Source organism: Clostridiisalibacter paucivorans DSM 22131, assembly GCF_000620125.1.
GTDB lineage: Bacteria > Bacillota > Clostridia > Tissierellales > Clostridiisalibacteraceae > Clostridiisalibacter > Clostridiisalibacter paucivorans.
Map to the genome: position 1 here is coordinate 1 of NZ_JHVL01000030.1, position 43,204 is coordinate 43,204.

General features: G+C 30.2%; 43 protein-coding genes and 1 other RNA gene. 41 read left to right on the forward strand and 3 right to left on the reverse strand.

Translation table 11 applies throughout. The annotated features are described in order from the left end of the window. Positions 1-381 precede the first annotated feature (381 nt). From rnpB to phnE, 4 genes are all read left to right on the forward strand, one after another. An RNA gene (gene rnpB, locus Q326_RS17945) (RNase P RNA component class A) lies at positions 382-728 on the forward strand. A gap of 293 nt (positions 729-1,021) precedes the next feature. After that, entirely contained in the window at positions 1,022-1,894 is an 873-nt protein-coding gene (locus Q326_RS0109450) for a phosphate/phosphite/phosphonate ABC transporter substrate-binding protein (RefSeq protein ID WP_026895166.1), read from the forward strand. An 11-nt stretch (positions 1,895-1,905) separates the two neighbouring features. Next, positions 1,906-2,637 carry a phosphonate ABC transporter ATP-binding protein gene (phnC, locus tag Q326_RS0109455; protein ID WP_026895167.1) on the forward strand — a complete coding sequence of 244 codons (732 nt, stop codon included), beginning with the start codon at positions 1,906-1,908 and terminating at the stop codon, positions 2,635-2,637. Next, on the forward strand, positions 2,609-4,186 hold the full coding sequence (phnE, locus tag Q326_RS0109460; RefSeq protein WP_034601796.1) for a phosphonate ABC transporter, permease protein PhnE: 1,578 nt from the start codon (positions 2,609-2,611) through the stop codon (positions 4,184-4,186). The genes phnC and phnE overlap by 29 nt, the downstream gene beginning before the upstream one ends. Before the next feature lie 191 nt (positions 4,187-4,377). Here phnE and Q326_RS0109470 read toward each other — a convergent pair whose 3' ends face one another. Continuing rightward, on the reverse strand, positions 4,378-4,620 hold the full coding sequence (locus Q326_RS0109470; protein WP_026895169.1) for a hypothetical protein: 243 nt from the start codon (positions 4,618-4,620) through the stop codon (positions 4,378-4,380). 25 nt (positions 4,621-4,645) lie between these two features. Next, positions 4,646-5,941, reverse strand: coding sequence for a branched-chain amino acid transport system II carrier protein (gene brnQ, locus Q326_RS0109475; RefSeq protein WP_026895170.1), 1,296 nt, complete (start codon positions 5,939-5,941; stop codon positions 4,646-4,648). 287 nt (positions 5,942-6,228) lie between these two features. Here brnQ and Q326_RS0109480 point away from each other — a divergent pair, with 287 nt between their 5' ends. The 4 genes from Q326_RS0109480 to Q326_RS0109495 all read left to right on the forward strand — a co-directional run bounded on the left by Q326_RS0109480 (position 6,229) and on the right by Q326_RS0109495 (position 9,170). Beyond that, the gene (locus Q326_RS0109480; RefSeq protein ID WP_026895171.1) at positions 6,229-6,771 is read left to right on the forward strand and encodes a DUF3775 domain-containing protein; all 543 of its coding nucleotides are present in this window, start codon (positions 6,229-6,231) and stop codon (positions 6,769-6,771) included. 272 nt (positions 6,772-7,043) lie between these two features. Continuing rightward, positions 7,044-7,394, forward strand: a complete 351-nt coding sequence (locus tag Q326_RS0109485; protein ID WP_205687667.1) for an encapsulin-associated ferritin-like protein — start codon at positions 7,044-7,046, stop codon at positions 7,392-7,394. A 20-nt stretch (positions 7,395-7,414) separates the two neighbouring features. After that, complete coding sequence (locus Q326_RS0109490) at positions 7,415-8,200, forward strand: family 1 encapsulin nanocompartment shell protein (protein ID WP_026895173.1); 786 nt, start codon at positions 7,415-7,417, stop codon at positions 8,198-8,200. Between the two features lie 73 nt (positions 8,201-8,273). Next, entirely contained in the window at positions 8,274-9,170 is an 897-nt protein-coding gene (locus Q326_RS0109495) for a hypothetical protein (protein ID WP_026895174.1), read from the forward strand. Positions 9,171-9,286: 116 nt separating this feature from the next. Here the strand turns inward: Q326_RS0109495 and ychF are convergent, their stop codons facing one another. Beyond that, on the reverse strand, positions 9,287-10,378 hold the full coding sequence (gene ychF / locus Q326_RS0109500) for a redox-regulated ATPase YchF (protein WP_026895175.1): 1,092 nt from the start codon (positions 10,376-10,378) through the stop codon (positions 9,287-9,289). Positions 10,379-10,637: 259 nt separating this feature from the next. Between ychF and Q326_RS0109505 the strand changes: the two genes are divergently transcribed. From Q326_RS0109505 to pnpS, 33 genes are all read left to right on the forward strand, one after another. After that, positions 10,638-11,561: a phosphate ABC transporter substrate-binding protein gene (locus tag Q326_RS0109505; protein WP_026895176.1), complete on the forward strand. Its 924-nt coding sequence runs from the start codon at positions 10,638-10,640 to the stop codon at positions 11,559-11,561. A gap of 109 nt (positions 11,562-11,670) precedes the next feature. Then, positions 11,671-12,633 (forward strand): phosphate ABC transporter permease subunit PstC, encoded by a 963-nt coding sequence (gene pstC, locus Q326_RS0109510; RefSeq protein ID WP_250160331.1) that lies wholly within the window; start codon positions 11,671-11,673, stop codon positions 12,631-12,633. Further along, the gene (gene pstA / locus Q326_RS0109515) at positions 12,633-13,460 is read left to right on the forward strand and encodes a phosphate ABC transporter permease PstA (protein WP_026895178.1); all 828 of its coding nucleotides are present in this window, start codon (positions 12,633-12,635) and stop codon (positions 13,458-13,460) included. Before pstC ends, pstA begins: the two co-directional genes overlap by 1 nt. A 20-nt stretch (positions 13,461-13,480) precedes the next feature. After that, entirely contained in the window at positions 13,481-14,236 is a 756-nt protein-coding gene (gene pstB, locus Q326_RS0109520) for a phosphate ABC transporter ATP-binding protein PstB (RefSeq protein ID WP_026895179.1), read from the forward strand. Positions 14,237-14,253: 17 nt separating this feature from the next. Further along, positions 14,254-14,901: a phosphate signaling complex protein PhoU gene (phoU, locus tag Q326_RS0109525; protein WP_026895180.1), complete on the forward strand. Its 648-nt coding sequence runs from the start codon at positions 14,254-14,256 to the stop codon at positions 14,899-14,901. A 56-nt stretch (positions 14,902-14,957) separates the two neighbouring features. After that, the gene (locus tag Q326_RS17075) at positions 14,958-15,473 is read left to right on the forward strand and encodes a YhcN/YlaJ family sporulation lipoprotein (protein ID WP_051531352.1); all 516 of its coding nucleotides are present in this window, start codon (positions 14,958-14,960) and stop codon (positions 15,471-15,473) included. 154 nt (positions 15,474-15,627) lie between these two features. Then, complete coding sequence (gene yfmF, locus Q326_RS0109535) at positions 15,628-16,929, forward strand: EF-P 5-aminopentanol modification-associated protein YfmF (protein WP_034601798.1); 1,302 nt, start codon at positions 15,628-15,630, stop codon at positions 16,927-16,929. Further along, on the forward strand, positions 16,919-18,217 hold the full coding sequence (gene yfmH, locus Q326_RS0109540; RefSeq protein ID WP_156936289.1) for an EF-P 5-aminopentanol modification-associated protein YfmH: 1,299 nt from the start codon (positions 16,919-16,921) through the stop codon (positions 18,215-18,217). Before yfmF ends, yfmH begins: the two co-directional genes overlap by 11 nt. Before the next feature lie 139 nt (positions 18,218-18,356). Beyond that, a complete protein-coding gene (lgt, locus tag Q326_RS0109545; protein WP_026895183.1) occupies positions 18,357-19,091 on the forward strand; it encodes a prolipoprotein diacylglyceryl transferase in 735 nt (244 codons plus the stop codon). Positions 19,092-19,238: 147 nt separating this feature from the next. Next, positions 19,239-19,394 (forward strand): aspartyl-phosphate phosphatase Spo0E family protein, encoded by a 156-nt coding sequence (locus tag Q326_RS18225; RefSeq protein WP_084489602.1) that lies wholly within the window; start codon positions 19,239-19,241, stop codon positions 19,392-19,394. A 240-nt stretch (positions 19,395-19,634) separates the two neighbouring features. After that, the gene (gene mraZ, locus Q326_RS0109555) at positions 19,635-20,066 is read left to right on the forward strand and encodes a division/cell wall cluster transcriptional repressor MraZ (protein WP_026895184.1); all 432 of its coding nucleotides are present in this window, start codon (positions 19,635-19,637) and stop codon (positions 20,064-20,066) included. 18 nt (positions 20,067-20,084) lie between these two features. Further along, positions 20,085-21,017, forward strand: a complete 933-nt coding sequence (gene rsmH / locus Q326_RS0109560) for a 16S rRNA (cytosine(1402)-N(4))-methyltransferase RsmH (protein WP_026895185.1) — start codon at positions 20,085-20,087, stop codon at positions 21,015-21,017. Between the two features lie 30 nt (positions 21,018-21,047). Further along, positions 21,048-21,524, forward strand: a complete 477-nt coding sequence (locus Q326_RS0109565) for a cell division protein FtsL (protein WP_026895186.1) — start codon at positions 21,048-21,050, stop codon at positions 21,522-21,524. An 18-nt stretch (positions 21,525-21,542) separates the two neighbouring features. Further along, the gene (locus tag Q326_RS0109570) at positions 21,543-23,750 is read left to right on the forward strand and encodes a stage V sporulation protein D (protein ID WP_026895187.1); all 2,208 of its coding nucleotides are present in this window, start codon (positions 21,543-21,545) and stop codon (positions 23,748-23,750) included. A 95-nt stretch (positions 23,751-23,845) separates the two neighbouring features. Next, complete coding sequence (locus Q326_RS0109575; RefSeq protein WP_026895188.1) at positions 23,846-25,309, forward strand: UDP-N-acetylmuramoyl-L-alanyl-D-glutamate--2,6-diaminopimelate ligase; 1,464 nt, start codon at positions 23,846-23,848, stop codon at positions 25,307-25,309. Positions 25,310-25,356: 47 nt separating this feature from the next. Beyond that, on the forward strand, positions 25,357-26,331 hold the full coding sequence (gene mraY, locus Q326_RS0109580; RefSeq protein ID WP_026895189.1) for a phospho-N-acetylmuramoyl-pentapeptide-transferase: 975 nt from the start codon (positions 25,357-25,359) through the stop codon (positions 26,329-26,331). A gap of 17 nt (positions 26,332-26,348) precedes the next feature. Continuing rightward, the gene (murD, locus tag Q326_RS0109585; protein ID WP_026895190.1) at positions 26,349-27,728 is read left to right on the forward strand and encodes a UDP-N-acetylmuramoyl-L-alanine--D-glutamate ligase; all 1,380 of its coding nucleotides are present in this window, start codon (positions 26,349-26,351) and stop codon (positions 27,726-27,728) included. Then, positions 27,709-28,812, forward strand: coding sequence for a putative lipid II flippase FtsW (ftsW, locus tag Q326_RS0109590; protein ID WP_026895191.1), 1,104 nt, complete (start codon positions 27,709-27,711; stop codon positions 28,810-28,812). The genes murD and ftsW overlap by 20 nt, the downstream gene beginning before the upstream one ends. Before the next feature lie 5 nt (positions 28,813-28,817). Continuing rightward, a complete protein-coding gene (murG, locus tag Q326_RS0109595; protein WP_026895192.1) occupies positions 28,818-29,924 on the forward strand; it encodes an undecaprenyldiphospho-muramoylpentapeptide beta-N-acetylglucosaminyltransferase in 1,107 nt (368 codons plus the stop codon). Positions 29,925-30,015: 91 nt separating this feature from the next. Further along, a complete protein-coding gene (murA, locus tag Q326_RS0109600) occupies positions 30,016-31,269 on the forward strand; it encodes a UDP-N-acetylglucosamine 1-carboxyvinyltransferase (RefSeq protein ID WP_026895193.1) in 1,254 nt (417 codons plus the stop codon). Positions 31,270-31,323: 54 nt separating this feature from the next. Next, the gene (locus Q326_RS0109605; protein WP_026895194.1) at positions 31,324-32,085 is read left to right on the forward strand and encodes a cell division protein FtsQ/DivIB; all 762 of its coding nucleotides are present in this window, start codon (positions 31,324-31,326) and stop codon (positions 32,083-32,085) included. Between the two features lie 12 nt (positions 32,086-32,097). Then, positions 32,098-32,829 (forward strand): DUF881 domain-containing protein, encoded by a 732-nt coding sequence (locus Q326_RS0109610; RefSeq protein WP_026895195.1) that lies wholly within the window; start codon positions 32,098-32,100, stop codon positions 32,827-32,829. Between the two features lie 34 nt (positions 32,830-32,863). Continuing rightward, positions 32,864-33,589 (forward strand): DUF881 domain-containing protein, encoded by a 726-nt coding sequence (locus Q326_RS0109615; RefSeq protein ID WP_026895196.1) that lies wholly within the window; start codon positions 32,864-32,866, stop codon positions 33,587-33,589. A gap of 1 nt (position 33,590) precedes the next feature. Next, positions 33,591-33,932, forward strand: coding sequence for a small basic family protein (locus Q326_RS0109620; RefSeq protein WP_026895197.1), 342 nt, complete (start codon positions 33,591-33,593; stop codon positions 33,930-33,932). Between the two features lie 37 nt (positions 33,933-33,969). Next, positions 33,970-35,211 (forward strand): cell division protein FtsA, encoded by a 1,242-nt coding sequence (ftsA, locus tag Q326_RS0109625; RefSeq protein ID WP_026895198.1) that lies wholly within the window; start codon positions 33,970-33,972, stop codon positions 35,209-35,211. Between the two features lie 35 nt (positions 35,212-35,246). Next, complete coding sequence (ftsZ, locus tag Q326_RS0109630) at positions 35,247-36,350, forward strand: cell division protein FtsZ (RefSeq protein WP_026895199.1); 1,104 nt, start codon at positions 35,247-35,249, stop codon at positions 36,348-36,350. Between the two features lie 184 nt (positions 36,351-36,534). After that, the gene (gene spoIIGA, locus Q326_RS0109635) at positions 36,535-37,425 is read left to right on the forward strand and encodes a sigma-E processing peptidase SpoIIGA (protein ID WP_026895200.1); all 891 of its coding nucleotides are present in this window, start codon (positions 36,535-36,537) and stop codon (positions 37,423-37,425) included. Positions 37,426-37,463: 38 nt separating this feature from the next. Continuing rightward, positions 37,464-38,192, forward strand: coding sequence for an RNA polymerase sporulation sigma factor SigE (gene sigE / locus Q326_RS0109640; RefSeq protein ID WP_026895201.1), 729 nt, complete (start codon positions 37,464-37,466; stop codon positions 38,190-38,192). An 87-nt stretch (positions 38,193-38,279) separates the two neighbouring features. Next, positions 38,280-39,053 (forward strand): RNA polymerase sporulation sigma factor SigG, encoded by a 774-nt coding sequence (gene sigG / locus Q326_RS0109645; RefSeq protein ID WP_026895202.1) that lies wholly within the window; start codon positions 38,280-38,282, stop codon positions 39,051-39,053. 160 nt (positions 39,054-39,213) lie between these two features. After that, positions 39,214-39,453, forward strand: coding sequence for a YlmC/YmxH family sporulation protein (locus tag Q326_RS0109650; protein WP_026895203.1), 240 nt, complete (start codon positions 39,214-39,216; stop codon positions 39,451-39,453). Between the two features lie 75 nt (positions 39,454-39,528). Next, on the forward strand, positions 39,529-39,984 hold the full coding sequence (gene nrdR / locus Q326_RS0109655; RefSeq protein ID WP_026895204.1) for a transcriptional regulator NrdR: 456 nt from the start codon (positions 39,529-39,531) through the stop codon (positions 39,982-39,984). A 345-nt stretch (positions 39,985-40,329) separates the two neighbouring features. Then, entirely contained in the window at positions 40,330-41,022 is a 693-nt protein-coding gene (locus tag Q326_RS0109660; protein ID WP_026895205.1) for a winged helix-turn-helix domain-containing protein, read from the forward strand. Between the two features lie 12 nt (positions 41,023-41,034). Beyond that, complete coding sequence (gene pnpS / locus Q326_RS0109665; protein ID WP_026895206.1) at positions 41,035-42,795, forward strand: two-component system histidine kinase PnpS; 1,761 nt, start codon at positions 41,035-41,037, stop codon at positions 42,793-42,795. The last annotated feature ends 409 nt before the right edge of the window (positions 42,796-43,204 follow it).

The window sequence follows — 43,204 nt, forward strand, 5'->3', positions numbered from 1 at the left end:
CATAAAACAGCCTCTATTCCATTTAGGAAATGCGCTGTAACCAATGGAAGAAGGGCAATACAGAAAATGCTAGGTGATAGATGTGCAAGTAACCTAAAGCTAAGCTTTTAAAGATATCGTTTCTAATAATATTAAATACAGGATATCTATGCCCTAACGGTCAGTAATGAGGATATAAAATTGAAATATAACAATGTCTAAAATAATTTCGCCCTAACGGGTGTTAAATACATAAATTTAAAACCTAAAAATCAATAGTTATTGGATGATTAAATCTAAAGAAAAATAATTGCCAACTATTACTTGACAGTAACTAACCATATATTACCTTTGATTTTTTATATATTATATGATATAATTTATTTCTCAAAAGATAATAAACGACTAAATCAGATGGTCGCATGTCTTTAATGGCATGAGGAAAGTCCGAGCTCCGTAGGGCAAAGGTGCTGGGTAACACCCAGTGGGGGCGACCCTAAGGATAGTGCAACAGAAATAAACCGCCTATTTTAATAATAGGTAAGGATGGAAAGGTGAGGTAAGAGCTCACCAGCAACTAGGCGACTAGTTGGCTCTGTAAACCCCATCTGGAGCAAGACCAAGCAGGGACAAATGGAGGTGGCTGCCCGCTGCCGTCCCGTAGGTAGGTCGCATGAACCTGTTGGTAACAATAGGTCTAGATAGATGACTGTCAGATACAGAACTCGGCTTATAGATTTAGTCGCATATTGTTAACATCTGCATTGTAGCAGATGTTATTTTTATTTTGTGACGGAATAAAAGAGGGGTTAGATTTATTTTAAACATTATAATATACAAATGAAAATTTACTTAGAATAAAATTAGTATCTGTAAAAATGCAAAAATAAAAATGTACCGTTGAGAGACAATTAGATAAAACAAACACAAAAACCAATACAATAGCAATACGATTCTCGATAATATCGAGAATCGTATTGCTATTTTGTTTAAATTGTTATATCATATATTAGAAATCAAATTACAAGGGGGATACTAAAAAATGAAAAGATTAATTGCTTTACTATTGATGTTAGTTTTAGCTATTTCAGTAGTTGGTTGTGGACCTAAGGAAGAAGAAGTTATTAAAATGGGATTTGTGCCTATGAAAGATGGGGACAAACTGATAGAATCTGTAGAACCATTGACAGAAATGTTATCTGATGAACTAGGCATAAAAGTAGAAGGATTTACTGCTACAAATTATGTTGGAGTAGTAGAAGGATTAGGTTCAGGACAAGTTGATTTTGGATTTATTCCACCTTTTGCTTATGTATTGGCAAATAGTGAAAGTGATGCAGAAGCTATATTAACATCATTAAACAAATCAGGAGAAGCAAACTACCGTTCACAGTTTATAGTAAGGAAGGATAGTGGTATAACTAGTTTTTCAGATATAAAGGGTAAAAAGGTAGCGTTTGTAGATCCATCTTCAACATCTGGATACTTATTTCCAGGAGCACATTTAATAAAAGAGGGAATAGACTTAGAAAATGATATAGAGTATGTATATGCTGGAGGACATGATAAGGCATTACAATTATTATTAAATGGTGATGTGGATGTGGCAACTACCTTTGTGGATTCAAGAGATAGATACAAGAAAGATTTTCCAGATGCTATGGAAAAAGCTGAAATATTAGGCTATACTGATTATATTCCAAATATATCTGTAACTATTAAAGGGGATATGGATAAAGAGCTTAAAGAAAAAATAAGAGCTGCATTGTTAAATATAGCAAAGAATGAAGAGGGGTCCACACTATTAAAAGATCTATTTAATATGTATGGATTTGAAGAGGCAACAGATAAAGACTATGATATTATAAGGGATACAGCAGAGACTATGGATATTGATTTAAAAGAGGCTAATTAGGAGTGAATACAATGCTTAAATCAGAAGGTTTAACTGTTTCTTATGATGGCAAAACATTGGCCATTGATGATATAAATATAGAAATTAAACAAGGAGAATTTGTAGGTATAATAGGTTCATCAGGAAGTGGCAAATCTACTTTATTAAAATCTATAAACTTATTGGTTAAACCCTCTAAAGGTAAGGTATATATAGATGATGTAGATATTACAAAACTAAATAATACTCAACTTAGGAATATAAGAAGACAGATAGGATTTGTTTTTCAAGATTACAACTTAATTGAAAAAGTTACTGTATTAGACAATGTACTGATAGGAAGACTTGGATATAAGTCTTCCCTAAAATCTTTTTTTGGCTTATTTAGTGATGAAGAATATGAAAGTGCAAGAAAAGCATTAATGCAAGTAGGCCTAAGTGAAAAGATATTTGAAAGAGCGGAAGAGCTAAGTGGAGGACAAAAACAAAGAGTAGCTATTGCTAAGACTCTTTGTCAGAGTCCAAAGATTATTTTGGCCGATGAACCAGTAGCAAGTTTAGATATAGCTACTTCGCAAAATATAATGAATTATTTTAAAGCTATTAACGATAATAAAAATATTACTATACTGATTAATCTTCATGATGTAAATTTGGCTAAGAAATATTGTCATAGGATCGTAGCTCTTAAAAAAGGTAAAATTCTTTATGATGGGAAAGCAGGTGATCTAAATAATGAACTCCTTAAAGAATTATACAGCTAAGAATAGATTACATAAAAGTTTATATTTTTTAGGAGCTATTATTATTTTGATTTTTCTCGGATTTAAAGTAGAGTTTGATTTTATAAGACTATATAAAGGGATTCCTAGTATGATTGACCTTTTTGTGAGGATGCTAAAGCCAAATACATCTTATGGTGTAGAAGTTTTTGACAAGTTAAATGAAACAATTCAAATAGCTATAGTATCATCTATAATAGGTGTATTGTTAGCATTGCCTTTTTCTCTTTTTATTGCAAATAATATTGCTCCAAATAAATATATAGGGACTATACTAAGTGGAGTATTTTCTTTTTTTAGAACTATACCAAGTCTAATATGGGCAGCAATTTTGGTAAGTATATTTAGTATAGGCAAATTTGCAGGAATAATTGCTCTCACTATTATTGCGTTTTTAATATCATTAAAATTATTTAGAGAATATATTGAAGCTATTAATGAAAATCAATTGAGTTCAATTAGATCAGTAGGTGCTAATGCTATACAAGTTTTAAGATATTGTGTTCTGCCTTATATATCTGAACTATCTGTTTCTATTTTTTTTATTGTACTTGAGACAAATATCCGTAGTGCAACTATTCTAGGGCTAGTAGGTGCTGGAGGAATAGGTCAGATTATGTGGAGAGATTTAAATCATCTTAGATATGATAATCTATCTACTTTAATATTGGTTTTATTTTTAACAATTTTAATTATAGATTTATTAAGTTTGTTTGTAAGAAAATATTTTATAAAAAAGACTATAAGATTTAGAGATATTAATACATATAGAAGGTTTAAAGTGTTTAAGATTTTTTATGTGCCAATCTTAGTGATATTATTGTTTTTATTTGCATTTAGTTCTTTAAATATTACTTATGATAGATTTGTATTAGGGATAGCACAGGGAAAGAATGTTATACTTAGAATGGTAAGAGTAGACATTACTTGCTTTTCTAAACTTATAGAAGGGATATTAGAAAGTTTTTTCATAGCTATATTTGCTACAATAGTAGGAGGATTATTGTCTTTAATTTTTTCATACTTAACAGCTTATAATACTTCACCTCATAAGGGAGTTTCTATATTTTTGAAGGGAATTATAAATATTTTAAGGACATTTCCCCCTATTATAACGGCAATAATATTTTTTAGAGGGGTAGGACCAGGACCTTTGGCTGGAGCTATGGCTCTTAGTATCTATACGACGGGGGTACTTACAAAAATGTATAGTGAAGTATTGGAAAGTGGAGAAAAGAATATACAAAATAGTATAATAACAACAGGAGCAACTAATTTCCAGTCTTATAGACATGGACTATTACCCCATACATTTTCAACCTTTGTTAGTTTAGCACTATATAGACTAGAATCAAATATTAGAAATTCAACTATTTTAGGAGTAATTGGTGCAGGAGGAATAGGTACTACCTTAGCTATGAATATAACATGGAGAAATTGGGAAAAAGTGGGCTTCCTACTTCTTGGTATATCTATAATGGTAATAATTATAGATAAATTAAGTCAATACTTAAGAAAGATATTTGCGTAAACCTATGATATATCCAAAATAGACTTGAATTAATTTATGCTATATAAAATTATAGCAGATAGTTTTACTGGAGATATTTAGTGAAATTGGATATGAAAAAAGCAATCCAATTTGAAATTTCATTAAAACAGTCGTTAACTTCCAATGATTTAAAAAAATATGGAGGTTAACGACTATTTTTTATACTAATTTTATCTAGAATTTTCGATACCAAAGCCTATAAGACTACCTAATATTATTAACATAAGTATTATTAACATAAGAACTCTATCATATTGTTTATTTTTTATATTTATTAGAAGAGCTTTTATACATAGGAAATATATACTTCCTACAATTATAATAGTATAGCTAAGAAGGCCATAATGACATATATACCAATCTAATATATTTGTAATGAAGTCTAATCTAGGCTCCAATGAATTTGACCACAATATTTCGCCTCCTAAAAATTGTTTATTATATTAAAACTTTTTCTTTTATCTTTGTAATTAGATGAGTTAATATAATTCCTAGGACTGCTGGCAATATCCAACCAAAACCACTATCAGCAAGAGGGAACATTTGGATAACCTTATTTATATAAGAGGTGTTAACACCCATTGCAGATAGACCATCTACTAGACTTACACAGAATGCTCCAATAGTTGCACCTAGATAAATGCGTTTATTTTGAATCAAGTTATCAAAAACATTAATAATTACTAATACAATTGCTATTGGATATACTATTTTTAAAATAGGATCGGCAAATACTACGATAGCTTCAACGCCTGTATTAGAAATGATTATACTTATTATAGTTGATATTATAATAGCAGTAGAGTATTTTACTTTATCTTTACTTAATTTATTGAAAAAATGTCCTACAGTTGCAGTAAGACTAACTGATGTTGTTAAACAAGCAGAATACACACATAATCCCAGTGCTACTTTTCCTAAACGACCTAATACTGCAGTAGTTATACTAGTTGTTAAAGCTGCTTTTTCTATATGTAGTGGGAAAATAGAACTACCTGTAGCTCCTAAATATAAAAGTCCTCCATAAACAATTCCTAAACCGATAGCTGCAATAAGACCTGTTTTTGCAACTACTTTGAATTGGTCTTTTTTATTTATTATACCTTTATTTTTTATATCATCAATTATTATACTACCAAAAACTATTGCAGCAAGTAAATCCATAGTTTGATATCCCTTTTCAAATCCTATGGAAAAAGGTTGAGATATTTGTGTATTTACAGGTATACCTATTGGAGTTGAAACACCTTTATAGATAATAATTGATATCATTATTAGGAGTATAGGTGTTAAAAATTTTCCAATAATATCCACAATGCCAGACGGCTTTATTGTTAGAAGTAAGGTTAATCCAAAAAAGATGATTGAACTCATAATTGGACCTATTGAAGATGAAAATGGTTTTACTCCTAATTCATAAGCAGTTGCTCCAATCCTAGGTGTAGCCAATAGTGGACCTATCAATAATATTATTATAGTACTAAATATTATGGCGAATTTGGAGCCAACTTTATTTAATAAACTGTCAATAGAGCCGCCAGATATGGCTATAGATAGTATTCCTAGTATAGGTAGACCTATACCAGTTAAAGAAAAACCTAATAGACTTGCTTTCCATTTTACTCCTGCTCCTAGGCCGATAGAGGGAGGAAAAATCAAATTTCCTGCGCCAAAAAACATTGCAAATAATGCAAAGCCAATAACTAAAATTTTTTTAGTGCCGAGTTTTTTCATTAGCCAACCTCCTTGAAAATTCAAAATATTTTTAAACAACCAAATATTATTATACCATAAATTATTGTAAAATTCTAAGAAATTAATATATTCTCACAATTGTTAAAAATATAGCAAAGTGGTTAGGGGTTGTAATATGTATATAATAAGGAATTTTAATAAAAGAAGCTCATTTTATATTAAAAAATGGAGATGTATCAGGAATATAAGACTTTATATTTTATATATAATCAAAAGGGGTTGTCAAAAGTTTAAAGATTATTGTTCAAAACACTGAAGGATATTAAATGGAAAGGATTCTAGCTGGTGTTACATTTGGTTTTATTTATAAAATCTCAGAAAATGTCAAAATTTGCGAAAGATTTATGAAGGAATTACCTACTTTTATGGAGAATATTGGAATAAAAGGAGGTATGATTATGATAAAAACACTAAATGATATTTTTGAAAAAATTATAAGTTTATCAGAAAAAAGAAGATTAATTAGAAAAAATATTAAAGAGAATTTTACATATATCATATCTAATAAACCAGATATAAAACTGAGAAAAACAGAGAAAGAATTAAAAAAATTACTAGAACAAATAGATTATGAGACGATAAAAATTATCCAGAATATAATATATTTGGGTAGAGATAGAGAATACGATATAGAATCTACATTAGAAGATATTTTCAGAAGTACTAAACGCAGTGTATCCAAATCAGAATATATCAATAAGAAAGTTGAAATAGAACATATACTTGAAAAATATTTATTAGATATACATTTAAAAAATGGACTTAAAATTTTGAATATAAATTATAAAACAAATAACAAAGAATACTGAAAGGAAAATGTTCTTTATTTATATAGCAAAAAAAACAACTCTACTGAAAACAGTAGAGTTTTGTAATTATTAAAGGGGACTTTGTTAGGTGTAGTAACATCGTCTAGATATATATTAATAAACAATTGTGTAGAAAATATGAACAATCTATGAATAAATAGAAAAAATTAAAGATATATAAAAAACATATTTTTATATGATTAAACATATATTAACAGGGTATGTTTATATACAGAGAGATAATACATAAAGTATTATAAAAGGAGGAGATAGTGTTGTCACAATATCATGAATCAGTAGAAAAATTAGATGAAAAGACTAAAGATTTTACAAGGGCATTAAATAGTTTAAAAGAAGAAATAGAGGCGGTAGATTGGTACAATCAGAGGGTGAATGCATCTTCAGATGAAAGTCTAAAGGCCATAATGGCACATAATAGGGATGAAGAGATAGAGCATGCATGTATGACAATAGAGTGGCTAAGGAGAAATATGGACGGATGGGATGCAGAATTAAGACAGTATCTATTTACAGAAGGTGATATTACTGAATTGGAAGAAGAACAAGGTGATGAAGGGTCCCAGAGCACAAAAAAAGGTCTTAATATAGGCGATTTGAAATAATCAAAAGGAGGAATAAAGATATGTTAAAAAGGGAATTAGCACCCATTACAGATAAAGTATGGGAAGAAATTGATGAAAGGGCATCAGATGTATTGAAGACTTTTCTTTCAGCAAGAAAGGTAGTAAAAGTAGAGGGCCCAAAAGGTTGGGATTATACAGCTATAGAAGATGGTAGGTTAAAAGGTGTAGATGTAGAAGAAGATGATATTTCTTTTGGAATATATGATATAAAGCCTTTAATTGAAACAAGAATGGAATTTGCATTAGATAGATGGGAGTTAGATAACCTTACTAGAGGAGCTAAAGACATAGATTTAGAGCCATTGGAAGATGCTGTTAAGAAGATTGCTATGTTTGAAGAGGATGCTGTATATAATGGCTTGGAAAAAGGTTCTATACAGGGGCTAGTAAATGAAGCAAATACTAAATTGAAGTTTGGTAAGAACAGTGCTGAAATTTTGGAAAATATATCTGAAGGTATATTAAATCTAAAGAAGGCGTATGCAGAAGGTCCATATACATTAGTAGTAGGTGAAGAAGCATTTAAAAGAATAAATTCAGAATCTAGTGGATATCCATTATTGAAAAGAATAGAGTCTTTGATAGGAGGTAATATAGTTCTTAGTCATGCATTAGATGGAGCTTTATTATTACCATTTGATCATGATGATTTAGAATTAACTGTAGGCAATGACTTTTCTATAGGATATCAAGCCCATGACATAAAAAAGATTAGATTTTTTATTACGGAATCTTTTACGTTCAGAGTTCTTGACCCCAACATAATTGTAAAATATAATATGTAATAGGGTGTAAAGCCCTCTTGCCATTTTGGTGAGAGGGCTTTTAAATTTTAACAGCGAAAAGAGGAGTGTAGAAATGAAAAGAACAATCGTATTTGTAATAATAATTTTACTATTATCTACAGCATTTATCGGGTGTCAAAGGAAAGAATTGACTGGAGATGAGAAGATAATTAAAGAATATGCATTGATGGTAAAAGATAATGTGGAACCTTTAGAGTTAATAAAATATGTAGATAAAAATATATCTAAAGTAAACGAGAAAAATGCAGATAGATTAATTATGGGAATAGAAAAAGCTAAGGAATTCCATATAGGAAGATATACCAGTATAGTATTTGATAAAGAAAGGCAAAAAAAATTGATAGCATTATTTCCAAATAAATTTGAATATAACAGGATAGAAGAGATTCAAGATGAAGGATTAAAGGAAGCTGTAGTAGAAATGTATAACGGAGGATATAAATTACAAAATATAGAAGGCGCATATTATCCTGCTCTAGATTATGAATATTTAAAAAAATATAATAAATATCTTTCTGGAGAAATAAACGACTATATAGAAATAATGGCTAAAGAAAGTGGCGAACAGGCTATTATAGAGGGACATAGAGCTGTGGATTGGGACGAATTAGAGTCTAGAACCATAAATGCTGAGAATTATATAAATAAGTATCCAGAGGCAGTCAGAAGGCCAGTCATTGGAGAAGTATTATTTCATTATCTTAAAGTTTATCTATTAGATGATGGCAAGGTTGATCTCGAAAATAATACAATTAAAACTGAAGTTATAAAAGAATATGAAAAGGTAATTGAAAATCATCCAAATATGGTTACAACAGAGATTTTAAAGGAATATGTTGATATAGTAAAGAAGAACAATTACAAAGTTACAAAAGATGTAGAAAATTATGAAAAAACATTTTATGTAAAAGGGTTAATGGATATAAATAAAAAGTTTGATTTAGACTAGAACAGAGTACCACCTAATATTTTGATTATATTATAATGTATATATAATATAAAATGGTGAATCTTATAATGTGTAAAATTATTAAAAACACCTGAGCTCAGGTGTTTTTAATAATTTTACACATTAAACCTAAATTCTACTACATCTCCATCTTTCATGATATAATCTTTGCCTTCCAGTCTTAATAATCCCTTTTCTTTAGCTTGGGGATAGCCGCCACATCCTTTTAATGCTTCGAAATCTATTACTTCTGCTCGGATGAATCCCCTTTCTATATCTGAGTGGATCTTGCCAGCTGCTTGAGGTGCCTTAGTCCCTTCCTTTATGGTCCAAGCCCTTACTTCTTTGGGACCTGCTGTCAAGAAGGATATAAGGCCTAATAATTTGTAACTGGCCTTTATAAGCTTGTCTAGTCCTGATTCTTTTAGCCCTAATTCATTTAGGAATTCCATTTTTTCATTGTCTTCTAATTCTGACACTTCAGCTTCTATTTTACCGCATAATGTTATAACTTCAGAGCCTTCTTTAGAGGCATGTGCCTTTACTTGTTTTACAAATTCATTATCGGTCTCTGAAATTATGTCTTCTTCGGAAATATTTGTAGCATATAGTACAGGTTTATTAGATAATAAATTTAATTGTTTTATAATTTTTTTCTCTTCTTCATCAAATTCTATGCTACGAACAGGATTGCCTTTTTCCAAGGTATCAACTATTATTTTTAATATCTCTAGTTCTTTTTTTAGGGATTTATCATTTTTAACTAATTTTTCTGTTTTAGCTAGTCTTTTACTCATTATTTCTAAATCTGACAATATAAGCTCAAGGTCTATAATCTCTATATCTCTAAGGGGATCTATGTTTCCTTCTACATGAGTTATGTTTTCATCTTCGAAACACCTTATGACATGTACTATAGCTTCAACCTCTCTTATATGTGACAAGAATTTATTTCCTAATCCTTCACCTTTACTAGCCCCTTTAACAAGGCCTGCTATATCGAAAAATTCAATTGCTGTAGGTACTTTTTTAGCGGCATTAAACATTTTTTCTAATACATCTAACCTTTCGTCTGGTACTGAAACAACTCCCACATTGGGTTCTATGGTACAAAAGGGATAATTGGCCGATTCAGCCCCTGCCGATGTAATTGCATTAAACAAAGTACTTTTTCCTACGTTTGGTAAACCTACTATTCCTAATTTCATATATTTGTATCTTCCTTTCAATATTATTTATAATTTACAACTTTAATTATATTATAATTTCAAATCAGTAGTTATTGATCAATAACTATCAACTATATAATATATAACAGATTAAATTATACATCAACACTGGATTGTATTCAACTTAACCTATTCTTAACATTTCATTAACAATATCACAACACATATATTGGTTATTGCTGGTATAATCATTTTTGAAGTTAGGAAATTAAATTAATTGTATGAAAGGGGACATAAAATGAAATCTTTAAGAAATTCAAAAATGATAATTTTAGTGATGGTGTTATTGCTTTCAATTTCAGTATTTGTAGGATGTAGTGGTGAAAATGATAGTAATGGTAATGATGGTCAGGAGCAGTCTTCAGATAACGGTGAAGGTGGTAAAACTGGTGGCGAATCTGATGGGTTAGAAGGTACTATTTCAATAGCAGGGTCTACATCAGTTACACCCCTTGCAGAAAAATTAGCTGCTGCATTTATGGAAGCAAATCCAAATGTTAAGATTGATGTACAGGGCATAGGTTCATCTGCTGGTGTTAAAGCATCTAATGAAGGGGCAGCAGATATAGGAATGGCATCAAGAAATTTAAAAGAAGCAGAAAAAGAATGGGGATTGACTGAACATATAATAGCCTATGATGGTATAGCAGTAGTTGTACATCCAAGTAATGATGTTGAAGGTTTAGATAAAGAAATGATAACAAAGATATTTAAAGGTGAAATAAAAAATTGGAAAGAAGTTGGAGGAAAAGATGATGAAATTTTAGTTGTAAGTCGTGAAGCTGGTTCTGGAACTAGAGGTGCTTTTGAGGGAATAATGGATTTGGAAGAAAAAAATGATGACGGCAAAAAGATAAGTGCTGTAAGACAAGATGCATTGATAGCTGAAGGAAATGGAGCTGTAAGACAAAACATAGCAGGTAAAGAAAATGCCATAGGATATATTTCGTTATCATATATGAATGAATCTGTTAAAGGAGTTAAAGTAGAGGGTGTTGAACCTACTGTGGAAAAAATATTAGCTGGAGAATATAAAGTGTCAAGACCATTTTTGATGTTAACTAAAGGAGATATGAATCAACTAGTTAAAGCATATATGGATTTTGTAATGAGTGATGAGGGACAAGAAATAGTGTCAGAAAAGGGTATACCAGTTAAATAGATTTATACTGACTAATAGTTTTAGTTTAAGATAGAGGGGCGAAATCGTCCCTCTTACTGTCAAGTATACTAAGAAATTATATTCAGGACATTTGCTGGAGGGATGTGTTATGTTGCAAGGTGAAAACATAATATTAAACGATGATAATAGAGATAATATGGATGAAACTAATATGAAAGAAAATAAAAAGAATATTGATTATATGGGTGAAAACAAGAAGAATTCATTGTTAGAAAAAATAGTGGAAATAATATTTTTTCTAAGTGCATGTGTAGCAATAATAAGTATAGGTACTATAACCATATTTATATTTATAAAAGGAAGTCCTGCCATTTTCAAGATAGGTATTAAGGATTTTGTATTGGGAAAAGAATGGCAACCTATGGCCGATATATATGGCATATTTCCCATGATTATAGCATCGGTTTATGCTACTTTGGGGGCTATAGTGATAGGGGTGCCAATAGGATTGTTTACAGCTATTTTTATAGCCGAATTGGCACCACCATGGCTTGTGAAAATAGTTCGTCCAGCAGTAGAACTTTTAGCAGGTATACCTTCCGTTGTATATGGTTTTTTTGGATTGATAGTTATTGTACCAATGATAGACAAATATTTTGGTGGTGGAGGAAATAGTCTGTTAGCTGCTTCTATAATACTTGGGGTTATGATTTTACCTACTATTGTGAGCATATCTGAAACATCTATAAGGGCAGTACCCAATGAATATAAAGAAGGCTCTCTTGCAATGGGTGCATCTCATATACAGACTATATTTAAAGTAATAATACCAGCAGCTAAATCTGGTATACTGGCAGCAGTTGTATTAGGTATAGGAAGAGCTATTGGAGAAACCATGGCAGTTATTCTAGTTGCAGGTAATACGCCTATGATACCTGGATCTTTATTAGATAGAGTTAGACCTATGACGGCTAATATAGCATTGGAGATGGGATATGCATTTGGACTTCATCAAGAGGCCCTTTTTGCCACAGGTGTAATACTATTTATATTTATTATGATTTTAAATATAATTTTAAACATGGTAACTTATAGGGCAGGTGAAAAATAATGGAAATTAGAAAAATAAAGGATGGTATAACTAAGAGTATTATATGGTCAGCAGCGATATTAACTGTAGGTATACTTGTATGGATAATATCTTATATTGTTATAAATGGAATATCAGAGATAGATATAGAATTTCTAACCACAGCACCAGTAGCAGAAGAGGGTGGGATATTTCCTATGATTTTTATAACAATATATATTATACTAATAACTATTGCCATAGCAACACCTATAGGCATATTTGCAGCAATATATTTAGTTGAATATGCAAAGCCTGGTAAGATAGTTAGAACTATAAGGTTTGCTACTGAGAGTTTGGCGGGGATACCTTCTGTAATATTTGGACTTTTTGGGATGTTATTTTTTGTTACTACATTAAAATTTAGTTGGTCCATAATGTCGGGGGCTTTAACCCTTAGTATTATGGTACTACCTACAATAATTCGGACCACAGAAGAAGCATTAAAATCAGTGCCAAATTCTTATAGAGAAGGAAGTTTGGCGTTGGGTGCATCTAAACTTAGGACTATAACATTTGCTGTATTACCCAGTGCTATACCTGGGATATTAACTGCTGTAATACTAAGTGTAGGAAGAATAGTGGGAGAAACAGCAGCCGTCTATTTTACTGCTGGTACTGTGGCTAGGATGCCTGGTTCGGTGATGGAATCAGGTAGAACATTGGCTGTGCATTTATATATATTGGCGAAAGAAGCATTATCATTTAGTAAGGCTTTTGCAACCGCTACTATCTTGATAGCAGTGGTGCTAATTATAAATATTATAACTAATATGTTGGCTTCTAAATTAAACAAAACTGGTGTTTAAGATTTTATAGGGGTGAGAAAATGACTGAAAATAAAATAACTGTTAGAGATTTAAATCTTTTTTATGGAGATTTTCAAGCACTTAAGAATATAAATATTGATATAGATAAAAATAAAATAACAGCATTAATAGGACCCTCTGGTTGTGGTAAGTCTACTTTTTTAAAGACTTTAAATAGAATGAATGATCTTGTAGAGGGAGTAAAAATAACTGGAGATGTGTTAATTGATGGACATGATATATATAAGAATATAGATGTTATAAAGTTGAGAAAAAGGGTTGGGATGGTATTTCAAAAGCCAAATCCATTTCCCATGAGTATATATGATAATATAGCATATGGGCCTAGGGCTCATGGAATTAAAAGGAAGTCTGTATTAGATGAAATAGTTGAAAAGAGTCTAAGGGATGCAGCTATATGGGATGAAGTTAAAGATAGGTTAAAGAAAAATGCATTGGGTATGTCAGGAGGTCAGCAACAGAGGCTATGTATAGCTAGAGCATTGGCAGTGGAACCTGATGTATTATTAATGGATGAACCAACATCTGCACTTGATCCTATAGCCACAGCTAGAATAGAAGAGCTTACAGAGGAATTAAAGGAAAAGTATACTATAGTTATAGTTACCCATTCTATGCAGCAAGCAGGGAGAATATCTGATAATACAGCATTCTTCTTATTAGGAGAATTAATAGAATTTAGTGAAACAGCTAAGATTTTTTCCAATCCAAGTGATAAAAGGACAGAAGATTATATAACAGGAAGATTTGGTTAACGGGGAGGTATGAAGCATTGAGAAGAAATTTTGATTATCAATTACAAGAATTACAGGAAATGCTATTAAAAATGGGTGCATTGGTTGAAAATATAATAGAGCTTGCTATAGATTCATTAGTTAAACAAGATGTAGAAATGGCAGATAGAGTGATAATTCTAGATGACAAAGCAGATAAAATGGAAGTAGAGATAGAAATAAAATGTCTTGAACTTATTGCATTACAACAACCTAAGGCAAAAGACTTAAGAAAAATAAGTTCTATTTTAAAAATAATAACAGATTTAGAAAGAATAGGAGACCATGGAGTAAATATTTCTAAGGCAACAAAAAAAATGTCCAATGAGAAATATATAAAACCGTTGATAGACATCCCTAAAATGGCAAATCATGCTAAAATGATGATAAAAAAAAGTTTAGATAGTTTTGTAAAAGAAGATGTAAAATTAGCTGAAGGAGTCGCTAACACAGATGATATAGTAGATGATATATATGAGTCAATGTATGTGGAATTATTAGAAATGTTGAGTAAGGACAAAAGTATTATGAATCAAGTGATAGATTTATTGTTTATAGGAAGATATATTGAACGAATTGCTGATCATACAACTAATATATGTGAAAGAGTAATATATATGGTAACAAGTGAAAGGGTTGAATTTTAAAAAAGAAGTAATAAAAAGTGAAAAATAAGAAACAATAAATATGGGAGGTGTGAAATTTGCAAAAGAGAAGTCTATTTACCCTAATAATATTTATTGTTTCTTTTTCTTTGATGGCTTGTCAACCAGCAGAAAAGCCTAACTTACCTGATAACAATAACACCAATGACATAGGAAGATACAATAATAACAATAACAACATGAATAACAATATGAATAATGATATGAATATGGATAATAATATGTCTGCTAGGGCTGAAAACATAGCTGATAGTGTAGTTGATATAGCAGGTGTAGATGATGCAACTGTTGTTATTACAGGAGATACTGCATTGGTAGGTGTAGATATAGCTGGAAATGATAATGGAGAGGTAACGGATAAGTTAAAAAGAAGTATAATTAATGTAGTAAAAAAAGTAGATAACAGAATAGACAATGTGATTGTGACTGCTTCTCCTGATTTTTTTGATAGAATAGATAATATAGCAAGAGATATAAAAAGAGGAAAACCTCTATCAGGATTTGTAGATGAAGTAAACGAAATAATTAGAAGGGTAGCTCCTACTGCAGATTAACAAAAAATCCAGTCTTAAGACTGGATTTTTTTGTTTTTAAGAACTCTTTTGTGAAAAATTATTTTAAATATTAAATATCGGGTATAATAGAACTATTATAGATATAAATATAAATTAATATTTTAATTTAAATATAAAGTTGGAGGTATAAAATATGGCAGATATTATACGAAGAGAAATTGATAATGCTGTAAATGTAAACATAATTAATTCTCAAAAATTCAAATCACAATTGATAAGTATCCATATAGCAAGACCACTTTCAAAGAAAGAGGTTACATTGAATGCTTTAATACCTTATGTATTGAAAAGAGGTACAAAAAATTTTAATAGAGCTATAGATATAGAACGGAAACTAGAAGAATTATATGGTTCTCAAATGATTTCTACTATAGATAAGAAGGGAGAGAAACAGATTTTAACCTTTGCTATAGAAGGTCCTTTAGATCAATTTGTAAAAGCAGAAGGAATGCTTCTAGAGAGTATAAAGTTGATAAATGATATAGTAAATAATCCTTATATTTTATCAAATGAATTTAAAGATACTTATGTTGAACAAGAGAAAAAAAATCTTATGAATAGAATACAAGGAAGAATAAATAATAAAAAGCGATATGCAGTAGATAGATGTATAGAAGAAATGTGCAAAAATGAATCATATAGTTTGTATAAATATGGATATGTACAGGATTTAAAAGATATAAATGGCAAAAAATTATATGAACATTATAAAGAGATTATGGCAACTAGCCCCATAGAAATAAGTGTTGTGGGAAATGTTGATGTAGATGATACTATAAAACTATTAAAAGAAAATCTAAAGTTCGAGAGAGAAAATATAATTGAAATACCTAAAGAGGTTATAAAAAAAGAAGTTAAGACTAAAAATATGGTAACAGAAGAAATGGATATAAACCAAGGGAAAATAACTATGGGATTTAGAACAAATATAGATTATAAAGATGAACTCTACGAGCCTTTTTTGATAGCTAATAATATATTAGGAGGAGGACCCAATTCTAAACTATTTTTAAATGTGAGAGAGAAAGAGAGTCTCGCCTACTATATAAATTCTAGAACGTATAAATACAAGGGAATAATGTTAATATCAGGTGGAATTGATTTTGATAAATTTGATAAATCAATTGACATAATAAAAGAACAAGTAGAGGCACTTAAAAAAGGGAATTTCAGTGATGATGATATAGATCAAGCTAAAAAAGCCTTAATTACATCTATTCAGTCTATGACAGATAGTAATTATTCTATTTCTGATTTTTATGTAAGTCGAGCACTTTCTAAAGATAAAAAGGATATCTCTGAGATTATAAACAATATTAAAAATACAAATAGAGATAAAATAATTGAAGCTGTTAGCAAATTAAGCCTAGATACTATATACTTTTTAAAAAGCAAAGAAGAAAATGCTGAAGGGAGGAATATAAATGGAAATTAAAGAATTAGCAAGTGATAGACTAGAGGAAAAAATAAGAGAAGTACAATTAGATAATGGGCTTAAGTTATTTTATATGCCTAAAAAGGGATTTAGTAAAAAGTATGCTATATTTACTACCAAATATGGCTCCAATGACAATAGATTTGTACCTTTAGGAAAAGATGAGTTTGAAGATGTTCCTGAGGGTATAGCCCATTTTCTAGAACACAAACTTTTTGAAGAACCTGAAGGCAATATTTTCAATGAATTTTCAAAATTGGGCTCATATGTTAATGCATTTACTAACTTTAATCAGACAGCGTATTTATTTTCATGTACAGAAAATTTCTATGAGAATTTAAGCCTATTAATAAAATTTGTTCAAAATCCTTATTTTACAGATGAAAATGTTAATAAAGAAAAGGGGATAATTGAACAAGAAATAAAAATGTATGATGATGAGCCTGGATGGAAGGTATTTTTTAATTGTCTCAAAGGTATGTATAAAAAACATCCAGTAAGAATTGATATAGCTGGGACAGTTGAATCTATAAATAAAATAACTAAGGAAACATTATATAAGTGCTATAATACCTTTTATCATCCCAGTAATATGATTCTATTTATGATTGGAGATTTAGATTTTGAGAAGTCTATTGATAAAATAATGAATGTTATGAAGGAAAGTCCTTCTAATAATGTTAAGGAAATAAAAAGATTCTATTCTAAAGAACCTAAAGAGATAAACGAAAAGTATATAGAAGAATCATTGGCAGTATCAGTGCCTCTTTTTAATATGGGGTTTAAAGATTTAGACATAGGTACTGATGGGACAGAATTGTTGAAAAGAAATATAGAAACAGAAATATTGCTAGAGATGTTGTTTGGTAGCAGTACAGAATTCTATCAATATTTATATGATAGTGGATTGATAGATAATAGCTTTGGATTCCAGTATGTTGGACATAAGGACTATGGGCATTCTATTATAGGTGGCCAATCAGAGGATCCTAACAAGGTATCTGAAGAGATACTTAAATATGTAGAGAAATTAAAGCTTGAAGGATTAAAAGAAGAATTATTTATTAGAATGAAGAATAAACTTATGGGTTATCATATAATGGATTTCAATTCTTTAGAGAACATAGCCAATGGATTTGCGTCTTATTATTTTGACAATATATCATTATTTGACTATATATATATATTAGAAAAAATTACATTAAAGGATGTAGAAAATAGGCTAAAAGCTCATTTGACCAAAGATAACTACACTTTATCTATTATATATCCAAGGAAAGATATATAGTTAGATTTAGTTAGTGTAAAAAAAGGAAATGTAGTAAGAAAATTATTTATATTATTTAAAAACTATGATATTATATAAAATGGGCTGCTAGGGCGTTTCTTAGTAGCTCAATTATTTGATTTTTTAGGAGGTAAAAGTATTGGAACCAGTAGCTTTTGAAATATTTGGTATATCTATAAGGTGGTATGGTATATTAATATCCTTAGGTCTTTTATTAGGAGCTATACTAGCTATAAAAGAATGTAAAAGAATAGGGTTTAATGAAGAAAAATTAATAGATCTTTTATTATTTGCTGTACCTGCAGCAATAATAGGAGCCCGTTTATACTATGTAATATTTTCTTGGGAATATTATAGATGGGATTTTATGAAAATTATTAACATAAGGGGTGGAGGATTGGCAATTCATGGAGGAATAATTGCCAGTGTATTGACTGCAATTATATTTTGTAAAATTAAAAAAATTGATTTCTGGTTAATTGCAGATATAACTGCACCTAGTATTATATTAGGTCAAGCTATAGGAAGATGGGGAAATTTTATAAATAAAGAGGCATATGGAACACCTACAGATCTGCCTTGGGCTATACTAGTAGATGGGCAAAGGGTTCATCCAACATTTTTGTATGAATCTTTATGGAATTTGTTGATTTTTTTCTTTTTGATTTGGTATAGAAAAAATAAAAAACAATTTAATGGAGAAGTATTTTTATTGTATTTATCTCTATATTCTGTGGGAAGGTTCTTTATAGAAGGTCTGAGGATAGACAGTCTAATGTTGGGACCTCTTAGAGTGGCTCAAGTTATAAGCTTGATAATTATATTATTATCTACTGCTATTTTTATATATAAAAAAAGAGTTAAAAGTCTATAAATGTAAAGGAAATTATAAAAAAAGAAGTATGCTAGAGAAATATGGTGTCAAATCTTAAAAAATACTGTAAAAGAAAAAAGTGGATAATTGACTATTTTTGGATGATATAATACAATATATATACCATTTGAGGGGAGGTCTTAAATTATGACATTAATGGACAAGATTGACGAATTAAGAGACAAGCTTAATAAGTCTATAGAGTGTGAAGACAATTTTGAGGAACTGTATGAATTAAGTAAGAGGCTTGATAAATTAATAGTATCTTATTATGCTAATAAAAATAATAAGATGTCAAGCTAAAGAAACTCCCCACTTTAAACCACTTGTAAATTAGAAAAATTTTAATAGTAATTTTTTGTTTATCAGACTAAATGCCTATTGTTTTTTAAAAATATAGGTATTTGGTCTGTATTTTTTTGCAAAAAAAATTTTTTTATTATTTAAAGAAGGATTTTAGATTACCACTATAGAATAGGAATAATGTAAGTGGTTTAAAGTGGGGGAAAGTGGTATAAAGACCATGTCAGTGGGGTGGGTTGTATGTTTATTGGAGAGTATCAGCATTCTTTAGATACTAAGGGCAGAGTCATAATTCCATCTAAATTCAGAGATGAATTAGGGGATGTATTTGTTATGACTAAAGGACTAGATAACTGTCTTTTTGTTTATCCTATGGAAGAATGGAATATTTTACAAAACAAACTTAAGACTTTACCTCTTACTAAAAAAGATGCTAGGGCATTTGTTAGATTTTTCTTTTCTGGAGCTACTGAATGTCAATTAGATAAACAGGGAAGAATATTGGTACCTTCAAATTTAAGGAAACATAGTGACATTACTAAAGAAGTGGTAATTATAGGTGTGTCAAACAGATTAGAATTATGGGATAGGGAAAGATGGGATGAATATAATACAGATGCAGATTTGAATTATGAAAGTATCGCAGAAAAGATGGTGGAATTAGGAATATGAGTTTAAGAGGTGACTGTATTGGAATATAAACATGTATCAGTTTTATATGATGAGGCATTAGAAGGCCTTAATATAAAAAAAGATGGTATATATATAGATGGAACTTTAGGAGGCGCTGGTCATTCAAAGGGCATATTGGATAGACTTGATACTGGAAAGCTTATAGGTATAGATCAAGATATCAATGCAATAAATAATGCTAAAAAGAAGCTTAAGGAATATGAAGATAAAGTTATTTTGGTTCATAATAATTTTAAAAATATAAAGAGCATATTAAAGGATTTAGATATAGATACTGTAGATGGGGTATTATTGGATTTGGGAGTATCATCCTATCAGCTTGATGAAGCATCTAGAGGTTTTTCATATATGCAGGATGCTCCACTAGATATGAGGATGGATGAATTTAGCAAGATTTCTGCTTGGGATATAGTAAATAATTATTCGGAAGAAGAGCTAAACAGGATAATAAGTGAATATGGTGAAGAGCGATGGTCGAAAAGAATAGCTAAGTTTATAGTTAATGAAAGAATGGATAAATCTATCGATACTACAAGAGAATTAGTAAGTGTTATAAAGAAGGCGATACCAAAAGGAGCTAGAAACGATGGCCCTCATCCTGGGAAGCGTACATTTCAAGCTATTAGAATAGAAGTGAATAAAGAGCTTTCCATATTGAAAGATGCAATACTGGATATTGCTTCTGTTTTAAACACTAAAGGAAGGATATGTATAATAACATTTCATTCTCTGGAAGATAGAATAGTAAAAAATACATTTAAGTATTTGTATAAAGATTGCATATGTCCAACAGAATATCCAATATGTAGATGTGACAAAAAAAGAGAGATTAAGATCATAACTAAAAAACCTATAATGCCATCGCAATATGAAATAGAAACAAATCCTAGAGCTAGAAGTGCAAAATTGAGAATTGCTCAAAAGATTTAGTGTTCTAAAAGCTGAAAGGGGTGAATAAATTTGATAGTAGCAAAAAAAGAATTAGAATATTATAATGAAAATTCTAAGTACCCAAAACCTAAGAAAAGAGCAGAAAATAAAAAAAATAAAAAAAGTAATGTTAAAATTAAGGTGAAAGTATTTACCCTTGCAGCGATTACATTTTCAATTTGTTTAATAGTATTATTAAGATATGCATATATTTCTCAACTAAAGTATGACATAGTGAATTTTGAAGGAAATATAGAAGAGTTAAATAAGGAAAAACAAAAGCTAGCATTGGAATTAGAGGCTATTAAAGAGTCAGGATTAATAGAAAGGAAGGCCATAAATGAACTTAATATGGTTTATCCTAAAGATGAACAGGTTGTTTATATAGAGATAGATGCTGATAAACAAGTCTATAATGAAAAAGGAAATATAAAGAGTCAACAATCAAAGGGTATAATAACTGTGATAAAGAATAAGATAAATGGGTTATTTGGTTTAATACAGTAAAGGCAAGGGGGCTTTTTAATGGCATCGCCTACTAGGACTACAAAAAAAAGACTTTTGTTTACTCTTTTTATGATATGTTTAGGTATTTTATTACTAACCAGTAGATTAGGATATATACAGATAGTTACAGGAGATAAATTGAGAAAAGAGGCCTTAGAGCAATGGACTAGAGATATCCCAGTAGAAGCCAAACGGGGAATAATATATGATAGAAATGGTAAAAAATTAGCTGTAAGCATTAGTACAAATACTATTTGGTGTAGACCAGCTGATGTAGAGAATCCTGACGAAACTGCTGGAGAAATAGCTGATATATTAGGACTGGAAAGAGATGATGTGTATAAAGATATAACTAGCAATCAAAGCTTAGTTAGGATAAAGATGTGGGTAGATAAAGATACAGCAGATACTTTAAGAGATAAGGGATTAAAAGGCATTGAAATCGTAGATGACAATAGGAGATATTATCCCTTTGGGAATTTTGCATCTCAAATACTTGGTTTTACTAATATAGACAATGTGGGGCTTTATGGTATAGAGAGGACTTATAATAAATATTTAAGTGGTACTCCAGGAAGATGGATAAAGACTGTAGATGCAAAGAATATGGAGATGCCTTATAATAATGAAAGGTTGTATGACCCTAAAAATGGTATGAGTGTAATGCTTACTATAGATGAGACAATACAACATTTTGCAGAAAAGGCTGCTATAGAGACATTGGTAAGAAACAAGGCTAAAAATGTTTCTATACTGATAATGGAACCTAAAACAGGTGATTTACTTGCAATGACTACTAAGCCTGATTACAATCCCAATGACAATAAGGCATTATTATACAATCCTGAAAAACCTTGGGAAATATTAAGTGAAGAGGATATAACTTTTTGGAGGAATAAACCTTGGGTGGAAAAAGAACAAGAGCTTTATGATAGTTGGAGAAATTTTCCTATAAATGATGTTTACGAACCAGGTTCTACATTCAAGATTATAACTTCTGCTGCTGGGCTAGAAGAAAATGTAGTTAAACCTGATAGTCCATTTCATTGTGATGGTTACATAACTCAGGTAAAAGGTGCTAGACTTAAATGTTGGAGTTATTATAATCCCCATGGAGATGAGACTTTTAAGGAAGGAGCTCAGAATTCTTGTAATGAGGTTTTTGTTGAATTAGGATTACGATTAGGTAAGGAGAGAATGTATAAATATGCTAAGGCCTTTGGATTTGGCGAAAAAACAGGTATAGAATTGCCAGGAGAGGCGTTGGGGTTTGTGAGGCACTATGATAATATGAGGGAAGTAAACCTTGCTACCATATCATATGGTCAAGGTATATCTGTTACCCCTATTCAGATGATAACTGCTATATCTGCTGCATCTAATGGTGGATATTTAATGAGACCTAATATAGTAAAAAGGATAATAGATGAAGAGGGAGGTACAGTAGAAGAAATAGAGCCAAAGGTGAGAAGGCAAGTTATTTCTAATAGAACATCTAAAACATTACTTGATATTTTAGAATCAGTTGTATCCGAGGGTACTGGGAAAAAGGCATATGTACCAGGATATAGAGTTGGAGGAAAGACGGGGACTGCACAGAAGGTTATTGATGGAAGATATGTTCAAGGAAAATATGTATCTTCTTTTGCAGCAATAGCTCCAGTTAATGATCCTAAAATGGCTGTACTAGTCTTGATAGATGAACCAGGAACAGGCCAATACTATGGAGGACAGATAGCTGGACCTGTAGCAGGTCAAATTATCAAGGATACATTAAATTATCTGGAAGTAGAGCCTCAATTTACAGAAAAAGAAGAAAAAGAATTGGAAGGACAGATAGTGGTAGTTCCTGATGTTAGAGGAAAGACTATTGTTGAGGCTTCTAATACGTTAAAACAATTAGGGCTTTCTTATAATACTGAAATTTTAGAAGTAGAAAAAGATAATAAAGTCATAGATCAATTTCCATTACCTGGAACTAAAGTTCATAAGAGCTCTATGATAGATCTTTATATGAATACTAGAAGACAGAGAGATAATATGATTATTATGCCAAATTTGATAGGAAAAAACGAGGAAGAGGTGGCGAATATATTAAATAGATTGAGTTTAAGATTTAAATTCAAGGGTGAAGGCACAGCTATCTCTCAAAATCCTAAAGCAGGTAGTACTGTGAATTTCAACTCTCTTGTTGAGGTTGAATTTGAAAAGACAAATTCAAACTAATCAAAGGCAACTTCAAACAAATTTTGTTTGAATGTTGCCTTTTAAAAAGAAATAAATGGTAATTTTTTAAAAATGTATATTGTGAGGTGTAAATAGTGAAATTATCCCAGTTATTAGAGAATATATCTTATGTGGAATTTAAAAATTATAAAGATGTAGATATTTTAGGGATTGCATATGATTCCAGAAAAATAAAACAAGACTTTATTTTTGTAGCCATAGAAGGATTTAAGGTAGATGGGCATAGATATGTAGAAGATGCAATATCTAAAGGCGCAAAGGCTGTAATGGTAGAAAAGTATGTAGATGCGGTGGACAACATTATACAAATAAAAGTAAAAGATACTAGAGAGGCATTGGCTGATATTTCAGCAAATTTTTATAATAGACCCTCTGAAAATTTACGATTAGTTGGAATAACTGGTACTAATGGAAAAACAACTACAACATATTTGATTAAATCTATTTTAGAGGTGTATAATAAAAAAGTTGGTCTAATAGGTACCATTGGAAATATAATTGGAGATAAGATAGAAAAAACTAATAATACTACACCAGAATCATTGGAACTGCAAATGATATTTAATGATATGGTAAAAGATAATATGGATACTTGTATAATGGAGGTGTCTTCACATTCATTGGCGTTAAATAGGGTGTCTTCCAGTGACTTTAATATAGGTATATTTACCAATCTTACTCCAGAACATCTTGATTTGCATAAAACTATAGAAAATTATCTAAGTGCAAAACTAAAATTGTTTTATATGACCAGTAATTACAATATAATAAACGGAGATGATCCCTATGGCAAAAATATAATAAATGAAATAAAATCTTTAAAAACACCTTTATTGACATATGGAATAAATGAGTGTTGTGATATAAGAGCTAAGAATATAAGACATTCTTTAGAAAGTGTAAAGTTTACTTTACTAATAAAAAATGACAGTATAGATATAAATATGGATATACCAGGAATATTTACTGTATATAATAGCTTAGCTGCTGCAGCATGTGCATATGCTATGGGGATAGATCTACAAACTATAAGAAATGGACTAGAAAATGTGCATGGAGTTAAAGGGAGATTTGAGGTAGTACCTGTAGATAAAGACTTCACTGTAATAATAGACTTTGCCCATACTCCCGATGGATTTGAAAAGGTATTGAGTACTATAAATGATTTTGCAAAGGGAAGAAAGGTTGCTATTTTTGGCTGTGGCGGAGATAGAGATAAAACTAAAAGACCTGTAATGGGAGAGATAGCAGGTAAATACGTGGATTTATGTGTTTTAACCAGTGATAATTCCCGTTCTGAAAAAACAGAAGATATTATTAAAGATATAGTATTAGGAGTAGAAAAAACAGGATGTGATTATGTAAATATACCAGATAGAAGAGAGGCTATTAAATATGCTTTATTAAATAGCAAACCAAATGATGTTATTATTTTATTAGGAAAGGGACATGAAACTTATCAAATAATAAATGATAAGGTATTACCTTTTGACGAAAGGGAAATAATCATGGATATATTAGAAAAAAGTTCAAAATAGACTATAAAATATGGTAAATTTTTGAAGAACATGAGAGGAGAAAAAGTATGGTGGACTATAAGGATATAATAAGGATTATTCTTATTTCCTTTATAATAACTTTAATTCTTGGTCCTATTTTAATACCAATTTTGCGAAGATTAAAAGTAGGGCAAAGTATAAGACAAGAAGGTCCTAAAACTCATCTAAAAAAAAGTGGAACTCCTACAATGGGTGGGGTCATGATATTAGGAGCTTTGCTAATTACTACATTTACTTCAGGATTTATAAACAGAGATTTAATAATACTTATAATTATAACTTTGGCTTTTGGTGCCATAGGGTTTATAGATGATTTTATTAAAGTTGTATTAAAGAGGTCGTTAGGACTTAAGGCATATCAAAAACTTATTGGCCAAATTATTGTAGCTGTTATATTGGCTATTTATCAATCTAATAATACAGTGTTTGGCACTCAGATTTTCGTACCATTTTTTGATAGGTTGATTGTAGATTTGGGTATATTATATATTCCTTTTATAATTTTTGTAGTTGTAGGTACTGTAAATAGTGTTAATCTTACTGATGGATTAGATGGATTAGCTTCAGGAGTGACATTGATAGTGTTGGCATTTTTTAGCCTTGTATCTATGAAGATGGGCTTTTATAGTATTACTATTTTTTCTGCTGCACTGGCTGGAGGATGCTTAGGCTTTTTAAAATATAATGCGTACCCCGCAAAGGTATTTATGGGAGATACAGGTTCACTTGCATTGGGTGGGGCAGTTGCTACTATTGCTGTAATGTTAAATCTACCTTTAATAATTCCCATAGTAGGCGGGATTTATTTTATGGAGGCTTTATCAGTTATTATTCAAGTGGTTTGGTTTAAGACTACTGGTAAAAGGGTATTTAAGATGAGTCCTTTGCATCATCACTATGAATTGATGGGATGGAAAGAGACTAAGGTAGTCACTTCGTTTTGGTTTGCAACAGTTTTTTTATGTCTTATAGGGGTTTATGGATTGAGATATTTTATATAATAGAGTAGGTGATAATTTTGAATTTATGTGGCAAAACTATTTTAGTATTGGGATTAGGAATAAGTGGTGTATCTACAGCGAAGGCTTTAAATGAAATGGGAGCTAATGTAATTATAAATGACAAAAAAACAAAGGATGAATTGAAAGATTATATCTGTAAACTTAGTGATTATAATATAAAATATGCCCTTGGATATAATGATATGTCATTAGAGGGAATAGATATGGTAGTTAAAAGTCCAGGAGTTCCTATGGATCTAAATATAATAAAGAAGGCTGTAGAGTCCGGTATAGAAGTAATTACAGATATTGAATTAGCATATAGAATTACAGAGATACCTTTTATTGCAATAACAGGAACTAATGGAAAAACTACAACTACTACATTGGTAGGAGAAATATTTAAGAATGCAGGTTTTAATGTTAAGGTAACGGGAAATATAGGAGTGGGAATACTTTGGGAACTAGTAAACAATAAGGATATAGATATTTTTATTATAGAGGCTAGTAGTTTTCAGTTAGAGAGCACCAAATATTTTAAACCCAAGGTAGCAGTTATTACTAATATTACTCCAGATCATATAAATTGGCATAAAGACTTCAAAAATTATATCAATTCCAAGAAAAAAATATTTAGGAATCAAACTAAGGAAGATTTTATAGTATTGAATTATGATGATGATTTATTGAAGTCTTTGGAAAAAGAAATTGATTCAAAAGTGATATTTTTCACTCAAAAACATAAAATTAAAAATGGTATTTATTTAAATAATAATTATATAGTATATGACTATGATAATGAGTTTGTTAAGGTAATGGATTATAGAGATATAAAGATGCCAGGAATGCACAATTTGGAGAATTCTATGGCTGCTATAGCTACTGCAAAGGCCATGGGAATAAAATGGGAAACTATAATATATACATTAAAGACATTTGAAGGAGTAGAACATAGATTGGAATTTGTAGATGATGTAAATGGAATATCTTTTTATAATGATTCCAAAGGGACTAATCCTGATGCATCTATTAAGGCAATAGAAGCCCTTAATAAACCTATAACTCTTATAGCAGGAGGTTATGATAAAGGCAGTGATTTTGAAGACTTTATAAATGCTTTTAATGGTAAAGTAGATAATATTATATTATTAGGTGAGACTAAAGAAAAAATAAGAAAGGCAGCAATAAAATTGGGATTTAATAATATATATATAGTAAAAGATATGGAAGAAGCTGTTTTAAAAGGGTATCAAATAAGTAATTCTCCCCATACTGTATTACTTTCTCCGGCTTGTGCCAGTTGGGATATGTATAATAGCTATGAAGAAAGGGGGAGACATTTTAAAGATATAGTAAGGAATTTAAGGAGGCAAGGGGATGATAAAGAGGAAAGCTAGTGATTTTACTCTGATGATAGCTACTATATTACTGGTTTTTATAGGCATTATAATGGTTTTTAGTTCCAGTTATCCAGATGCTTATTATAAAATGAAGGATGGATACCATTTTCTAAGAAAACAAGTTATAGCTAGTGCATTAGGTCTTTGTGCTATGATATTTTTTATGAATTTTAATTACTGGGTACTCAAGAGGTTGTCTAAGATTATATTTATAGCTTGTATTATACTTGCTCTGTTGATATTTACTCCATTGGGAACTTCTTATCTTGGAGCTAAGAGATGGGTTCAAATTGGAACTTTTACTTTTATGCCTTCTGATGCTATTAAATTAGGTTCCATAATATTTTTAACTTCTTTTTTATCTAAAAAAGAAGATGTATTGAAGGACTTCAAAGAAGGAGTAATACCATCATTGCTTATAATTGGTCTTTCATGTGGGTTGATATTATTGCAAAAAGATTTAAGTACCAGTGTAACATTAGGAGCAACTTTGGTATTAATACTATTTATAGCTGGAATGAAAATGTATCAATTAATTGGATTAGGTGTTTTAGGACTGAGTGCAATAGTTGCTGCTATCAGGATGGAAGAATATAGGTGGAAGAGGATAACTTCATTTATAGATCCTTTTGCAGTTAAATCCGATGAAGGATGGCAGGCAGTACAGTCTCTTTATGCTTTGGGGTCAGGAGGCCTTTTTGGATCAGGATTAGGGCAAAGCAGACAGAAGTTTTTTTATATTCCTGAGCCTTATAATGACTTTATTTTTTCTATAATTGGAGAAGAATTAGGTTTTATTGGATGTATGACTGTAATATTATTATTTATGTTAATTATATGGAGGGGAATAAGAATAGCTATTTCTATAGATGATTTATTTGGATGTCTTTTGGCATCTGGAATAATATCTCTTATAACTATTCAAGCGTTGATTCATATAGGTGTTGTAACATCATCTATTCCACCAACAGGAATACCTCTTCCATTTGTAAGTTATGGAGGTACATCATTACTTATCTTCATGTCATCAATTGGTATATTGTTAAATATATCTAGATACTCAGGTATTGATAGGAGTTGAAGCATATGAAATTTCTTGTTACTGGCGGGGGTACTGGAGGTCATATATACCCTGCTCTTGCTATTGCTCATAAAATAAAGGAAACTTTTCCCGATGCTCAATTATTATATGTAGGAACTGATAAGGGAATGGAATCACAAATAGTTCCACGGGAAGGGTTTAGATTTAAAAGCATAAGGGTAAAGGGATTTAGAAGAAAGATTTCTTTAGATACATTAAAATCAGTTAAAGAGTTGGTTTTAGGTATGAAAGATGCTAGAAGAATTATTAAACATTTTAATCCTGATATGGTCATAGGTACAGGAGGATATGTATGTGGACCTATGGTTATATTAGGAGCTATGAAGGGAATCCCATCTATCATACATGAACAAAATGCATTTCCTGGAGTGACTAACAAAATATTATCTAGATTCGTAGATTGTGTAGCTATAAGCTTTGAAGAAAGTAGAAAATATTTTAAAAAAGCTAAAAATGTACATTTGACAGGGAATCCAATTAGAAATAATTTTACTAATATAGATTTAGATAAAGCCTATAAAAAGTTTAATTTTAAAAAAGATATCCCTATAGTATTGTCTTTTGGTGGAAGTGGAGGCCAGAAAAGCTTAAATAGTTCTATGCTGGGTCTAATAAATAAATATAGTGATAGAAAAGATATTCAAATACTACATGTTACAGGAAAAAATCATTATGATAAATTTAATGAGGGATTATATAAAAGAGGTTTAAATAATTTGAGTGATCATATAAAGGTGGTGCCATATTTATATGATATGCCTTTAGCCCTTGGAGTTTCTAATTTAGTTATAACAAGTGCAGGAGCTATAACTTTGTCTGAGATAACAGCCCTGGGAATACCATCTATTCTTATACCTAAGGCTTATACTGCTGAGAATCATCAAGAGTACAATGCTAGAGCGATGGAGAAAAATGGTGCCAGTGTAGTTATTTTAGAAAAAGATTTGAATAAAAATATATTATATGACACTGTGGAGGAACTGTTGAATAATAAAAAGAAGATATCGATTATGAAGAAAAAAACTAAAGCATTAGGCAAATTAGATGCAACAGACAGTATAATGAATTTAATTGGTGAACTTTTAAAATAATACAAGTTTAGTAACACCTTGTTTAGAATATGCATAGACTAATTATATATTTGCTATACATAAAGGTATTGCGTATTCTGGAGGTGTAGTGATGGCCAAATATATCATTGAAGGCAGTAAGAGGCTTATAGGAGAAATTTCTGTTGGAGGGGCAAAAAATTCTGTTCTTCCAATACTGGCTGCCACAGTTATCAATAGAAGTTCAAGCATTATATTTAATGCACCTAAAATTAAAGATTTATATATAATGATAAAAATTCTTAAGTCCATAGGCTGTAAAGTTAAATTTTCAAATAATATTGTATATATTGACTCAAGTACAATAGATAAGGTTGAAATACCTGAAGATTTAGTAAGAGAAATGAGGTCTTCTATTATACTATTGGGAGCAATGCTCAGTAGTTGTGGTGAGACAATAATATCCTATCCTGGTGGATGTGAAATTGGTCCTAGACCTATTGATTTACATCTAAGTTCGTTGAAGGCTATGGGCGCTGAAATAAATGAGTCCCATGGATTTATACATTGTAAGTCTAAAAGATTAACAGGAGCAGATATACAATTGGATTATCCCAGTGTAGGCGCTACAGAAAATATAATATTGGCAGCAGTAAAGGCCAAAGGAACTACAATAATAAGAAATGCTGCAAGAGAACCTGAAATAATAGATCTACAGAACTATTTGAAAAAGGCAGGATGTAAAATTTATGGGGCTGGCACCAGTGTTATTAGGATTGATGGAGTAGATAGTTTGAAAGAGGTAGAACATACTATTATACCTGATAGGATAGTGGCAGGGACATATATGATAGCATCTGCAATTACGGGTGGAGAATTGGTATTAAAAAATATAGAAGTAGACCATATTCAATCTATAATTGCAAAAATTAAAGAAACTGGATGCAATATTTATAATAATTGTACTGCATTAAAAATAGTAGGCCCTAAAAGATTGGAACCAATTGAATCTATACAGACTTTACCATATCCAGGCTTTCCTACAGATATTCAAGCTCAGACTATGGCACTTCTCACTTTAGCTAGAGGAACCAGTGTTATAACAGAAACTGTATTTGAAAATAGGTTTAAACACGTATCTGAACTTATAAGAATGGGAGCAAATATAAAAATAGTAGGTAAAGTTTCTATTATAAAGGGAGTATCAGAACTTACAGGGGCTAAGGTTACAGCTAAAGATTTAAGAGGTGGGGCCAGTCTTGTATTGGCAGGACTTGCAGCTTCAGGTACTACAATAGTTGATGGCATAGAACATATAGAAAGAGGATATGAAGAATTAGACATAAATCTAAACAGGTTAGGGGCAAGTATAAAGAGACAATTTTAGCAGCTTAGGCTGCGTTGTTTTGGGTGGACATGCATTGGAGAGGAAGGATTTTATATGTCTAGTAGAGGAATAGTGGAGAAAAAGGTAAAGAGAAGAAAAAGGGGATTATTTTTATTAATATTAATAGCTATTATATCTTTATTTGTTATATTGGTAACAAAAACTGATTTTTTTCATATAAAAGAGATTCAAGTTACTGGAAATAAAAGGTTAAATCATGATAGAATAGTATTAGCATCGGGTATTATGAAGGGAGAAAATATACTTAGAATAGATAAAAAAATTATTACAGAAAACCTTTTGTCTCATCCATATATAAAAGATGTATCTATAAAAAGGAAATTACCTAAAAAGGTAGTTATAAATATAAAAGAACGGGAAGAGATAGCAGTATTAAAATATATGGGTTCATATATATATGTGGATAATGACGGCATAGTACTTAGTATTCTTTCTGAAAATGAGAAGCCAGATTTACCTATAATAGAAGGGTTTGAGATAGAAGACTTTACTATAGGTAAAAAAATAAAATCCAAAGATAATATGGATACATCTAAATTTTTCAATATGATATCAATATCTAAAGATTTAGATATTATTAGCACTATTAAAAAGATAGAGATAGATGAAAATTCTCAAATAAATGTGGTATTGTATGATAACTTAATATTTGCATTTGGGGGATTAGATAATGTAAAATATAAATTAAGTTCTATAAAAAAAATGGGTGAAGAGTTGGAAAAAAGAAATATAAAAACAGGCACTGTATATTTAAATAGAGGAGATAATCCTATCTATACACCTGAGATAGATTAGGGGGAAGTTTATATGAATACAAAAAGTAAAATTGCTATTTTAATAGTCAGCATGATTCTTGGAATTATTTTAGCTATACAATTTAACACAGTAAAAAGTATAGTTGGTCCAGGATATTTACCAGTACAGAGGAGTAAAGAGCTTGCTGTAGAATTAAATAATCTTCAAAAAGAAAAGGAAAATTTATTAAATGAACTAGAGAATTTGGAAAAAAAGGTAAAACAATATGAAAGCAGTGCATCTAAAGAAAATGTATATATAGAGGAACTTTCTAAAGAGTTACAAAAATATAGAATGTTTGCAGGATATGAGAGGGTGCAAGGAGAAGGTATAGTTTTAAATATAGATGATCCTAAAAGAGAGATTGTTTATGGAGATGAAACTAGCACTATAGTAGAAAATTATGATTACCTATTACAAATAATAAGTTATCTTAACGTTTCAGGAGCCGAAGCAATATCGATAAATGGGCTAAGGTATACAAATTATACCGAATTTCTTTTAGCTGGTAATCATCTGAATATAAATGGAGTTCCTATATCTGCTCCCATTGAGATAAAAGCCATAGGACCTCCAGAGGATATGGAAAATGCCCTAAGGCTTAAAGGGGGAGTATTAGATATACTTAAATATGGTTTTGAAATGCAAATAAGTTTAACACAGAAGAAAAATATTATAATTCCAAGATATACCAAGATACAAGAGTTTAGATATGCAAAGCCAATAGAAAATATTAATGGATAATGTGGTTATATGCCTTAGAGGGTGGAATGTTAATATGAAAAAAAGTTTTTTGAACAAAGGAATTATTTTTATACTATCAGTTGGATTAGGTGTGTTGTTGCCTATACAGTTAAGGCATAATGTGGAAGACAATATATTTGTAACCATTGACTCTATACAAGCTATGAAAAATGAGATAACTAAAAATAGAGAAGAGATAGATGATATTAATAAACTTATAGAAAAAAAGAAAAAAGAGTTAGAAAATATAGAGGCAGCAGATAATAAGGGAGATATAACAGATGTATTGAAAAATGAACTATATAAAGTTAAAGTATTAGCTGGATATGAAGATTTAGAAGGACCAGGAATTTTGATAAGGATAGAAGATAATGATGAAAAATATAATATTGGAGAAGATATTGATGATCAAATAGTACACGATACAGATATATTAAATCTTTTGAATGATTTAAAGGTGGCAGGAGCAGAGGCTATAAGTATAAAGGGACAGAGGGTCTTAGTAAATTCAGAAATACAATGTGGTGGTCCTATTATATGGATAAATAAGAGGGCAGTAACGGCCCCATTTGTTATAAAGGCTATAGGGGACCCAAAGGTATTATATGCTTCAATAAATGCTCCCGGTACCTATGGGTATGTATTGAAAAATGATTACAATATAAAGATGAGAACTGATACCAGTGATTATATCCTTATATCTAGGAAACAAGGTGATTTATCATTGGAATATATTAAACCTGTTAAAGAAGGTGAGTAAAATGTTAATAGCTTTGATTGGAATTTTAATAGGTGTTATAGTAGGGCTTTATTTGCCTATAACATATTCTCCCAGCTATTCCCTTTACATGTCGGTAGCCATATTGGCGTGTATGGATTCAGTATTTGGGGGATTAAGGGCTACTTTAGAAAAAAAGTTTAATACAGGTATATTTATTTCAGGTTTTTTTGGCAATGCTGTTTTAGCAGCTTTTTTAGCCTATGTGGGAGATAAATTAGGTGTACCCTTATATTATGCTGCTATATTTGCTTTCGGTAGTAGATTGTTCCAAAACTTTGCGATAATAAGAAGACATTTTTTTAATAAAAATGAAGAAAAATAAGGTACATACTGATTACTGGTCAAAGGGGTGATATAAAATGGACCAACTAATAGCTTCGGTAGACATAGGGACTTCAAAGGTATGTGTAGCTGCTTTGGGTACTGAGAAAAATGGACAAGTTCATTTAGTAGGTATGGGAAAAAGTGAATGTAAAGGAGTAAAAAAAGGAGTTGTAGTTGATATTGAAGAAACTTCAAGGGCTATAATAGAGGCATTAAATCAAGCAGAAAACATGTCAGATCTAGAGATTACCCAAGCATATATAAATATGCCAGGAGGATATTGTAATATTATTAATAATAGAGGAGTAATTGCAGTATCAAGTGATAACAGGGAGATAGACTTTGAAGATATAAAGAGAGTGCTGAATTCTGCTACTATACTTTCTATACCTCAAGACCAGAAAATAATAGATATTATACCAAATCAGTATATAGTAGATGGATATGATGAAATTAAAGATCCTACTGGAATGGTAGGTATGAGATTAGAAGTTGATAGTGATATAATTACAAGTTCAACTACTACTGTATTGAATGCAGTTAAGTCTGCCAATAAAGCAGGTCTAGAAGTATTAGGGATAATAATGGAGCCCTTAGCTATATCCCACTCCACTTTGACTTCTGATGAGATGGAATTAGGTATTTTGACTATAGATATTGGTGCTGGAACTACAGATGTATCTCTATTTAAAAATAATAGAATTATATACTCTGAAATAATTCCAGTGGGAGGAAATCATATAACTAATGATATATCTGTGGGATTGAGAATATCCTTTAAAGATAGTGAAAGAATAAAAAGAAAATATGGTATGGCATATGCCAATGACTGTGATGAAAATACTTTAATAGAAATAAAGCCTATTGGAAAAGAAGAAATTGATAAGGTTAATTTGCTTGATGTTTCTGTAATAATTGAGGCTAGAGTTAGAGAAATACTTGAAATGGTATTTGAAAATATTAGAAGAAGAAGGCTGACTGGAGAACTATTGACCGGTATAGTTATAACTGGTGGAGGCGTTAGTTATCTTAAAGGAATAAAAAAGATAGGAGAAGAAATTTTTAAAATGCCTGTAAGGTTGGGACATCCTGAAGAAATAGGAGTAAAGGAGCCAATTTATTCTACAGCTATTGGTATAGTAAATTATGTTTTAAAGAGGAAATTCAATTATTATATAGAATATAATAATATTGAAAACAATAAAAATAGATTTAAATCTAAAAAAAGTAACAATGTATCATCTTTTTTCAAGAAATTATGGAATGATTATTTTTAATAAAACTGAAAACTCAAAGGCTAGGGGGTCATAATATGTTTGAATTTGATGTTGATATGGAACAATTCGCCCGAATAAAGGTTATAGGTGTAGGTGGCGGTGGAAACAATGCATTAAACAGAATGATAGAAGAGGATGTTAAAGGTGTTGAATTTATAGCTGTAAATACTGATAGACAAGCCCTTCACTCTTCAAAGGCAGAAATAAAGATCCAAATAGGAGATAAGCTAACCAAGGGATTAGGAGCTGGAGCTAATCCAGAAATAGGAAAAAAGGCTGCTGAAGAAAGCAGAAATGAAATTCATGAATCTTTGCAAGGTGCAGATATGGTATTTATAACTGCAGGTATGGGAGGAGGTACTGGTACTGGAGCAGCTCCTATAGTTGCCGAAGTTGCAAAGGAAATGGGTATATTAACAGTAGGAGTTGTAACTAAACCCTTTATGTTTGAAGGTAGAAGAAGGATGTTACATGCAGAAAAGGGTATAGAAGAATTAAAGGGAAGGGTAGATACCTTAGTTACCATACCAAATGATAGGCTTCTACAAGTAGCTGAGAAAAAAACTAGCATAGTAGATGCATTTAGAATAGCAGATGATGTGTTGAGACAAGGTATTCAAGGTATATCAGATTTAATAGCTGTACCAGGGTTAGTAAATTTAGATTTTGCAGATGTTAAGACTATAATGCTAGATCAGGGACTAGCCCATATGGGAATAGGACAGGCTAATGGTGAAAACAGAGCTACAGAAGCTGCTAAACAAGCTGTACATAGTCCTCTTTTAGAGACATCTATAGAGGGAGCTAAGGGAGTGTTATTAAATATAACAGGAGGTCAAAATCTAGGTTTGTTTGAAGTAAATGAAGCAGCAGATCTTATAAAGCAAGCGGTAGATAGTGATGCTAATATTATATTTGGTGCAGTTGTAGATGAAAATCTAAAGGATGATATAAAAATTACTGTTATTGCTACAGGGTTTAGTGGTTCAAAACCTAATGAAAATACAAAGACTAAAAGTAAAACTCGAAAGAGTATAAATAGATCTCAACAGAGACAGCAAAATGAAGAAGAAAAAGTAGAGGAAATAGATACTGATGATTTGGATATTCCTACTTTTTTAAGAAAGAGGAATAAATAAAAGAAAGACTTACGGATAATTTTTCGTAAGTCTTTCTTTTTTCAATAATAGATGGATTTCGACTTCAATAAATGACATGTTTTTAAGACTTAATATATTATAATAGTCATAAACCAAGCTTTTAAAGAATAAAAATTTATATAGGGAATAAATGTATATCTGTAGGACAAAGGGGGCTTGAGATATGAGCATTTATGCTGAATATCTCGTTTTAGAAAATTTTATAATCAATTTTATTATATTGTATATAGTTAAAAAATATACTGGAGCAAATACTACTAAGTCCAGAATGGTAATAGGAGCATTGACAGGGGCTTTATATACACTGGTAGTATTCTTCCCGCAATTATATTTTTTAGCTAAATTGCCAGTTAAATTAGCTGTATCAGTTTTAATAATTATACTGGCATTTAATCCAGAAAGGATTAGAGATTTCATGAAATTAATAGCTACATTTTATGTTGTTTCTTTTGTATTTGCTGGTGCATCTTTAGCTTTGATCTTTATATTTGATGTAAATAATTACACAGAAAATGGAATTTTTTATATAGATGGATTCTCTATAGGAATGTTATTTTTGGCAATATTTATTTCTTTTATACTTATAAAATTTGTATGGGGATATATAAAAACAAAATTAAAAAGGAAAGATATGTATGTACCTATATCAATAATATTAAATAGAAAGATTATAAATATAACAGCTTTAATGGATACTGGTAATTCATTAAAGGATCCAGTTACAGATGTACCTGTAATAATTGCTCAATTTTCAGAAATAAAAGAGCTATTGCCATATGATGTACAACAGTTTTTTTCCCTGTATAAAGAGGATAATTTAAATGTACTGTGGGAAGTCATGAGCAAATCTATGGACAATATAAAGTTTAGAATTATTCCATTTAAAAGCTTGGGAAAGGAAAATGGTATATTGTTAGGATTTAAGCCTGACAAAGTAGTAATTAATACATCTGAAAAAACTGTAATCTCTGATATCATTGTGGGAATTTATAACAGTGATTTATCTTCAACCAGAGAATATTCAGCATTACTTCATCCAGAATTATTAAGTTAATGATATCTCCAATACTATAATTAGAAAGGAAGAGGACTATGAAGATTTTTAATAAGATTAAATTGTTTTTACAAATTAAAATCATTAAATTGATAAGGAAGATATCCCCCTATTATGGAACTGATATTTTCTATATAGGGGGTAGTGAAGTTCTTCCACCTCCATTGAAAAAAGATGAAGAAATGTATTTGATAGGAAGGATTAATCAAGATGATTCAGTGAAGTCAATATTAATAGAGAGAAATCTTAGACTGGTAGTATATATAGCAAGAAAATTTGAAAATACAGGTATATCTGTTGAAGATTTGATATCTATAGGTACTATTGGTTTGATAAAGGCAGTAAATACTTTTAATCCAGAAAAAAAGATAAAGTTAGCTACATATGCATCTAAATGTATAGAAAATGAAATACTTATGTATTTAAGAAGAAATAATAAAACAAAAACTGAGGTATCTTTAGATGAACCATTAAATACAGATTGGGATGGAAATGAACTTTTATTATCAGATGTACTAGGGACAGATAATGATATTATATTTAAATATCTTGAGGAGGAAGTAGATAGAAAATTATTGAAGGAAGCCATGGAAAAACTCACAATAAGAGAGAAGAGAATAATGGAGTTGAGGTTTGGGTTAGGCAAAAAAGATGAAATGACTCAAAAAGAAGTAGCTGATGTATTGGGAATCTCTCAATCTTATATATCTAGACTGGAAAAAAGGATAGTGAAAAGACTTAAAAAAGAGATGGCAAAGATGATATAGTTTTAATTACTTTAATTGAATAAAAAGGATTTAAAAGGTTAATAATTTAAACTAAAGGGGGTAATATAGCAGGAAAGGATGAAATAAATGCATATAAATAAAGTAGAGATATGTGGAGTAAATACATCTGATTTACCTGTACTTACCAACAAAGAAATGAGAAAATTGTTTGATAGAATACACAAGGGAGATTTAAGTGCTAGAGAGGAGTTTATTCAAGGCAATTTACGACTTGTACTTAGTGTTATTCAAAAGTTCAATAAAAGAGGAGAAAATCCTGATGATCTTTTTCAAGTTGGCTGTATAGGTTTAATAAAGGCAATAGACAATTTTGATCTTAGTCAAAACGTTAGATTTTCAACATATGCGGTTCCAATGATAATAGGTGAAATAAGAAGATACCTTAGGGATAATAATTCTATAAGAGTTAGTAGATCTTTGAGAGATATAGCATATAAGGCTCTTCAAGTAAGGGAGCAATTAATAAATAAAAATTCAAAGGAACCTACAATATCAGAAATATCATCAGAACTTAATTTACCTAAAGAAGATGTAGTTTTTGCATTGGATGCAATACAGGACCCCATATCCCTATTTGAACCTATATACCATGACAGTGGTGATGCAATATATGTCATGGATCAAGTTAGTGATGAAAAAAGTGAAGATGAGATGTGGCTTGAAGGGATTGCTTTAAGAGAAGGTATGAGAAAATTAAATGATAGGGAAAAACTTATATTAAATTTGAGATTTTATCAAGGAAAAACTCAGATGGAGGTAGCGGAAGAGATAGGTATATCTCAAGCACAAGTATCTAGATTGGAAAAAACCGCCTTAAAACATATGAGAAAGCTTATATAGTTATATTGATAAAGACATAAGAATAAAAATGTTTACTAGTCCGTAGTTGATTGTAGAAATACTACGGATTTTTATTTTTTTAAAAAGTAATAAATACTTGAAATTATTAATATATTTATAATATGTTAAATACTATTTTACTTTTAGGAAAGGTGATAATATGATAAAGGCTTCTGATTTGAGGGAGAAAGAAGTAATAAACATAAAAGATGGTGCAAGGTTGGGGGTAATATATGATATAGAAGTAGATTTAGAGGAAGGATATGTAAATGCAGTAATTATTCCAGGTCCTAATAGGTTTCTAGGATTATTTAATAGAAATGGGGATTATATAGTGAGATGGGATAGTATAAAAAAGATAGGACATGATGTTATATTAGTAGATTTAAAGGAAGAGTAAAATTAGACATGAATAAAAAAATATAATATAATCAGTTTATGATGGTCTAATATGAAATAAAAAGAGGTGTATTTTATGAAATGTCCCTATTGTGATTATTATGAAACTAAAGTTATAGATTCAAGGCCTACCGGAGAAGGACAGGCAATAAGACGAAGAAGAGAATGTATTAAATGTAACAAAAGATTTACTACTTATGAAAAGATAGAAGAGATACCTTTAGTGATTGAAAAAAAAGATGGAACTAGACAATCTTTTAATAGAAATAAAATATTAAATGGAATAATTAGAGCATGCGAAAAGAGACCTGTCCCTATAAATAAAATTGAAAAAATAGTGGACAACATTGAAAAAGAACTCTATAATTCAATGGAAAAAGAAGTGACTAGTAAGCATATTGGAGAAATGGTAATGCATTATTTAAAGGATTTAGATGAAGTGGCATATGTTAGATTTGCTTCTGTTTATAGACAGTTTAAAGATTTAAATACTTTCATGGATGAATTAAAAAAAATACTAGATAAAAAATAGAGGTATGAGGTAAATACTGTGAGAAAAAAGTTAGTAGTTCCTAGTTAGTAGCTATTAGTTGATGCTAAAAATCCTAAGGATGTTATCATCGAACTAATAACTACTAGCTATTAGCTATTAACTTTTTTATATTTATATTATTTTTGTAGTTGAAAATTTGAATAGTCTTCTTTTTTTTAACAAGAATTTTACAATTCATACTAAGAGCAGTAAATCAATGTTTTGATCAAAAAGGTGTCTTGACTTATGAAATACTTATAAGTATGCTTAAAGTAGAGAATATTTGAGGAATACTAATTATAACGATATAAATGATATAAGACTAATTAAAAGAGGAGGATTTTTATGAACTATGGAAGAATATTAGTTGTTGATGACGAAGAACATATCGTTGAATTGATAAAATTCAATTTAGAGAAAAACGGATATAAAGTGTTGGTTGCATATGATGGGGAGGAAGCATTAAAAAAGGCTGAGAAAGAGATTCCAAATCTTATAGTACTAGATCTTATGTTACCTGTTATAGATGGTATAGATGTATGTAAAAAGTTGAAAATGAGTGAAAAGACCCTTGACATACCTATTATAATGCTCACAGCTAAAGGGGAAGAAACAGATAAAATTTTAGGACTTGAGATGGGTGCTGATGATTATATAACTAAACCCTTTAGTGTAAGAGAGCTTGTTGCAAGAATCAAAGCTGTACTGAGAAGAAGTAAAGACAGTTCAAATAAAAAACAAGAGGTAATCAAGATTGATGATATAGAAATAAATATAGAAAAACATGAAGTAATTAGAGATGATGAAAAACTAGAACTTACTTTAAAAGAATTTGAACTACTTAGGATTTTATCTGAAAATAGAGGAAAAGTATTGTCAAGAAATTTTTTATTGGATGAAGTTTGGGGATATGATTACTATGGGGAGACTAGAACAGTAGATGTTCATATTAGACATTTAAGAAAAAAATTAAAAGATGATAACAAAAATACAAAATATATAGAAACAGTAAGAGGTATAGGTTATAAAATGAAATAGAGGGGGCATTTTATGCAGAAAAAGATATATATTGTATTTGTTATTTTGGTACTAATGGGAATAACTATTACTGGAATTTTATCATTGGGTTTATTAAAGGGTAATTATGCTCAGAGCGTTGAAGAAAGACTTATAGCTAATGCAAAACTAATTAAAAATTTTATGGAATCTAATGATAATTTTTATGATCTTAATTTAGACGAAATAGCTACAAAGTATTCCCAATCTACACAAGCTAGGATAACATTTATAGATAAAGATGGAGTAGTAAGAGGAGATTCAGATGTAGATTTAGAGACATTAGAGAATCATAAAAATAGACCAGAGATAAAGAAGGCTATAAAAGGAGATTTGGGTATAAGTAAAAGACATAGTGAATCTACAGGATTAGATATGTTTTATATAGCAGTACCTGTAGAGATGAACAATGAAATTGTAGCTGTAACGAGGATATCTTTACCTTTAGATTATGTCAATACAGTTAATAAAACTTTGTTTAAATATATATTGGCATCTGTATTGGCAGGAATGGCTGTAGCCCTATTGTTAGGATATAGGTATGTAAAAGGTGTAACAGAACCTATAAAGGCATTGACAGAGGCTACAAAAAATATATCCCAAGGAAATTATGGTGAAAGGGTATATTTTAATACAGATGATGAATTAGGTATATTGGCCAACAATTTCAATATTATGAGTGAAAAATTATCTTATACTATAAATCAGTTAGAAGATAGAAATACTAAAAACAAAGCAATATTGACTAGTATGATAAATGGAATCATAGCAATAGATAATAATAAAAAAATAATGTTTATAAATCCTGCAGCTGAGTCTATATTTAGAATATCTGAGGAAGATGTAAGGGGTAAACATATATTAGAAGTAGTTAGGAACAATTATTTAGATGAAGAAATACAGAAGTTGTTTTCAGGACAAATACCGTCTAAGGTTGAAATTGAAATATTTGACCCAATATATAAAACATTGGCTATATATACCAATCCAATAAAACTTGAGAATGACCCGACTAGAAAGATAGGTGTGGTTATAATAATACAAGATATTACAGAAATTCGTAAGCTAGAGAGAATGAGGAAAGATTTTGTGGCTAATGTGTCCCATGAGCTAAAGACTCCATTAACATCAATAAAGGGATTTATTGAGACTCTGAAAGATGGAGCATCTGAAGATAAAATGCTTAGAGATAAATTTTTAAATATAATAGATATAGAGGCAGGAAGATTGACTGCTATTATAGAAGATTTGTTAGTTCTATCAGATATAGAGAATAAGCATAATATAGTTAAAAAGGAAAATATTAATGTAAATAAAGCTATAGAAGAAGTATTAAATATGATTAATGAGTTGAGTAAAAAAAAGGAGATACAAATTATTAATAAGGTAAATGCTAATTTGCCTGATATAGTAGGTAATTTAGGATGGTTTAAACAAATGCTAATAAATTTAATAGATAATGCTATAAAATATACTCCATTAGGAGGTCAAGTCATAATTACAGCATATGCAGTCAGTGGTAATTTAATAATTAAAATTAAGGATACAGGCATTGGTATAGACAAACAACATTTATCAAGATTATTTGAAAGGTTTTATAGAGTAGATAAGGCCAGATCTAGAAAGATAGGAGGTACAGGGCTGGGATTGGCAATTGTAAAACATATAGTACTTGCATTTAATGGAAAAATAAATGTAAAAAGTGAGATTGACATGGGAACCGAATTCATGGTTAGTTTACCAATAAAATATTAATATACTTTTAACATTTATATCAAATATTTTTAACAATGAAATAGTATAATTATTTTAAACAAAACAGCCACCAGCAAATTAATTATAAATTTTCCTATTTTTATGTGAAAGGAGTTATCTCCTTGTATAATATATTTAGGTTATCAAATAGGGAAACCTATAAAACCTTCTTTATTTATCTCTCAAAATCAGAGATAATTGTATTATTAGATTGAGAGGATTATCGATCTCTCCTTGAGTCTTTGAACTCGTACTTGAAAGACTGATACCTCTCTCTAATAAGCAGTTTACGAATGAGTTGGATGTTGGTTGCTTTTTAGCTTCTCTCCGAATATACAACAAGGTGGTAACGCTTATTAGTAGAGTGGGCTCACAATCTAAAATATTTCTCTACGAGGTGCTCTTTATG

Excerpts from the sequence above, each read along its gene's own strand:
- Q326_RS0109605 (WP_026895194.1), top strand. The coding sequence starts at position 31,324 with ATGTCTAGTAGAGGAATAGTGGAGAAAAAGGTAAAGAGAAGAAAAAGG.
- Q326_RS0109615 (WP_026895196.1), top strand. The coding sequence starts at position 32,864 with ATGAAAAAAAGTTTTTTGAACAAAGGAATTATTTTTATACTATCAGTT.
- sigG (WP_026895202.1), top strand. The coding sequence starts at position 38,280 with ATGCATATAAATAAAGTAGAGATATGTGGAGTAAATACATCTGATTTA.
- murA (WP_026895193.1), top strand. The coding sequence starts at position 30,016 with ATGGCCAAATATATCATTGAAGGCAGTAAGAGGCTTATAGGAGAAATT.
- mraY (WP_026895189.1), top strand. The coding sequence starts at position 25,357 with ATGGTGGACTATAAGGATATAATAAGGATTATTCTTATTTCCTTTATA.
- spoIIGA (WP_026895200.1), top strand. The coding sequence starts at position 36,535 with ATGAGCATTTATGCTGAATATCTCGTTTTAGAAAATTTTATAATCAAT.
- phnC (WP_026895167.1), top strand. The coding sequence starts at position 1,906 with ATGCTTAAATCAGAAGGTTTAACTGTTTCTTATGATGGCAAAACATTG.
- Q326_RS0109505 (WP_026895176.1), top strand. The coding sequence starts at position 10,638 with ATGAAATCTTTAAGAAATTCAAAAATGATAATTTTAGTGATGGTGTTA.
- ftsW (WP_026895191.1), top strand. The coding sequence starts at position 27,709 with ATGATAAAGAGGAAAGCTAGTGATTTTACTCTGATGATAGCTACTATA.
- Q326_RS0109650 (WP_026895203.1), top strand. The coding sequence starts at position 39,214 with ATGATAAAGGCTTCTGATTTGAGGGAGAAAGAAGTAATAAACATAAAA.
- nrdR (WP_026895204.1), top strand. The coding sequence starts at position 39,529 with ATGAAATGTCCCTATTGTGATTATTATGAAACTAAAGTTATAGATTCA.
- pstB (WP_026895179.1), top strand. The coding sequence starts at position 13,481 with ATGACTGAAAATAAAATAACTGTTAGAGATTTAAATCTTTTTTATGGA.
- pnpS (WP_026895206.1), top strand. The coding sequence starts at position 41,035 with ATGCAGAAAAAGATATATATTGTATTTGTTATTTTGGTACTAATGGGA.
- pstC (WP_250160331.1), top strand. The coding sequence starts at position 11,671 with ATGTTGCAAGGTGAAAACATAATATTAAACGATGATAATAGAGATAAT.
- mraZ (WP_026895184.1), top strand. The coding sequence starts at position 19,635 with ATGTTTATTGGAGAGTATCAGCATTCTTTAGATACTAAGGGCAGAGTC.
- brnQ (WP_026895170.1), bottom strand. The coding sequence starts at position 5,941 with ATGAAAAAACTCGGCACTAAAAAAATTTTAGTTATTGGCTTTGCATTA.
- sigE (WP_026895201.1), top strand. The coding sequence starts at position 37,464 with ATGAAGATTTTTAATAAGATTAAATTGTTTTTACAAATTAAAATCATT.
- Q326_RS0109495 (WP_026895174.1), top strand. The coding sequence starts at position 8,274 with ATGAAAAGAACAATCGTATTTGTAATAATAATTTTACTATTATCTACA.
- murG (WP_026895192.1), top strand. The coding sequence starts at position 28,818 with ATGAAATTTCTTGTTACTGGCGGGGGTACTGGAGGTCATATATACCCT.
- pstA (WP_026895178.1), top strand. The coding sequence starts at position 12,633 with ATGGAAATTAGAAAAATAAAGGATGGTATAACTAAGAGTATTATATGG.
- Q326_RS0109490 (WP_026895173.1), top strand. The coding sequence starts at position 7,415 with ATGTTAAAAAGGGAATTAGCACCCATTACAGATAAAGTATGGGAAGAA.
- ftsA (WP_026895198.1), top strand. The coding sequence starts at position 33,970 with ATGGACCAACTAATAGCTTCGGTAGACATAGGGACTTCAAAGGTATGT.
- Q326_RS18225 (WP_084489602.1), top strand. The coding sequence starts at position 19,239 with ATGACATTAATGGACAAGATTGACGAATTAAGAGACAAGCTTAATAAG.
- Q326_RS0109570 (WP_026895187.1), top strand. The coding sequence starts at position 21,543 with ATGGCATCGCCTACTAGGACTACAAAAAAAAGACTTTTGTTTACTCTT.
- ftsZ (WP_026895199.1), top strand. The coding sequence starts at position 35,247 with ATGTTTGAATTTGATGTTGATATGGAACAATTCGCCCGAATAAAGGTT.
- Q326_RS0109620 (WP_026895197.1), top strand. The coding sequence starts at position 33,591 with ATGTTAATAGCTTTGATTGGAATTTTAATAGGTGTTATAGTAGGGCTT.
- yfmH (WP_156936289.1), top strand. The coding sequence starts at position 16,919 with ATGGAAATTAAAGAATTAGCAAGTGATAGACTAGAGGAAAAAATAAGA.
- Q326_RS0109450 (WP_026895166.1), top strand. The coding sequence starts at position 1,022 with ATGAAAAGATTAATTGCTTTACTATTGATGTTAGTTTTAGCTATTTCA.
- Q326_RS0109610 (WP_026895195.1), top strand. The coding sequence starts at position 32,098 with ATGAATACAAAAAGTAAAATTGCTATTTTAATAGTCAGCATGATTCTT.
- ychF (WP_026895175.1), bottom strand. The coding sequence starts at position 10,378 with ATGAAATTAGGAATAGTAGGTTTACCAAACGTAGGAAAAAGTACTTTG.
- phnE (WP_034601796.1), top strand. The coding sequence starts at position 2,609 with ATGAACTCCTTAAAGAATTATACAGCTAAGAATAGATTACATAAAAGT.
- Q326_RS0109480 (WP_026895171.1), top strand. The coding sequence starts at position 6,229 with ATGGAAAGGATTCTAGCTGGTGTTACATTTGGTTTTATTTATAAAATC.
- yfmF (WP_034601798.1), top strand. The coding sequence starts at position 15,628 with ATGGCAGATATTATACGAAGAGAAATTGATAATGCTGTAAATGTAAAC.
- Q326_RS0109660 (WP_026895205.1), top strand. The coding sequence starts at position 40,330 with ATGAACTATGGAAGAATATTAGTTGTTGATGACGAAGAACATATCGTT.